48 protein-coding genes, 17 tRNA genes, 1 rRNA gene and 1 pseudogene (2 of these 67 running past the window's edge) are annotated in these 57,671 nt (G+C 52.2%); 53 read left to right on the plus strand and 14 right to left on the minus strand.

The genetic code is table 11. The features are described 5' to 3' along the window. From H7F31_RS07175 to H7F31_RS07295, 25 genes and pseudogenes are all read left to right on the plus strand, one after another. Positions 1-432 (plus strand): 23S ribosomal RNA (locus H7F31_RS07175) (it extends 2,501 nt beyond the left edge of the window). A 120-nt stretch (positions 433-552) separates the two neighbouring features. Beyond that, a tRNA-Ile gene (locus tag H7F31_RS07180) sits at positions 553-629 on the plus strand. 37 nt (positions 630-666) lie between these two features. After that, positions 667-742 (plus strand) — tRNA-Asn (locus H7F31_RS07185). A 3-nt stretch (positions 743-745) separates the two neighbouring features. After that, positions 746-833, plus strand: a tRNA-Ser gene (locus H7F31_RS07190). Between the two features lie 4 nt (positions 834-837). Beyond that, positions 838-912 (plus strand) — tRNA-Glu (locus H7F31_RS07195). 5 nt (positions 913-917) lie between these two features. Further along, positions 918-993, plus strand: a tRNA-Val gene (locus H7F31_RS07200). A gap of 17 nt (positions 994-1,010) precedes the next feature. Further along, a tRNA-Met gene (locus tag H7F31_RS07205) sits at positions 1,011-1,087 on the plus strand. 33 nt (positions 1,088-1,120) lie between these two features. Next, positions 1,121-1,197, plus strand: a tRNA-Asp gene (locus tag H7F31_RS07210). Positions 1,198-1,212: 15 nt separating this feature from the next. Continuing rightward, positions 1,213-1,288 (plus strand) — tRNA-Phe (locus tag H7F31_RS07215). Positions 1,289-1,302: 14 nt separating this feature from the next. Next, positions 1,303-1,378, plus strand: a tRNA-Thr gene (locus H7F31_RS07220). Positions 1,379-1,384: 6 nt separating this feature from the next. Next, positions 1,385-1,460 (plus strand) — tRNA-His (locus H7F31_RS07225). A gap of 30 nt (positions 1,461-1,490) precedes the next feature. Further along, positions 1,491-1,565: transfer RNA gene (locus H7F31_RS07230), tRNA-Gln, on the plus strand. 9 nt (positions 1,566-1,574) lie between these two features. After that, positions 1,575-1,650, plus strand: a tRNA-Lys gene (locus H7F31_RS07235). Positions 1,651-1,659: 9 nt separating this feature from the next. Beyond that, positions 1,660-1,745 (plus strand) — tRNA-Leu (locus H7F31_RS07240). Positions 1,746-1,758: 13 nt separating this feature from the next. Further along, positions 1,759-1,845: transfer RNA gene (locus tag H7F31_RS07245), tRNA-Leu, on the plus strand. A gap of 6 nt (positions 1,846-1,851) precedes the next feature. Next, positions 1,852-1,926: transfer RNA gene (locus H7F31_RS07250), tRNA-Gly, on the plus strand. 12 nt (positions 1,927-1,938) lie between these two features. Next, positions 1,939-2,015 (plus strand) — tRNA-Arg (locus tag H7F31_RS07255). 6 nt (positions 2,016-2,021) lie between these two features. Then, a tRNA-Pro gene (locus H7F31_RS07260) sits at positions 2,022-2,095 on the plus strand. Between the two features lie 120 nt (positions 2,096-2,215). After that, a complete protein-coding gene (locus tag H7F31_RS07265) occupies positions 2,216-2,758 on the plus strand; it encodes a GNAT family N-acetyltransferase (RefSeq protein WP_187103574.1) in 543 nt (180 codons plus the stop codon). A gap of 181 nt (positions 2,759-2,939) precedes the next feature. After that, positions 2,940-4,628 (plus strand): ribonuclease J, encoded by a 1,689-nt coding sequence (locus H7F31_RS07270; protein WP_187103575.1) that lies wholly within the window; start codon positions 2,940-2,942, stop codon positions 4,626-4,628. Between the two features lie 30 nt (positions 4,629-4,658). Beyond that, positions 4,659-5,864, plus strand: coding sequence for an MFS transporter (locus H7F31_RS07275; protein ID WP_187103576.1), 1,206 nt, complete (start codon positions 4,659-4,661; stop codon positions 5,862-5,864). A 15-nt stretch (positions 5,865-5,879) separates the two neighbouring features. Next, positions 5,880-6,263 (plus strand): annotated as a pseudogene (locus H7F31_RS07280) (GDSL-type esterase/lipase family protein); the annotation flags it as partial. Positions 6,264-6,511: 248 nt separating this feature from the next. Next, positions 6,512-10,945, plus strand: coding sequence for an RCC1 domain-containing protein (locus tag H7F31_RS07285; protein WP_187103578.1), 4,434 nt, complete (start codon positions 6,512-6,514; stop codon positions 10,943-10,945). Positions 10,946-11,579: 634 nt separating this feature from the next. Further along, complete coding sequence (locus H7F31_RS07290; protein WP_187103579.1) at positions 11,580-13,313, plus strand: sensor histidine kinase; 1,734 nt, start codon at positions 11,580-11,582, stop codon at positions 13,311-13,313. After that, positions 13,310-14,431 (plus strand): response regulator, encoded by a 1,122-nt coding sequence (locus tag H7F31_RS07295; RefSeq protein WP_187103580.1) that lies wholly within the window; start codon positions 13,310-13,312, stop codon positions 14,429-14,431. The genes H7F31_RS07290 and H7F31_RS07295 overlap by 4 nt, the downstream gene beginning before the upstream one ends. Positions 14,432-14,452: 21 nt before the next feature. Here the strand turns inward: H7F31_RS07295 and H7F31_RS07300 are convergent, their stop codons facing one another. Together H7F31_RS07300 and H7F31_RS07305 are read right to left on the minus strand one after the other, a co-directional pair. After that, positions 14,453-16,258: a sensor histidine kinase gene (locus tag H7F31_RS07300; protein WP_187103581.1), complete on the minus strand. Its 1,806-nt coding sequence runs from the start codon at positions 16,256-16,258 to the stop codon at positions 14,453-14,455. Between the two features lie 10 nt (positions 16,259-16,268). Beyond that, on the minus strand, positions 16,269-17,006 hold the full coding sequence (locus H7F31_RS07305) for a response regulator transcription factor (RefSeq protein ID WP_187103582.1): 738 nt from the start codon (positions 17,004-17,006) through the stop codon (positions 16,269-16,271). Positions 17,007-17,289: 283 nt separating this feature from the next. Between H7F31_RS07305 and H7F31_RS07310 the strand changes: the two genes are divergently transcribed. The 7 genes from H7F31_RS07310 to H7F31_RS07340 all read left to right on the plus strand — a co-directional run bounded on the left by H7F31_RS07310 (position 17,290) and on the right by H7F31_RS07340 (position 25,696). After that, complete coding sequence (locus H7F31_RS07310) at positions 17,290-18,600, plus strand: ABC transporter substrate-binding protein (RefSeq protein ID WP_187103583.1); 1,311 nt, start codon at positions 17,290-17,292, stop codon at positions 18,598-18,600. Positions 18,601-18,622: 22 nt separating this feature from the next. After that, the gene (locus tag H7F31_RS07315; RefSeq protein WP_187103584.1) at positions 18,623-19,573 is read left to right on the plus strand and encodes a carbohydrate ABC transporter permease; all 951 of its coding nucleotides are present in this window, start codon (positions 18,623-18,625) and stop codon (positions 19,571-19,573) included. Then, a complete protein-coding gene (locus tag H7F31_RS07320; RefSeq protein ID WP_187103585.1) occupies positions 19,570-20,400 on the plus strand; it encodes a carbohydrate ABC transporter permease in 831 nt (276 codons plus the stop codon). The genes H7F31_RS07315 and H7F31_RS07320 overlap by 4 nt, the downstream gene beginning before the upstream one ends. A 16-nt stretch (positions 20,401-20,416) precedes the next feature. Beyond that, positions 20,417-21,823, plus strand: coding sequence for a sulfatase family protein (locus H7F31_RS07325; RefSeq protein ID WP_187103586.1), 1,407 nt, complete (start codon positions 20,417-20,419; stop codon positions 21,821-21,823). Positions 21,824-22,444: 621 nt separating this feature from the next. Then, the gene (locus H7F31_RS07330; protein WP_187103587.1) at positions 22,445-22,747 is read left to right on the plus strand and encodes a Dabb family protein; all 303 of its coding nucleotides are present in this window, start codon (positions 22,445-22,447) and stop codon (positions 22,745-22,747) included. 161 nt (positions 22,748-22,908) lie between these two features. After that, positions 22,909-23,964 (plus strand): glycoside hydrolase family 88/105 protein, encoded by a 1,056-nt coding sequence (locus H7F31_RS07335; RefSeq protein ID WP_187103588.1) that lies wholly within the window; start codon positions 22,909-22,911, stop codon positions 23,962-23,964. Then, complete coding sequence (locus H7F31_RS07340; protein WP_187103589.1) at positions 23,957-25,696, plus strand: hypothetical protein; 1,740 nt, start codon at positions 23,957-23,959, stop codon at positions 25,694-25,696. The genes H7F31_RS07335 and H7F31_RS07340 overlap by 8 nt, the downstream gene beginning before the upstream one ends. A gap of 150 nt (positions 25,697-25,846) precedes the next feature. Here the strand turns inward: H7F31_RS07340 and H7F31_RS07345 are convergent, their stop codons facing one another. Then, entirely contained in the window at positions 25,847-26,593 is a 747-nt protein-coding gene (locus H7F31_RS07345; protein ID WP_187103590.1) for an alpha/beta hydrolase family protein, read from the minus strand. A gap of 15 nt (positions 26,594-26,608) precedes the next feature. After that, positions 26,609-26,827: an S-layer homology domain-containing protein gene (locus H7F31_RS07350; RefSeq protein ID WP_187103591.1), complete on the minus strand. Its 219-nt coding sequence runs from the start codon at positions 26,825-26,827 to the stop codon at positions 26,609-26,611. Positions 26,828-27,297: 470 nt separating this feature from the next. Between H7F31_RS07350 and H7F31_RS07355 the strand changes: the two genes are divergently transcribed. Both H7F31_RS07355 and H7F31_RS07360 read left to right on the plus strand, forming a co-directional pair. Then, positions 27,298-27,660 carry a DUF3147 family protein gene (locus H7F31_RS07355; protein WP_187103592.1) on the plus strand — a complete coding sequence of 121 codons (363 nt, stop codon included), beginning with the start codon at positions 27,298-27,300 and terminating at the stop codon, positions 27,658-27,660. Positions 27,661-27,674: 14 nt separating this feature from the next. Continuing rightward, complete coding sequence (locus H7F31_RS07360; RefSeq protein WP_187103593.1) at positions 27,675-28,052, plus strand: DUF3147 family protein; 378 nt, start codon at positions 27,675-27,677, stop codon at positions 28,050-28,052. A 31-nt stretch (positions 28,053-28,083) separates the two neighbouring features. Here the strand turns inward: H7F31_RS07360 and H7F31_RS07365 are convergent, their stop codons facing one another. Continuing rightward, entirely contained in the window at positions 28,084-29,151 is a 1,068-nt protein-coding gene (locus H7F31_RS07365) for an FAD:protein FMN transferase (protein WP_187103594.1), read from the minus strand. A 132-nt stretch (positions 29,152-29,283) separates the two neighbouring features. Between H7F31_RS07365 and H7F31_RS07370 the strand changes: the two genes are divergently transcribed. From H7F31_RS07370 to H7F31_RS07395, 6 genes are read left to right on the plus strand one after another with little or no spacing between them, the layout of a single operon-like run. Further along, positions 29,284-29,667, plus strand: coding sequence for a NusG domain II-containing protein (locus H7F31_RS07370; RefSeq protein ID WP_261800336.1), 384 nt, complete (start codon positions 29,284-29,286; stop codon positions 29,665-29,667). Next, a complete protein-coding gene (locus H7F31_RS07375) occupies positions 29,651-30,211 on the plus strand; it encodes a Gx transporter family protein (protein WP_187103595.1) in 561 nt (186 codons plus the stop codon). The genes H7F31_RS07370 and H7F31_RS07375 overlap by 17 nt, the downstream gene beginning before the upstream one ends. Further along, on the plus strand, positions 30,208-31,101 hold the full coding sequence (locus H7F31_RS07380; RefSeq protein ID WP_187103596.1) for an ATP-binding cassette domain-containing protein: 894 nt from the start codon (positions 30,208-30,210) through the stop codon (positions 31,099-31,101). Before H7F31_RS07375 ends, H7F31_RS07380 begins: the two co-directional genes overlap by 4 nt. After that, positions 31,038-31,988, plus strand: coding sequence for an ATP-binding cassette domain-containing protein (locus H7F31_RS07385; RefSeq protein WP_187103597.1), 951 nt, complete (start codon positions 31,038-31,040; stop codon positions 31,986-31,988). Before H7F31_RS07380 ends, H7F31_RS07385 begins: the two co-directional genes overlap by 64 nt. After that, positions 31,951-32,751, plus strand: coding sequence for an energy-coupling factor transporter transmembrane component T family protein (locus H7F31_RS07390; RefSeq protein WP_187103598.1), 801 nt, complete (start codon positions 31,951-31,953; stop codon positions 32,749-32,751). The genes H7F31_RS07385 and H7F31_RS07390 overlap by 38 nt, the downstream gene beginning before the upstream one ends. Before the next feature lie 17 nt (positions 32,752-32,768). After that, positions 32,769-33,689, plus strand: a complete 921-nt coding sequence (locus tag H7F31_RS07395) for a prenyltransferase (RefSeq protein ID WP_187103599.1) — start codon at positions 32,769-32,771, stop codon at positions 33,687-33,689. Between the two features lie 616 nt (positions 33,690-34,305). Here H7F31_RS07395 and H7F31_RS07400 read toward each other — a convergent pair. The 5 genes from H7F31_RS07400 to H7F31_RS07420 all read right to left on the minus strand — a co-directional run bounded on the left by H7F31_RS07400 (position 34,306) and on the right by H7F31_RS07420 (position 39,458). Next, on the minus strand, positions 34,306-35,301 hold the full coding sequence (locus H7F31_RS07400) for a polyprenyl synthetase family protein (RefSeq protein ID WP_187103600.1): 996 nt from the start codon (positions 35,299-35,301) through the stop codon (positions 34,306-34,308). A gap of 62 nt (positions 35,302-35,363) precedes the next feature. Beyond that, entirely contained in the window at positions 35,364-35,810 is a 447-nt protein-coding gene (locus H7F31_RS07405; protein ID WP_187103601.1) for a hypothetical protein, read from the minus strand. A 78-nt stretch (positions 35,811-35,888) separates the two neighbouring features. Then, the gene (locus H7F31_RS07410; protein ID WP_187103602.1) at positions 35,889-37,724 is read right to left on the minus strand and encodes an NAD(P)/FAD-dependent oxidoreductase; all 1,836 of its coding nucleotides are present in this window, start codon (positions 37,722-37,724) and stop codon (positions 35,889-35,891) included. A gap of 119 nt (positions 37,725-37,843) precedes the next feature. After that, on the minus strand, positions 37,844-38,776 hold the full coding sequence (locus H7F31_RS07415; protein WP_187103603.1) for a dihydroorotate dehydrogenase: 933 nt from the start codon (positions 38,774-38,776) through the stop codon (positions 37,844-37,846). Beyond that, a complete protein-coding gene (locus H7F31_RS07420; protein ID WP_187103604.1) occupies positions 38,757-39,458 on the minus strand; it encodes a dihydroorotate dehydrogenase electron transfer subunit in 702 nt (233 codons plus the stop codon). The genes H7F31_RS07415 and H7F31_RS07420 overlap by 20 nt, the downstream gene beginning before the upstream one ends. A gap of 156 nt (positions 39,459-39,614) precedes the next feature. On the opposite strand from H7F31_RS07420, the gene H7F31_RS07425 reads away from it, so the two are divergent. The 10 genes from H7F31_RS07425 to H7F31_RS07470 all read left to right on the plus strand — a co-directional run bounded on the left by H7F31_RS07425 (position 39,615) and on the right by H7F31_RS07470 (position 48,430). After that, positions 39,615-40,160, plus strand: a complete 546-nt coding sequence (locus tag H7F31_RS07425) for an NAD(P)H-dependent oxidoreductase (RefSeq protein WP_187103605.1) — start codon at positions 39,615-39,617, stop codon at positions 40,158-40,160. Between the two features lie 144 nt (positions 40,161-40,304). Continuing rightward, positions 40,305-41,096: a formate/nitrite transporter family protein gene (locus H7F31_RS07430; protein WP_187103606.1), complete on the plus strand. Its 792-nt coding sequence runs from the start codon at positions 40,305-40,307 to the stop codon at positions 41,094-41,096. Between the two features lie 14 nt (positions 41,097-41,110). Continuing rightward, the gene (locus H7F31_RS07435; protein ID WP_187103607.1) at positions 41,111-41,659 is read left to right on the plus strand and encodes a hypothetical protein; all 549 of its coding nucleotides are present in this window, start codon (positions 41,111-41,113) and stop codon (positions 41,657-41,659) included. A 150-nt stretch (positions 41,660-41,809) separates the two neighbouring features. Further along, complete coding sequence (locus H7F31_RS07440) at positions 41,810-42,460, plus strand: molybdenum cofactor guanylyltransferase (RefSeq protein ID WP_187103608.1); 651 nt, start codon at positions 41,810-41,812, stop codon at positions 42,458-42,460. Positions 42,461-42,478: 18 nt separating this feature from the next. After that, on the plus strand, positions 42,479-43,021 hold the full coding sequence (locus tag H7F31_RS07445) for a hemerythrin domain-containing protein (RefSeq protein ID WP_187103609.1): 543 nt from the start codon (positions 42,479-42,481) through the stop codon (positions 43,019-43,021). Between the two features lie 60 nt (positions 43,022-43,081). Beyond that, positions 43,082-45,139, plus strand: coding sequence for an anaerobic ribonucleoside triphosphate reductase (locus H7F31_RS07450; protein WP_187103610.1), 2,058 nt, complete (start codon positions 43,082-43,084; stop codon positions 45,137-45,139). Further along, positions 45,117-45,650: an anaerobic ribonucleoside-triphosphate reductase activating protein gene (gene nrdG, locus H7F31_RS07455; protein WP_261800337.1), complete on the plus strand. Its 534-nt coding sequence runs from the start codon at positions 45,117-45,119 to the stop codon at positions 45,648-45,650. The genes H7F31_RS07450 and nrdG overlap by 23 nt, the downstream gene beginning before the upstream one ends. A gap of 27 nt (positions 45,651-45,677) precedes the next feature. Further along, positions 45,678-46,247, plus strand: coding sequence for a hypothetical protein (locus H7F31_RS07460; protein WP_187103612.1), 570 nt, complete (start codon positions 45,678-45,680; stop codon positions 46,245-46,247). 178 nt (positions 46,248-46,425) lie between these two features. Further along, entirely contained in the window at positions 46,426-47,766 is a 1,341-nt protein-coding gene (locus H7F31_RS07465) for a sensor histidine kinase (protein ID WP_187103613.1), read from the plus strand. Position 47,767: 1 nt separating this feature from the next. Further along, entirely contained in the window at positions 47,768-48,430 is a 663-nt protein-coding gene (locus H7F31_RS07470; protein ID WP_187103614.1) for a response regulator transcription factor, read from the plus strand. A 744-nt stretch (positions 48,431-49,174) separates the two neighbouring features. Here the strand turns inward: H7F31_RS07470 and H7F31_RS07475 are convergent. Both H7F31_RS07475 and H7F31_RS07480 read right to left on the minus strand, forming a co-directional pair. After that, positions 49,175-51,178, minus strand: coding sequence for a copper amine oxidase N-terminal domain-containing protein (locus tag H7F31_RS07475; protein ID WP_187103615.1), 2,004 nt, complete (start codon positions 51,176-51,178; stop codon positions 49,175-49,177). A 633-nt stretch (positions 51,179-51,811) separates the two neighbouring features. Continuing rightward, positions 51,812-52,936 carry an IS110 family RNA-guided transposase gene (locus tag H7F31_RS07480; protein ID WP_187103616.1) on the minus strand — a complete coding sequence of 375 codons (1,125 nt, stop codon included), beginning with the start codon at positions 52,934-52,936 and terminating at the stop codon, positions 51,812-51,814. Positions 52,937-53,327: 391 nt separating this feature from the next. Between H7F31_RS07480 and H7F31_RS07485 the strand changes: the two genes are divergently transcribed. Further along, positions 53,328-54,998, plus strand: coding sequence for a transposase (locus H7F31_RS07485; protein WP_261800138.1), 1,671 nt, complete (start codon positions 53,328-53,330; stop codon positions 54,996-54,998). A gap of 219 nt (positions 54,999-55,217) precedes the next feature. On the opposite strand, the gene csaA is transcribed toward H7F31_RS07485, so the two are convergent. Beyond that, the gene (csaA, locus tag H7F31_RS07490) at positions 55,218-55,550 is read right to left on the minus strand and encodes a chaperone CsaA (RefSeq protein WP_187103617.1); all 333 of its coding nucleotides are present in this window, start codon (positions 55,548-55,550) and stop codon (positions 55,218-55,220) included. Positions 55,551-55,781: 231 nt separating this feature from the next. Here csaA and H7F31_RS07495 point away from each other — a divergent pair, with 231 nt between their 5' ends. Next, complete coding sequence (locus H7F31_RS07495) at positions 55,782-56,735, plus strand: DoxX-like family protein (RefSeq protein WP_187103618.1); 954 nt, start codon at positions 55,782-55,784, stop codon at positions 56,733-56,735. Next, on the plus strand, positions 56,719-57,396 hold the full coding sequence (locus H7F31_RS07500) for a DUF4166 domain-containing protein (protein ID WP_187103619.1): 678 nt from the start codon (positions 56,719-56,721) through the stop codon (positions 57,394-57,396). The genes H7F31_RS07495 and H7F31_RS07500 overlap by 17 nt, the downstream gene beginning before the upstream one ends. A 129-nt stretch (positions 57,397-57,525) precedes the next feature. Here H7F31_RS07500 and H7F31_RS07505 read toward each other — a convergent pair whose 3' ends face one another. After that, positions 57,526-57,671: the 3' end of an AraC family transcriptional regulator gene (locus tag H7F31_RS07505; protein WP_187103620.1), read on the minus strand. It continues 751 nt past the right edge of the window; the window shows 146 of its 897 coding nt (coding positions 752-897); the start codon falls outside the window, past its right edge; it ends in the stop codon at positions 57,526-57,528.

Here is a 57,671-nt window from a genome sequence, read left to right on the forward strand (position 1 = left end):
TCTCCCCCAAGAGTCCACATCGACGGGGAGGTTTGGCACCTCGATGTCGGCTCATCGCATCCTGGGGCTGAAGTAGGTCCCAAGGGTTGGGCTGTTCGCCCATTAAAGCGGTACGCGAGCTGGGTTCAGAACGTCGTGAGACAGTTCGGTCCCTATCTGTCGCGGGCGTAGGAAATTTGAGAGGAGCTGTCCTTAGTACGAGAGGACCGGGATGGACGTACCGCTGGTGTACCAGTTGTTCCGCCAGGAGCACCGCTGGGTAGCCAAGTACGGACGGGATAAGCGCTGAAAGCATCTAAGCGTGAAGCCCCCCTCAAGATGAGATTTCCCAGTATGTAAGACCCCTTGAAGACGACGAGGTTGATAGGTTCGGGGTGGAAGCACAGCAATGTGTGGAGCTGACGAATACTAATCGGTCGAGGGCTTATCCTAATCGCTTACTTGGTCATACAGCCGGTAAGCAAGCTAAAGATTCAGCACACTTTCGTATCCAGTTTTCAGGGTGTAATATTCATACAATGAAATCACCCCACAGTGATGTGGGTTTTTTATTGGCCTTTAGCTCAGCTGGTTAGAGCGCACCCCTGATAAGGGTGAGGTCGGTGGTTCGAGTCCACTAAGGCCAACCATTCAAAATCTTACGGCATTATCCCATAGTTCGACTATTCCCTGATAGCTCAGTTGGTAGAGCACTCGACTGTTAATCGAGTTGTCACAGGTTCGAGTCCTGTTCGGGGAGCCATGCAGAGAGGTGTCCGAGTGGTCGAAGGAGCACGATTGGAAATCGTGTATACGGCAACGTATCGAGGGTTCGAATCCCTTCCTCTCTGCCAGTAAGGCCCGTTGGTCAAGGGGTTAAGACACCTCCCTTTCACGGAGGTAACAGGGGTTCGAATCCCCTACGGGTCACCATTTACGGAGGATTAGCTCAGCTGGGAGAGCATCTGCCTTACAAGCAGAGGGTCGGCGGTTCGATCCCGTCATCCTCCACCATAGGATTTCCTTAATGACGCGGGGTGGAGCAGCTCGGTAGCTCGTCGGGCTCATAACCCGAAGGCCGCAGGTTCAAATCCTGCCCCCGCAACCAATTACATTGGTTGTATTTTGATAAACATAATGTGGAGCTGTGGTGTAGAGGCCTAACATGCCTGCCTGTCACGCAGGAGACCGCGGGTTCGAATCCCGTCAGCTCCGCCATTTATGGCATCATAAGGCTCGGTAGCTCAGTCGGTAGAGCAGAGGACTGAAAATCCTCGTGTCGGCGGTTCGATTCCGTCCCGAGCCACCATTTAACATTCATATGCCGCTGTAGCTCAACTGGTAGAGCAACTGACTTGTAATCAGTAGGTTGGGGGTTCAAGTCCTCTCGGCGGCACCACATATGGCGGTCGTGGCGAAGGGGTTAACGCACCGGTCTGTGGCTCCGGCATTCGTGGGTTCAAGTCCCATCGATCGCCCCATATGAACAAATGCAGTGCAATACCCAGTGTTGGGGATTAGCCAAGCGGTAAGGCAACGGACTTTGACTCCGTCATTCCTAGGTTCGATCCCTAGATCCCCAGCCATTTAATTAAGAGCCATTAGCTCAGTTGGTAGAGCACCTGACTTTTAATCAGGGTGTCGAAGGTTCGAGTCCTTCATGGCTCACCAGTTTTATATGCGGTTGTGGTGGAATGGCAGACACGCTATCTTGAGGGGGTAGTGGGCGTACGCCCGTGGAGGTTCGAGTCCTCTCAACCGCACCATACAAATCCATATGCGGTCATGGCGGAATTGGCAGACGCGCTAGATTCAGGTTCTAGTGTCAGCAATGACGTGGAGGTTCGAGTCCTCTTGACCGCACCATGATTTGCGGAAGTGGCTCAGCGGTAGAGCATCGCCTTGCCAAGGCGAGGGTCGCGGGTTCGATTCCCGTCTTCCGCTCCATTTTTTATATTTGCGGCCTTAGCTCAGCTGGATAGAGCGTTTGACTACGAATCAAAAGGTCAGGAGTTCGAATCTCTTAGGCCGCGCCATTTTTACGGGATGTAGCTCAGCTTGGTAGAGCACCTGGTTTGGGACCAGGGGGTCGCATGTTCAAATCGTGTCATCCCGATACCAGCAACAAGCGCGTTATCCAATTTGGATAACGCGCTTGTTTTTTGATCACGCAGGAATTGATAAAGTTTCCGAGCTTGTCGATCCAGAGACTCGTTTATTAGAAAGGATGGTGCAGATGTCGGAGCAGCGAATTTACGTTCGTTTCCCGGAAGAAGCGGACGCTGCGGAACTAGCAGAAATGAATAAGCGCAACCGGACGTTCTTCGAACAGTTTTCCCCGAGTACCCCCGAGGCTTTTTATACAGAGGAGCATCAGCTTCAGTTGGTCATAAAGAGCAAGACCGACAGGATGGAAGATCGGCGATATTCTTTCGTGATTTGCCATAAGGATGATGATCGAATTATTGGAAGCATAACGTTATCCTTCGTAGCCCGAGGACCGCTTCAGAGCTGCATGATCGGCTATAGTCTGGACCAGGCTAATAACGGCAAAGGCTATATGACGGATGCAGTAAAGCTGGTCGTGAAGTATGCTTTTGAAGAACTGAAGTTCCATCGGATCGTAGGTGAGGTTTCGCCTAACAATCCCGGGTCAATCCGGGTGCTTGAGAAGGCCGGCTTCCATAAGGAAGGGATTGCGCGAAGCAATTTATTGGTTAACGGGAAGTGGGAGGATCACCAGGTATTGGCGATTATTAATCGGGCGGAAGAGGGCTAGCCGGTCGCACAAATTATAAAACGGAACGAATGGAGGCCAAGCAGGCCTCTTTTTTATTTAAGGCGATTCCTTAAATTGATGATATGTAAGCTGATCCGGAGCGTTCTTTCATGCGAAACAGCGTATAGCCGCCTGCCCGAGATACACATAATAGTGGCATTAATGTAATTGGAGGTCCTCAATGGAAGCGAATCCTACAGATAATGACACGAAAATCGGCCTTTCGATTTTTGCGTTGGGCGGCGTATTCGAAATCGGCAAAAACATGTACGTCGTTGAATACGGCGACGATCTTGTGGTCATCGACTGTGGCTCGAAATTCCCGGATGAAAGCCTGCTTGGCATTGATTTGATAACCCCGGATATCGGCTACCTGCTGCAAAACAAAGATAAAGTACGGGCCCTCGTCATTACGCATGGACATGAAGATCACATCGGCGGCGTCCCTTATTTTCTCAAGCAGCTTCGCGTCCCGGTGTATGCGACCCGTCTCACGCTTGGCCTTATCGAATTGAAGTTGAAGGAGCATCGCCTGAAGAAAACCGAACTTCACGAAATAACGGCGGCTTCCGAGCTTGTATTAGGAAAGCTTGCGCTAAGCTTCTTCCGAACCAACCACAGCATCCCCGATTGCCTTGGCATTGTGCTCGATACGCCGGCCGGCCGGGTCGTCCATACGGGGGACTTCAAGTTCGATCTGTCTCCGGCGAATGGGCAATATCCCGAGATTCATAAAATGGCTCGAATTGGCGAAGAAGGCGTTCTTGTACTTCTATCGGAAAGCACGAATGCCGAGCGACCGGGGTTCACGCCTTCCGAGAGCTTGGTCGGAGACAAGATCCTGGAGGCGTTCCAGAAGGCCAGACATCGCGTATTCCTGTCAACGTTCGCCTCTAACGTGAGTCGCCTGCAGCAGGTGGTCGACGCGGCGATCCGTACAGAGCGCAAGCTTGCTTTGATGGGACGAAGTATGGTTAACGTCGTGAACGTCGCCCTGGATTATGGTTATTTGACGATGCCCGAGGGCATGCTTATCGATGTTAAGGATGCGAGCGAGCTCCCAAGGGACAAGGTTGCCATTTTGTGCACGGGAAGTCAAGGGGAGCCCATGGCGGCACTATCGCGTCTAGCCAACGGCAATTACGCTCAAATGGATCTGCTGCCCGAGGACACGGTCATCTTCGCGTCATCGCCCATTCCAGGCAACGAACGCAGCGTAGCCGCCGTTCTGGATCAATTGTATCTGCGAGGCGCCTACGTGATTCATGGCTCCGGATCATCGACGGGGATGCATGTTTCCGGTCATGGGAGTCAGGAAGAGCTTAAGCTGATGCTTACTTTAATGAAGCCAGCCTATTTTGTGCCCATCCACGGAGAGTATCGGATGTTGGCCCGGCATAAGGAGCTGGCCCAATCCGTAGGCATGGATGGCAATGACGTATTCCTTATGCGAAATGGCGACGTGCTGGACGTTACCCGGCATGGTGCTGAGCAGAACCGCAAGGTCACCGCGGGCAATACGCTGATCGATGGTCTGGGCATCGGCGATGTCGGAAACGTCGTCCTGCGGGACCGCAAACATTTGGCGGAGGATGGCATTCTGATTGTCGTGGTGACGCTTAGCAGCGATGAGGGTACCTTGTTATCCAGACCGGAGATTATTACACGGGGGTTCGTGCACGTTAAAGAATCAGAGGCGTTGCTGGCTGAGTTGAATCAGAGAGTAACCGCGGACGTTTCGGAGCTGCTGGCGGGCGAGAATCGCAAGTGGTCGGTGCTGAAGCATGTCATCCGCAAAAGCTGCGGCAGTCTCATCTTGGAGCGAACGCGCAGACGTCCGATGATTTTGCCCGTCATTATTGAGGTGTAAGCCTTATATCGAATGGGGACCAGACGCGCGATGGAGAAGAAAAAATGGGATTTGGCTGCACTGGCGAGCATCCCTTTGATTATGACATTGGCTAATTCGATGCTGATTCCCGTGCTGCCGCTCATGCAGAAAAAAATGGCCATTACCGGCATACAAACAAGCCTTATTATTACGGTATACGCCGCTATCTCAATCCTGTGTATTCCCATTGCGGGATACTTATCCGATAAGCATGGCAGGAAGAAAATCATCCTGATCGGCTTGTCCATAACGGCCATCGGCGGCGCGATCTCCGGGTTAGGAGCCTGGTTGCTCAGTACCGGCGCGTATTGGACGATTCTGGCGGGGAGATTCGTTCAGGGCATCGGAGCGGCGGGAGCCTTTCCGATCGTGTTGCCGATTGTTGGCGATATGTTCAAAAGCGATGATGAGGTAAGCAACTCGCTCGGCATTATCGAAACGTCCAATACATTCGGCAAGGTGGTCAGTCCCGTGCTGGGGTCCGCCCTCGCAATGGTCGTTTGGTATCTACCGCTGGCCGTCATTCCGTTCCTGTCGATCCTGTCCATAGCGGCGGTCGCCATCCTGGTGAAAGCGCCGAAGCAGCATGAAGGCGAAGCCCCGGGATTCCGCGAATTTCTTCGCGGCCTCAAAGAGACTTTAGCCAGGAACGGGCTTTGGCTTTACGCTATTTTCCTGATCGGATGCATGGCCATGTTTATCATGTTCGGGTTCCTCTATTATCTCTCCAACACGCTGGAAGACGAATACAGCATCAAGAATATTCGGAAGGGGCTTGTGCTTGCCATTCCGTTATTCGCCATATGTTCGTCATCGTTCGCGGCGGGAAAGATCATCGGCAAAAAGAAAACCGTCATGAAGTGGTGCACGGTCATCGGACTGGCGCTTTTGTCCGCCACGATGATCGTCTGCGGGCTTCATCGCACGGACTCTCTAGTTTGGCTGATCGTTCTGCTATTCTTGGGGGGAATGGGCATCGGCATGTCGCTGCCCAGTCTGGATGCGTTAATTACGGAGGGTATCGAGAAGGAAGAGCGAGGCACCATTACTTCCTTATACAGCAGCGCGAGATTTATCGGAGTGGCCGGGGGCCCGTTAGTTGCTTCAACGTTGATGAAACAGGAAAGATGGCTGTTCTACATGTTCGCGGCGATCGGAATCGTCTGCTGTCTGGTCGCCTTGTTCGCTATCAAGCCGAAGAAAGGTGACGAATGAAAAGGGCTGGGAAACGGCGTCAACGACGCTTCGCGTATCATGAATGAACTGCCGAGCGGAGCGACCGATCTGTTCGAGCGGGCGTACAGGCATTTGCTTGAGGAGACCAGGGAGGTATTGCCGGATACGAAGCTCGTGTTGTGCGAGCCGTTTATCCTGGAGGTAGGCACACTGGCTGACAACTGGGTAGGCTGGTCACGCAAGCTGAGCGACTATCGCGAAATCGTACGGCAATTAAGCGGCGAATTCGGCACCGTGCATGTACCGCTGCAAGCCGCGTTCGACCGCGCCGCATCGCAAACGGACGCGGCATATTGGCTCTGGGACGGCGTCCACCCGACGGCGGCCGGCCACGCGTTGATCGCCGGGGAGTGGCTTGCGGCGGTGAAGCTGTTCTAAAATCGGTTTCAAGCACCTCTAATAGCAAATCATTGGAAGATGTTTAGCCAATGAAGCCGTGGAGGTGCTTTTTGTTGTGCGTTAAGAATGACGCGGGCAGGGACAGGGCTGTTACCCCGTAATCGAGTCTATCGCGAGGAGCTTTCAGATTTCTTTTAAGTCTCTCTGTTATACTTGGACAGAATTGTTCGGATGGGGACATCTATCGTTAATTTAAACCAGAATTTGAAGAGGAGCGTGTATACACTTTGTTGTCGGCTCGAATGCACAAGTGTCATTATTTATTTTTGATTGTGGTGCTGTTAGTCAGTTTATTGGTTCCCTATGGCGCGTCTGAAGTCGATGCAGTTGGCTCTGACAGGGAGAGGAACGGCTATGGATTCACCCAAATTGCAGCAGGAAGAGAGTTCGCTCTGGGGTTGAAACCGAATGGGACGGTTGTTGGCTGGGGAAATAATTTATTTGGTCAACTTAATGTGCCTGCGGGATTAAGCGGCGTTGCGGCAATTGCGGCGGGTGTGGAACACTCGCTTGCGTTGAAGTCGGACGGTACTGTCGTCGCTTGGGGCTTCAATGACAGGAATCAAAGCATCGTACCTGCAGGATTAAACAATGTGACGGCGATTGCTGCTGGAAATCGACATTCGCTAGCCCTAAAATCGGATGGTACGGTCACCGTTTGGGGAAATGGTGATTTTGGAAATTCTAACCTGCCCGCGGGATTAAGTGGGGTTGTGGCGATTGCGGGGGGAGCTTATCATTCTCTTGCCTTGAAATCCGATGGCACGGTTGTCGCCTGGGGATACAATAGCTTTGGTCAATCTACTATCCCTGCGGGATTAAACGGAGTCGTGGCGATTGCGGCGGGATATTTTCATTCACTCGCTCTGAAATCGGATGGCACGGTCGTTGCCTGGGGACGCAGTGATAGTGGTGAAACCACCCCGCCAACTGGATTAAGTGGAGTCGTAGCGATTGCAGCGGGACAAGGCTATTCACTCGCTCTGAAATCGGATGGAACAGTCGTTGAATGGGGAGGCCAAGCTCCCCCGCCAGCGGGATTAAGCGGGGTCGCAGCGATTGCGGCGGGACAAAACTATTCACTCGCATTAAAATCGGACGGGACGATTGTGAGCTGGGGCTTGAATATTGGGACGGCCCCTGATCTTACTCTGCCAATCAGGGGTGCGCATATTGCCGCCGGAAATTTCCACTCACTCGCCTTGAAGTCTGATGGGACAGTCGCAGGATGGGGAAGCAACGATAATGGTCAAGCCACCCCGCTAGCGGGATTAAGCGGAGTGGCGGCGCTTGACGGGGGGGATGCTTTTTCACTTGCGCTGAAATCGGATGGCGAGGTCGTCGCTTGGGGGTTTAACGCTTCTGGTCAAGCTGACGTACCAGTGGGGTTAAATCAGGTGACGGAGATTGCAGCGGGCAGCCGGCACTCGCTAGCGCTAAAGTCGGATGGCAAGGTCGTCGCTTGGGGAGCTAACGGTAATGGTCAGAGTAACGTACCGGATGGATTGGAGCAAGTCGTGGCGATTGCGGCGGGCGGCACCCACTCGCTCGCACTAAAGTCGGATGGCAAGGTAGTTGCTTGGGGCGACAATGCTTTTGGTACAGTCGATTACGCGACAGGATTAAGCTCAGTGGTGGCGATAGCGGCCGGATTCCAACACTCAGTCGCTTTGAAGGCGGATGGCACGATCGTTGTTTGGGGAACCAATTCTTCTGGACAGCTTAATATGCCAGCGGATTTAAGCGGAGTCATCGCAATTGCGGCGGGCGACACCCACTCGCTTGCTCTAAAGTCAGATGGCACGGTAGTTGCCTGGGGAAATAATGTTTATGGTCAAGCGAACCCTCCAGCGGGATTAAGCGATGTAGTGGCGATTGCGGGAGGAGGCGAACATTCCCTTGCTCTGAGATCGGATGGCACGGTCGTCGCCTGGGGATACAATGCTTTAAAGCAGCTTAACGTACCAGGCTTCAATCTGCAGAATCTAACGGTACAAGACGGTACGCTCCAGGAGCCCTTCCAATCGTCGGTCACCTCGTATACTCATTATTATAAGGGGCCCTCGGCAGGCAGTGTCATCATTACGCCGACGCTGGAGACACCGGCTCATGCGGAAATGTATACAGGAGATGCGGGGGACAGAACAAGGGTGCTTAATGGAAGCGCGATTACGGTTGATGTATCCGAAGCGGTATCGGATATTGTCATTCCGATTCACTTGGAACCTCATCTGCGTGAAGGTCGGACGTATACGATCACGTTATCCATCGATTCAGTGGGGCCAGCTGTACAGTTCGACACGAATGGACGTACAACGGCAGCTCAAACAGCGGCAACCGCTGTAACGGTCAGCGATACGCTAAGCGGCGTCGATGATGGCTCCCTGCAATATGCGTGGAGTGCAAGCGCAGCCGTGCCGACAACGGGATGGGCAGCCTTCGAGAACGGAGATACACTAGGTCAAAGCAGCGGCAACGGCAATTGGTACTTGCACATTAGAGCCAGTGACATGGCGGGCAACGAGGTTAATGTGGCATCGAACCCGTTCCTCCTTGATAACACAGCGCCTACAGCAACGGTATCCAGTTCGGCAAGCACCTATATCAAAAGTGCTTTTCCGGTGACAATTACGTTCAGCGAGGATGTCATCGACTTCGCCGAAGAGGATCTTGTTGTCGTCAACGGTACGGCGTCCGAATGGGAGGTCGTGAACGCGACGACTTACAGGGCGCTCATTACACCTGTGACAAGCGGGCAGCAGGTGAGTGTATCTGTTGACGCCGGAGTAGCGCATGATGTCGCAGGCAATGAGAATGCCGCGTCGAATACATTCCAGGTCGAGTATAACACGGAGAAGCCTGTCGTCACTTTCGGCGGTTTCATGAGTAACGAGACGTTCATCGCGCCGCCCGGCAGCGTGACCGTAACGATTGGCGAAACGGTTCATTGGATCGAAGACGATGCTCCTCTGACATCCGCCAATGCGCTGCCGCTAATTAGTATGACGAGAGACGGCTCGCCCTTCTCGGACTACACGCCAAGCTATGATGCGTTGCTTCGTACGTTCACCTTGCTGTTCGATACTCCGCTTAGCGATGGTGAATATGAAGTCAACGTTGCGGGAGATGTGGTGCATAGCTTGTATGGCCATACTCTTGATGCGGCCAGCTCGACATTTACCGTAGCGGTGCCGCGAATAACAAGTCTATCTGCAAGTCCGGAAAGCTTGGCAAGCGTTGGGGGCAACACTACGATAACGTTGACAGGCGAGAACCTGACCGGACAGACTGTGACGGTGTACGCAGATGGCGTCGAAGCCGATACAGCGGTCATCAGTAGCGATACGTCTGCGACGGCCAACGTCGCGCTTCCTTACAATTCAGACTTGTCGGCGAAGGAATACCTTATTACGGTAGGGCTTAACGGCGACTTGATTGCCGGTGTCGAGGATACGGTTAGCGTGGATGGCAACCACATTCCGGTTCTTACGCTCATCGGCTCCAATACGATGCAAGTTGTCGCAGGCGGAACGTTCACCGATCCGGGGGCGTCGGCTTGGGATGAAGAAGATCTTGACTTGAGCCCTTCGATTAGCATTAGCGGAAGCGTGAATACGAACGTGACGGGCACCTATACACTCACGTACAGCGTACAGGATACCTCAGGCCATGATGCTGTTGAGCTTGTACGGACCGTTCATGTCGTTCAGCCTGTATATTACTTTCCATCCAGCAACGCCAGCTTGAAGCAATTACTGATCACTAGCGAAGATGAGACGCTCAGCCTGATCCCTGCTTTCACGACAGGCACGCTGGTATACCACACGGAGACTCGAGCGGAGCGGGTTGAGCTCGAGATGGCTGCGGATCATGCTGGAGCAAGTATCCGTTGGCTGGACGAACAGTTAGGCGCCAGCGGCAAACTCACGATTCCATTGGCTATTGGCAACAATGAGATACCCTTGACTGTCAGAGCGGAAGACGGGACCGTGCGGACGTATACGATCACCATTCATCGGACAGCGCCAGATGGAGGTGAAGGAAATACGCCTTCTATTACGGAATGCACATTCCGCGATATTGCGGGTCATTGGGCGGAAGAGCCGATATGCGAAGCGGCTGCGCAAGGTCTTGTTCAAGGCGATGACGCGGGAATGTTTCATCCGCAGCGGCAGGTCACGCGGATAGAGTTTGCGGCAATGCTGTTGCGTGCGCTCGAGATTTCTTCCGAGGGGGAGAGCCGCGTACTTACGTTCGCCGACGCCGACCGGATTCCGGATTGGGCGAAGGATGTCGCAAGCGCCGCGGTTAACGCAGGCGTACTGGAAGGGTATCTGGACGGTACGCTGAGGCCGCTGCAAACGGTGAGCCGTTCGGAAATGGCGGCCATGATGACAAGAGCGCTGGAACAGAGCCTTGGCGGAGAGGCGAGCACTAATGGGGAGGCAAGCACAAGCGGAGAGGCGAGTCTTAGCGGAGACACAACTGCTCCATTCGCCGATGATGCGGATATTCCGGATTGGGCGCGAGGGTACATCTACACGGCGTCACAACACGGCTTGCTCTTCGGGCGAGGCGACAATCTATTCGTTCCGAACGGCTTGGCGACCCGAGCGGAAGCTGCGGTTACGATTCTTCGCTTGTGGCAAATTATTCAGTAAAGCAGCCGCATTGTCCAGTGGAAGGCGCAGACGTTCCACCTTACTTAAAGCAATAGTTTGGCGAGTAACCTGCAGTTACGGTATACAGGACAACAATTGTGCGAAAATACACAAATATTGTGGAGTATGCGCTAATTATCGGTATATTTGTGCAAATATACACAAAATTGGGCTCGGGAAGCTTCCGATTACCGATTGAATGCGAGAATTTGTGTATATTCGTACAATTAGCAGTCCCAGGTCGATTGTCATTAATAAAATTGAGTAAAAATGCACAATTAAGCAACCGCTCATAATTAAAGCTGGACTGATGGGGGAAGAACCGACACGGCGGGGATCAGGGACGGGCGATTTTCGGAAATCGCCCCGTTTCTTGTCAGGCATGAGGGTGCGTTTTATAATGAAGGGGTACTTTAATCTACTACAAAAGGTTGTTCAAAAAGTCCGCTTCCCATCACGAAGTATGCCAAGAAGCGTATTCGACATCGAATCTTGAATTCAGGCGAAACTTCCGGTGCTCACGTAGCTTTCACTACGCTCCGCTCCTCAGTTTCTACCTTCATCCAATCTTCTCGGTGCTGAAAACCGAACTTTTTGAACACGCACTATAAATTGGACCAAAGGACCCTCCTATATGAGCGCAACAATAGAGCTTCTCTTTATGATTGCTTCTCTCATCATGATCGGCATTATTTTTATCTCGGTTTACAGCTTTCGAAGACAGCGAGGCATACGATACTTGCTAGGTTTGATCGTATGCCGATTTGTGTACGCCAGCGGCGTTATTTTGGCGAATAGCGTTCACGCTTTAACCGAGAAGCTGTTCTTCCACAATGTCTTCCAAACTGCGCTTAACCTCATGGTACCGTTCTTTATCCTGTTCGTCCTGGAATGGATATATCCGGACAAGCCTATAAAGACAAGATGGAAGATAGGCCTGCTCGCTGGTTTCGCGTTGTGGTCGACGCAGATGTGGCTCGATCCCAAGCTGCACTGGATCTATCGATCGATTGAGCTTGTAGACGGGCAATTGGCAATTACGCGGACTGCCTACTCTATGTCCTTTACGTTGTTTTGTTTTCTTTTGTTGGCCGGTAGCCTGTTTGCCCTATTTCAATATATGAGGAATATTCGCAGCGATTTGCGCAAGCCGGGAATGTGGGTGTTGTTCCTATCCTCTTTTTCGTTCGTGTTGGAAATTGTGAAATTCGCAAATCCGCAATGGTCCTCTTGGCTGCTTCCGTTAACGGTATATTGCGGGTTTCTCGGCTCGCTAATGTTAATTATTATTTTGCGGTCCAAGTTTTTTTCTCTTGTTCCTTTTGCCAGAAATCTTGTGTTGGATACGTTGCAAGAAAGCATCGTGGTTGCCAATGCTTCCGGCAAGGTAATCGACAGCAACAAGCAGTCTTCCTTATGGTTTGACCAGCTTGGTTACTCCTCTATCGCCGAACGGAACATCTCGGACTTGCTGGCGTTCTGGCCGGATTGGCTTGCGCTGTGCAAGTCGATGCAGCAAGGGAGCGTCGAGATCGAAGCCGTGGTGGATGGAGAGCGGAAGAGGTACCGCGTCAACGTGTATCCGCTCCATACCTTGCGCATGAAAGGACAAGGCAGTATTTCGCTTATTGTCGATATTACGGAGAAGCAGCGGGATCTGGAGCAGATCGCGCAATTGAATCAACTGAAGGATCAGCTTATTGCCATTGTATCTCATGATATTCGCGGTCCGCTCGCGCTGCAGTTTCAATTAATTGAATTGCTGGAGGAGGATCGCGACGGCTTCCAGGCCGATCATCAGGAAATCATAGCGCAGTTGGGCGGTCAGATTCGAAATACGCTCGGCATGTCCACGAATCTGCTGGAGTGGTTCCGCAGCCAGCGCGAAGATATGGCGCTTCGCCCGCGAGAACTGGAGCTGATCGAGGTTGTCGAGGACTGTATTCACTTGCTTCATATTTATAGCGGGGCGAAACAAATCGACGTGACGCATTCGGTTGATTCGGGCATACGGGTGTATGCAGACCGGGAAGCGCTAGGATTGATCCTGCGGAATTTGCTGTCCAATGCCATCAAATTCACCGGATCAGGCGGCGCGGTTCATGTTGGCGCGGAACAATCGGGCGGGACGGTTATCGTATCCGTCCGCGATAACGGAATAGGCATGAGTCAAGAGCAGGTTCGGCGATTGTTGGAGGATAAGCAGCTTGGATCATTGGAAGGCACCTCCGGCGAGACAGGGGCCGGGCTGGGATTGCTTGTTACGCGACAATTCATATTGCGCAGCGAAGGGAACTTGACGGTTGAAAGCAGGGCAGGCGAAGGTAGCTTGTTTAAATTTACAATGAGAGGCGGCACTCCATTATGAAGGTTCTCCTGGTCGACGATGAGCATGCCATGTTGCTCGCCATGCGATTACTGCTGGCAAAGATCGAAGGCGTGGAGCTTGTCGGAGCTTTCCAGAGCGCCGCGGAGGCGCTGGACTTTGTACATCGCACGGAAGTGGACTTGGCCTTTCTGGACATCCAGCTTGCCGAGGACAGCGGCTTGGATCTGGCCCGCAGCTTGCGCACGCTGAATGCCGGTCTGGACATCGTGTTTACGACTTCCCATACGGGTTTCGCCATGCAGGCTTATGATGTATACCCGCTCGACTATATGGTCAAGCCCATATCGAGGAAACGATTGGCTCAGACCATCTCCAGAGCTGCGGCCGGCCGAGCCGTCCCCGAAACGCAGGCGCAGACAAGAGATTCGACGGCCAGCCGACTAGAAGTACGCGGATTGGGTTGCTTCGAAGCAAGCGGCGAGCAGACGGGTAATGTGAGATGGATATCCCGCAAAAGCATGGAGTTGTTCGCTTACCTGGTCAATCATCGAGGACGCAGCGTGGCCAAGGCGCGGGTAATAGAGGAGCTGTTCCCGGACATGCCTTTTAAGAATGCGGAACGGTATCTCTATACAGCGGTATACCAGCTTAGGAAAGCATTATCGGAGCATGGATGCAAGGAAATGGTCGTGTCCGCCCAAGAAAAGTATCGGGTCGATCTCGATTGCGCGGATGTCGACTTTATCCGGTTCGAAGAGGATCTGCAGCAATGTCCGGAGGTCAACGAGAGCAATGCGGCCGCCGCGATCAAGTTGGAAAGCCGGTTCACGGGCGAACTGTTCGAGGGCAGCGCCTTTGATTGGGCCGATGCCGAGCGGGAACGATTGACCATCCGATACGAGTCATTTGCCAGACGCCTGGCGGTCTGGCTCCTGGCTCAGAAGCAATACAGGGAAGTAACCCGGATCGCCGGCCGAATTGCGGCTCGCAATGCGTTTGACGAAGAGGCGCTTATGCTGCTGCTGCAAGCCTACGGAGCAATGGGGGACCGGCAATCGCTTCGGGATTGTTACGCCTCCTACAAGCAGTTGTTGCACGAGGAGCTTGGCGTGGGGCCTGCCCCTCATGTGGAACAGCTGTACGAGCAGTACCGGTAGACGTTGCCGCGATACGGCACCTCAATCCGGAATCTTTAGCCGGACGACGGTACCTAGCCCTTGTTTGCTAAGAATTTGCAACCCTTCATCCGTGCCGTAAGCCAGCCGGATCCTTCGATTGGTGTTGGCCAGGCCGATGTGGCCCGCCCCGCCCGCATCCCCCGCATCCCCCGTATTTCTGTAGTCATCCTCCAAATGCATGGCGACCGAACGGCGTACTTCTTTCAGCCGTTCTTTTGACATGCCAACCCCGTTGTCGATGACGGATATAGCCGTCCACCCGGAATAACGAACTAGCTTGATTTTGATCCCCCCGTTGCCGGCCATCTCCTTAATGCCGTGATAAAGACTGTTCTCGATCAGTGGCTGCAGGACGAGCTTGACGGTGCTGTATGGTTGGATATCGTCGGGATCGTAAGCCCAGACGCACCGGAACTTATCGCCGTATCTAATCTGCTGAATCGCGACGTAATGTTTCGTATAGTCGATCTCCTTCATTAACGGAACGATCCGGCCCGGCTTGTCCAGCGTATACCGCAACAGCTCAGACAGATGCTCCAGCATGTCGTTGACTTCGTTCGGCCTGCCGGTCAACGCCATCGCCTTCCAGTTCAGCGTCTCCAGCGTGTTGAACAGGAAATGGGGGTTGATTTGCGATTGCAGCGCGAGCAGTTCCGCCGCCTGAAGTCTGAACTTCTTCTCGGAAAGCTGGACGCCCAGATAGTTGGACTGTATAAAGTTGCGCGTCATCGTCTGAATGATATAGCCGTATTCGTCCTCGCCCTTTCCGGCGCTGGGGATTTCGGGCAAAGGGAGTCCTTTCTCGGCCGATTTGATAATGGAGATCATGCGGTGGATATGTCTAAGCGATCGTCTGGTCAGCAGGTAAGTCAGCGCCAGGCCAAGCAGGAACGAAAGCGCGACGACATAAACGGTGGACTGGCTAAGTCGGAACGATATTCGGTTGAGCTCGTCTTTGGGCACTAGCGAAATATAGCGCCAACCGTCGTGCATGCCGGACATAAGCTGCGTGCCGGCGAACGTTTGTTTATCCAGCTCGACGTCGAAGCTCCTGGTATCAGGCGACAGCGACGACAGCTTTTCTTGCACCGAATCGGGAAGGATCGAGGTTTGATTCCGGAACAGGATCCCCCCGGCTTCGTCCAAAATGATCAGATGCTGGCCGTCCATGCTCGCGAACGATTGGAGCCATCGATCCAGGTAGTCTGTATAGATATTAACCGCGATGACGCCGATGGCTCCTCCCGTAAGCAGGGAGGTCAGCGGCTTGTACAGCGTGGTTACCGCAATCGGATCTTCGAAGCTGTAACGCTGAATTTGGCGTTGCTCGAGCAGGATGCCGACCGGGTTTTCCCTGGCGCGAAAACGCTCCAGCCAGTCGGAGTCGGGATAACGATCGAGCGTTGAGAGTCCCGTTCCGCTGGCGAGAAACTGATTGTAGGGATTGTTTACGTGGACGTAGATGGATTGGATAAACGGTTTGGCGTTCGCCGGGCTGTCGATCAGATTGCGCATCATTCCCAAGAGGCGTTGGTTATCGAACGTTACATATTGGGTACGCAATATTTCTTCCAGCTGGTACAGCACTTCGGGCGTGCCCATGCTGATGCCGAGCGTCTCGATATCTTGGAAGACAAGCTCCATGTTGCGATCGATTTGATGCACCAGCTGCAGATTGTCGCGTGCGGTCTCTCCTTCCCGGTTTTGCTTCGTAATGACGATCGACAGCGTTCCGAGCACGATGGTCGGAATAAGCAAAGGAATAAGAAAAAGCAGCATGTTTTTGACGAAAAATCGTTTTCTCATGTCGGCCCCGTTACTCGTTCAACCCGGACAGCTGGCGGAATTCGCGCGGACTCATGCCGTGGTAACGCTTGAAGGTCCGCGTGAAGTTTTTGGCGTAGCTGTAGCCCACCATCTCGCTCACCTGATAAGTTTTGTACCGAATGTCCTTCAGCAACTCCGCCGCCTTGTTCATCCGAACCGATACCACGTAATCGGAGAAGTTTTCGCCCGTCTTTTCCTTAAAGTATTTACTGACGTAATGCGGGTTCATATGGACCAGACTTGCAGCTTCCTCCAGCGTTGCACGCGCGTAATTCGCGGCGACGTAATCTCGAATGGTTCTGACGACCTTCTCGTTAAAGGAGGCGTCCGCGCCACCCGCGCCGCGCTCCTCGTCGAGTTCCATCTTGAGCGAGGTGAACACCTCGAACAGCTCCTGATATTTGGTCGGTTTGACGATATAGCTTTTGACATCGTATACGATCGCCTGCTTGGCGTATTCGAAATCCTTGTAGCCGCTCAGGAACAGAACCTTGACTCGGCTCTTTGCCTCATGCAGCGTGCGGGCGACGTCCAGCCCCGACATAATCGGCATGCGGATGTCGCACAGCAGCGCGTCTACCTCGCGATTTGCTATGAATTCCAAAGCCTCCTTGCCGTCACCGCATTGTCCTATCAGCTCGAAGCCGACCTCGTTCCAAGGAAAATATTGCGACAATCCGTTGCGAATTTCGGCTTCGTCGTCCGCAAGCAACAGCTTGTATTTCATTGCGATCCGATCCTTTCATCCGCGGAATAATTGCAAACGATTTCATGGTTAACAGCATAAAGGAAATGTTTCCGTTTGTACAGACGCACCCTTAGCGGCGCGCTAGGGAATATCCTTCCATGTTGCCAACTATTCTCCGATATGGACGACATGTCAATTTCGGATACCTTTTGTCCCAAATGGAGCAAAAAGGGATACCATTCGTCATCTTGCGTGCCTGTTTTCAATGGCATAATAGCGATATAGTATAAGCGTAATCATAATGGGCGAGGGGGAATAGAGAATGAAAAATAGAAATTGGAGGAAAGCGGTCGCTTTGCCGCTCGTCGCCATGCTTGCGACGGCGTTGACGGCCTGCGGGTCAGACGAGAGCGGCGGCAAGGCGGCTGAAGGAAATACGGACGGCGAGAAGGTTACGCTGCGGTTCTCGTGGTGGGGCTCCGAGGTGCGCCACAAAGCATTGCTGGAAGCGATCGACATCTATACCGAAGCCAATCCGAACGTGGTCATCGAACCGGAATACGGCGGGTTCGAAGGATATTATCAGAAGCTGGTCACGCAATTTGCGGGTGGAACGGCGCCTGATTTGACGCCGCTTTCCGTAGACTGGATCGACGAAATCGCGGTTAAAGGCGATCTGGTCCTCGATTTGAACACGCTTAAGGATGACCTCAATCTGGATGCGTTCGACAAGGAGTTTCTGGACAGCTACGCGGTGTACGACGGCAAGCTTGTCGGGCTTCCGATGGGTGCCAATGGCATGATTACGTTATATAACAAGGAGTTTTTCGACCGATTCGACATTGCCCATGACACGGTATGGGATTGGGAGACGATTCATACCATCGGCAAGCAGGTCCACGAGAAGGACGCCAACGCTTATTTGCTCGGCATGTTCGATTACCGGATCTTCCTGCAGCCGTTCGTAAATCAGCTCACCGGCAATCAGTGGATACAAAACGATAAAACGGTTGGTTTCGCCGAAGAGGACGTTGCCAAAGCATTTTCCTATTATCAGCAACTGATCGCGGACGGCGTGATCCAGCCCGTGGCTGAGAGCAGTCTTTACCCGGATATGGCGGACAACCTGCAATGGCAGAACGGCAACATCGGCATGATGTTCACGCTGGCCTCCACGATCGCGAAAGTAAAGACGTACACGCCTGAAGTGGATGTTGCCATGTTCCCGGTGCCGAGCGATGCCAAGACGTCGGCCGTGCTTGTCAATCCGAGCAATCCGCTCGCGATCAACAAGAAGTCGAAGCATCCGGAAGAAGCCGCGAAATTCGCCAGCTGGCTGCTGACGTCGGAAGAAGCTTCGCTCGTCCTGAAGGATGTATTCAGCGTGCCAGTCGTCAAGGCCAACGCCGACAAGCTGGTAGAGGAAGGACTGATCGATCCGACCGTGGCCAAGGCGGTTGATCTTGCGCTTTCGAATCCCGGCGAGCCGGTAAACGGGCTCAGCAGCAATCAGGAGCTTAATCAGATCGCACAAGATATTTTGGAGCGTGTTGCCTTCGGCAAGGTTGCGCCGGATGCCGCGGCAAGCGAGCTGACGGACCGTCTGAAGGACAAGCTGGCCTTAATCAAGTAAGGCAAAGAAGGGACGAAGGGTTATGACACATCAATCGGCGCAGGCGGCGGGGGGACAGACTCCCGGCTCCGAGGGCAAGCGAAGGAAGCGGAAGCCCGGGAGCTTGGTCGCATATTTATACATCAGTCCGTGGCTGATCGGATTTATCGTGCTCACGCTCGTTCCGTTCGTTGCCTCGTTTATCTATTCGTTTACCGACTATAACATGGTTCGCGAGCAATCGTTTGTCGGACTCGCTAACTATATTGAAATTTTTACGAAAGATCCTGTATTCGTGCAGTCGCTGCGGGTGACGCTGTTATACGTAGTCATCGCCGTGCCGCTCAAGCTGATCGTCGCTTTGCTGGTGGCGATGCTGCTGAACGTCAAGATGCGAGGAATTTCCATCTATCGCACCATCTATTATCTGCCTTCGATACTCGGCGGCAGCGTCGCGGTATCGGTGCTGTGGCGGTTTATGTTCATGAGAGAAGGACTCGTGAACGAGATGCTCTCCTATTTCTCATTGCCGCCTGTGAACTGGCTGGGAGATCCCAATCTGGCTCTGTTTACAATTACACTGCTCCCCGTCTGGGAATTCGGATCGTCGATGGTGCTGTTCCTCGCAGGTCTAAAGCAAGTTCCGGCCGAGCTCTACGAGGCATCCAAGGTAGACGGAGCTTCGCGCGTGAGAACGTTTTTCTCCGTCACGCTGCCCCTGTTGACGCCGATCGTGCTGTTTAATCTGATCATGCAGATGATCAATGCCTTCCAGCAGTTCACGGCGGCGTTTGTCATAACGGACGGCGGGCCCATGAAGTCTACCTATTTGTACGGAATGATGCTGTACGACAACGCCTTCCAGTTCTTTAAGATGGGATACGCATCCGCGCAATCCTGGATCTTGTTCCTGATCATTCTGGTCTTCACGTTCGTGCTGTTCAAGACCTCCAACCGCTGGGCGCACTACGAAGACGGAGGTGACGGCAAGTGAGGAGACGCAAGCTATGGACGGTTATTGTCTTGTCGGTGTTCTCTATCCTGTTTTTGTATCCGTTGCTATGGCTGATCTCGTCTTCGTTCAAGCCGAACGCCGATATTTTTTCCAGCATCGGCTTATGGCCCGGCGAATTTGTGTGGGATGCTTATTCTCGAGGCTGGCAGGGGGTAGGGCGGACGAACTTCAGCACCTTCTTCGGCAATACGCTGCTGTTGGTTATTCCGGTGGTCGTACTCACGGCTGCTTCCAGCCTGCTCGTCGCTTATGGCTTCGCCCGTTTTAAATTTCGAGGCAAAGGTCTGTTGTTTACGCTTATGATCTCGACGCTGATGCTGCCGGATGCGGTTATCATGATCCCGCGTTATCTGCTGTTCAAGGAATTCAACTGGCTGAATACGTATTTGCCGTTTTATGTGCCCGCTCTTTTGGCGGTTAACGCCTTCTTCGTATTTTTGCTCGTACAGTTTCTGCGCGGCATTCCGCGCGATCTCGACGAGGCCGCGGTGATCGACGGGTGCAATTCGTTCGGCATTCTGGTACGCGTGCTGGTTCCTCTAGCGGCCCCGGCGCTCGTCTCGGTATGCATCTTCCAGTTCATCTGGACGTGGAACGAGTTCTTTACGGCGCTGATCTATATTAACAGCGTTTCGAAGTATACGGTTGCGCTTGGTCTGAGGATGGTGCTCGACAACGAGGGAGCGGTCAATTGGAATCAGGTGATGGCGATGTCGGTCGTTACGATTTTGCCTTGCATCGCGGTATTTTTTATGGCTCAAAAATATTTCGTGGAGGGTATCGCCACGACCGGGTTGAAGGGCTGAGGAGGAGGGAATCTTTATGTCATTAACGATAGACAATGATGGGCGAGGCAAAGGCGCCGTTGCCGGAAGACGACCCAACGTAATTGTCTTTTTTACCGACCAGCAGCGCTGGGACACGACGGGGGTGCACGGCAATCCGCTCGGACTGACCCCCAACTTCGACCGGTTAGCGGCTCGGGGCACGCATCTGGAATACGCCTTCACTCCCCAACCGGTGTGCGGGCCGGCGAGAGCTTGTCTCCAGACAGGGGTGTACGCCACGACGAACGGCTGTTATACGAACGGAATACCTTTGTCCACGGAATGGCCCACTCTTGCCCACTACTTTAACGAGGCGGGTTATGAGACGGGGTATATCGGGAAGTGGCATCTGGCCGTTACCCGCGACCGTCCCGTACCGGAAGAGCTGCGCGGCGGCTACAAGGGCTGGCTTGCGGCCGATGCTTTGGAGCATACGTCCGATGCGTACCGGACGGTGCTCTACGACGAGCATAACGAACCCGTCGAGCTGCCGGGTTACCGGGTGGACGCCCTGGCGGACGCAGCCATTCGGTACGTCGACAAACATAAGGACGATCCGTTTTTCCTGTTCCTCTCCTTCCTGGAGCCGCATCATCAAAATCACAGGGACGATTATCCGGCTCCGGAATCCGAGGTCGGAAAATATATTTCGGCATGGACGCCGCCCGACCTCGCATCGCTTGTCGGCACGGCACCGCAGCACTTGCCCGGCTATTACGGGATGGTAAAGCGGCTCGACGAGGCGCTTGGCCGCGTTATGGACGCCTTGCGCAGCCTGTCGCTGGAGGAAGAGACGATCATCGTCTTTACTTCTGATCACGGCTCGCACTTCAAGACGCGCAACAGCGAATACAAGCGCTCCTGCCACGACAGCTCGATCCGGGTGCCGGCCGCTATCGGCGGCGGCCCGTTCTCCCGAGGCGGGCGCATCCCCGAGCTTGTCAGCCTCGTCGACTTGCCGCCGACGCTGCTTGACGCGTGCGGCCTTGGCGTACCGCCGCATATGCAGGGCCGTTCGGTTATGCCGCTCTTAAGAGGGGGAGGGGCTACGGACTGGCCGCGCGAAGTGTTTGTGCAGATCAGCGAATCCTTGGTTGGCCGCGCCATCCGCACGCATCGCTGGAAATACGCCGTCACCGCTCCGCAGGCTCATCCGCAACGCGACGAGGGAGCGGGGCGTTATCTGGAGACGGAACTCTACGATTTATACGCGGATCCATACGAGCTGAACAACCTGGCGGGCTTAGAATCGCACCGCGGCGTGGCGGACCGGCTGCGGGATGCGCTGCTCCGCCGCATGGCGGAGGCCGGCGAGACGCTGCCGCATATTGAGCCCGCTGCGTCGATACCGTCAGGCCAACGACTCGCGAAGCAGGGGGACGGACCGCTTGGGTGGAACTAATAGTCGCTGGCTGCGAAAGTAGCCAGATCGCGCGCGGTTCGGACATCCACGACACTTACCGTACAAAATCCTGGCATTGCTTCTCTAAGCATCAATTTTGTCCGTTAAAATGGAGAAGAGCGAAAAAACACGGCTAAAGCGTCGTTATGAGGCCGTCGATTCATTGTGTGCATAACTGGAAATGAAGCTGCAATCCATCATCGCCAACGTGTTAACGGAAATGAGGGCCCTTATAGGGAGCGTTTGGCGTGATTTTAAAATCTAACGGAACTCTGCGACGTTATTCGTGAGAAATCCAGGCAAATCGCGGACTTTTGCCCATCATAAGGGCTGTCATTTCCATTAGATTTGCGAAGTGCGGCTTTTTGCTGAAATAACGTCTTTCATTTCCGTTGCAGTTGCTCCCGTTCCTTTCTTACCGGATACTTGCCCGCAATTTCATCTTTGCACAATGAATAGGCAGCCTCGTTATGAGCGTTAGAATGAATTTCCTGGAATGTAGCGAGCTGCGCCACCAATGAACTGCGATAGCCGTTTCACTTCATCCGTTCCGTTTATGGCCGAGACCGAATCGTGTACAATGAAACTAGCTTTAATCATTGGATAAGGTGGGAGAAAGCTATGTACGAACATCTAGTCGTTTTCAAATTCAACGCAAACCTCGCCCCTGACAAGCAACAGGAATTGTTGGATCAATTGCTGGGGTTTCGTGGGCGGATTCCCGGAATACTCGATATAAGCGCAGGCATCAACGTAACGGAAGAGACGGAGAACGTCCACGGTTACACGCTTGGATTGCGGGTGACCTTCGATAGTCTCGCATCGCTTCGTTCCTATGGTCCTCATCCTCTCCACCAGCAGTTTGTGGCATCGCTCGACGGTGTGCTGGACAATGTCATCGTCGTTGACTACCCTAAGGTCTAATCCAACGTAAACGTACGCCAAAAGAGAAGACGGCAGCCCGGGCTGCCGTCTTTCTTTGCATTTTTGGACGAATCCCCACCTTTTCGGGATGTCGCCCCAAGCGCATGCCTGCATCGAATGTTAGGATAATGGCATCAGCATACGAAAGGCGTGAATAGAGGATGGAGAACTTGAAAGCGATAGCAGGCAAAGTATGGGAGCACATGAAAAAGGATCATTCCGGCAACTGGGGGATGGATATCGACAAGTGGGACTGGGTACCCGGCGTCGGCGTCATCGCGCTTCTCGAACATGGGGAAAAGACGGATGAGGCGGAGGTTCGTTCGTATTTGCTGGAATGGGTGAATCGCAACAGGAATCAGGCTGCGCCGGAACCCGTCATTAACGCGGTGGCTCCTTACGCGATTTTTCCGGGTCTGTATAAGCGGACAGGGGAGGAATGGCTGAAGGAAGAGGCGGCGCGCGTGGCAAAATGGATCGTGGAGAAGGCGCCGCGTACGCGTGAACAGGCATTCGAGCATACCGTGACGGAAAACGCAAATTTTCCCGAGCAGGTGTGGGCGGACACTGTTTTTATGGCGGTCTTGTTCCTTGCGCGCACGGCGACGCTTATTGGCGACAAGGCCTATGCGGAAGAGGCTCAGCGGCAGGTATTGCTGCATCTGCGTTTGCTGGAAGACGCGGAGACGGGCGTGTTGTTCCATGGCTGGAATTGCGCCGCAGGAGATCATATGTCCGCGGCACGGTGGACGCGGGCTAACGCCTGGATCGCGGTCGGCGTACCTATGATTGTGAAGGAGATCGAGCAGTTTATGCCGATCGAAGCGGAACTGCGAGAGCGTTACCAGCGGCTGATGGACGGATTGGTCGGCTTCCAGCAGCCGGACGGCCTGTGGAGCACCGTTCTCGATCGGCCGGATTATTACATGGAAGTATCGGGCAGCGCGGGGATCGCTTGCGGTCTATGGCTTGCCGCAGAGTCGGGCTTGCTGCCGGACGAAGAGAAGTATGCGGTAGCCGCGAGGAAGGCGCTTCACGCCATACTGTCTCATATCGACGATCGGGGCGAAGTAGGCGGCGTCTCCAGCGGGACGCCGGTCATGGAATCGATCGAGGCGTACAACGCCATTCCGATTCATCCGACGTTATACGGACAAGGGTTGACGCTCATGCTGCTGTCGGAGGCCATCCGGAGAGGAGAAACCGGGGATGAATAGAGAGAGGCTTCAAGAGCTTATTGACCAAAGGGCTCAAACCTTCGACGAGACCGTACAGTTGCTTCGCACCCCGCTCACCGCCACCTACCATACGGCGCTGAAACGCAAGACGACGCCGGAGGTGTACGGTCTGCTTGTCTCCGAAGAATATGCCTATTATTTGCTGGAGTCAGGCGAGCCGGAGGGCGTCACGAGGGCGAATCGCATCCTGGAAGCCGTCTTGCCTCTGCAGGACCGCAATCCGGAATCGGATACGTACGGCATCTGGCCGTACTTCTACGAGGAGCCGCTGGCCGAGATGGATCGGCCGGACTGGAATATGGCCGATTTCCACGGCAAGCGGCTCATCGTCACGCTGATCAAACATGAGGGGAAGCTGTCGCCCGAATTGGCGGCATCCGTGCGCGAAGCGATCGGGCATGCGTGCAGAGCGATCATCCGACGTAATGTCGGCCCGCATTACACGAACATTGCAATCATGGGCGCTTTCGTTACGCTGGTCGGCGGCGAACTGCTCGAGAGCGCCGAGTTCCGCGACTATGGCCTTGCCCGCATCAAGCGGTTCTATGATTTTACGTTCGGCATCGGTACCTTCTCGGAATACAACAGCCCTTGTTATACGCCGATTGCAATCAAGGAATTGCACAGCATAACAGCCTATTCCGCGAACGCTGAAGCCGTTGGGTATGCCGACGAGCTGATAAATCTGGCGTGGAGGATGGCCGGAGAACATTATCATGCGGGCACCGGGCAGTGGAGCGGACCGCACAGCCGTACTTATAGCACGTGGCTACGCCCGGACGAGCGGGCTTTTCTGGAGGAGGCGCTGCTGGACGAAATCTTCGAATTCGGAGAAAATATACGCTGTCCCAAGGAGCATCGTCCGCTGTTCCAGTCTCTTGCGACGCGTAGTCTGACCGAGCCGACGCTGATGGAGGAGCAGGCGGGTTACCAGGTTTACGCGACGTTGTACCGCAATGACAAGCTGTCGCTGGGCACTTTCAGCAAGGGCGTCATGTGGAACCAGCGGCGCAATCTGGTCGCCTACCTTAGGGATGGGGATCGCACATCCTACGTGCAGCTGCAGTTCCTGAAGGACGGAGCGGACTTCTGCTCGGCGATGTTCGCGGGAGCGCAGACGGGACCGCATGCGTTGTTCGGCTTTAATTTGCTGACCGACAACGGGGCATGGCACTCCGATCTGGACATCATTAACGGTCGGTTCCGGAGCAGCGATCTGCGCATTCGCTTTAAAGTCGGCGGAGCGCGGGAGGGGCTTGAGCCGCGGATCGACGAAGATGGCCGCCGGGTACAGCTCCGTTTCGGAGAGTATACGCTAGCCGTCCGGCTCCTGCAGGAACGTTGGGATTATGGCGGACTTCAGTTGTCGCTGGGGACCGGAGCGGACTCCGCTCATCCGGAAGCCGACGGTGTGCCGGAAGCGGATAATAGGGCGCTGTATCTGGATTACGTTCTGTATGTCGGGAAAGAGCGGGAGTTCGATTTTCATGAGGTTAAGGAAGCGGCGTGGATGTTCCAGCTTAGTTTGCTCGGAGAGGGTGAAGAACTGCCGAGAGCTTCTGCCGAGCAAATAGCCGATTCCGTAGGAGCATCGTTGGAAGCGGGCGGCGAGACCATCTCCGTCGCGCTGCCGGTTGCGCCGGGTGGGACGAAGGAGCGGTATTTGAGCAATCGGGTAGTATTGCCGCAACAGAGAATAAAGATGCAATAGTGACCGAATATAAGGGGAGACGGCTATGCGCGAATCGATGCGCTTGGCCGTCTCCTTTTGTTTTCTCGACGAGACAGGCGATGTGTACAACGGCGCCGGGCTCAGAAGTTGGTTAACTTGCCCTTTCAACATCCTACACGAGAGGGCTTATTACTCGCTTGAGTGATGCCGTTCCGCATGCTCCCGTAGGAACGCGACGATCGGCGCCGGATCCTCCAAACTGTGCGGATGATGGCCGACGCCTTCCTTTACGATATCGACGATGGTTCCGCCCAGACCGCGGTATCGCGGAACGAGCAAGGCGCCATTCTCCGCGTACGGCACAAGCTCGTCGGCATCGCCGGCCACGAGCAGAATGGGAATGCCAGCCGCCGCAACCGCTTCGATCTTGTTTAGCGGAGAGACCTCGGCATAAACGCTTTCCTCCTCCGAAAGCCCATATGCGGCCAGACATTCCCGCCACTCGCGTTCTGCGCCCGGACCGACGCCTTTGCCGCCAGGCCAGCTTCGAATGTCGAGCACGGGAGCGTCCAGATACAGCAGCTCTACCTGATCCGGGTAAGTCGCCGCGTAGTTAAAGGCATACAACCCGCCGCGACTGAAGCCGAACAGAATCGTTTTCTCCGACAGGCCGAACAAACGAGTAACGAAGGTCTGGAACCTGCGCATCCCCTCCACGGCCTCAGGGCAGCCGTACATGTCGTTCTGCCTGTAGTAAGCGCGGGCATATCCTTGTTCCAGCAACGCCATGTCCGCATAGTCGAAATCGCCGAAAAACTCGGCTCGCCACACCCAAGGCCTGCCTTGCGCAAATGTATGGGGCAACACGACAAGACCTTCCTTGCCATCCAATTCAAATTCGATCCTGTCGTAGCCGTTCCATTCGGTTATTCGCATGTTAGAATCCCCTTTTCAATTGTAGGATAATGCTTTCAAGATCAAGACGCATACCTCGGCTCGGGTTGCGTTGTCCAGCGGCGCGAAACGATTGCCTCCTTTGCTACGGACGATGCCGGCTCCGGCCAAGGCGTTAGCCGACTGGCTGGCCCATGCCGGAATTTCTTCGGCATCCGTAAACCCGGTCCGAGCCGTCGCTCCGTCCAAGGGCAGAACAAGCGCGCGTGCAAACACGATAGACGCTCCATTGCAGCCAGTAATGCGGTTGCGGCGGAGCCATACGAAAACATGTGCCGAAGCCAAGTATCGTAACGAACGTCAATCATTTCTTATTCATCCTAAACAGCCCCTTTTCCTGCCTATTTAATGGGATCAGTTACGGAATGAAACGCGCTTCGCCTCCAAGCTGCTGCACGGCCGCGAATCGTTTTGGAGCCAATATGCGCGATGATGGTGCAAATAAGGTCGCGTGTGTCTGTTAGATTTTTGAAAACCTAAAATATCGAAGAATAACGTCGCATATGTCCGTTAAGCGGCAGCCTCGCAATTTGCGACGCGTACTTGAGACTTTGCGCCGGAGACGCCTGCCGGGTTTTGTGATTTACCTAACAGTCTATCGCGAGCTTAAAGATTATAATGGGGCTAATTTCTCGATACAGATAAATACGTGAAAATAATCACGAAGTTAGTGGAGGAGAATGCACATGCTTTCCATTTCTTTTATCGGCATTTTGCTGAGGTTTATTCTTGGCGGCACCGCCGTTGCAGTCGCCTCGTTGATCTCCAGGCGGGTCGGAGGCGTTTTCGGAGGGATTTTTGCGGCATTTCCGGTCGTTTTTTTGGCGGCACTGCTGACAATTCGATGGGATCATTCCGGCTACGATCTGATTCGGCAATCGATTGTTTTGTCGCAAGGAGCATTGATTGGGATGGCAATCAACATCGTCTGCGCGCTTGCAGCAGGTGTTTTGGTCGCAAGGCAGGGATGGAAGAGGGGACTGACCCTGTCCGTGTTCGGCTGGTTCCTTGTGTCGTTTTCGATTTCATATATGCTATTTATTGTATAAGAGGGGGATTCGGGATGAGTATAAAGGATTTTTTGCTCCGATTTCTGATCGGCGGAATTGCCGTAGCGCTTAGTTATATCGCGTCCGCTCTGCTGCCATGGGAAACGCTCGGAGGAATATTCGCCGCGTTTCCCGCCGTTATGGTCGTTGCGGTACTTATGGTCGGAATCAGCCAGGGTTCCGGGAAGGCATCGGAAATTGCGAAGGGTTCTGTATTCGGCATGACGGGTTGCGCCATATGCGTGGTCACCGTGCTGTATGCCTTGCAGCTTACAGGCTCTTGGTGGTTAAGCCTGCTATTGGGTCTGATTAGTTGGTTTATTGGCGCGCTCACGATTTTTGAACTTCGCAAACGGGTGCAACTCAAATTCGGCAAAAGAAGCAAAGGATAATTTGATCTATGGCGCCTGCATAATCCGATAGTCAATCAACCAGCCGGTAATCCTTGTTTGTTAATTTGAACCGCCCTGCGAGCCCGGAGGTTACGATGACATCCTTGTTCTCCGTTATAAAGATGGCTTCGGCATCATCGAGCGATTCGATAAACGTTTTGCCCTCCGCGGCCCCCATCGCGAAGGCCGTCGTTGACAGGGCGTCCGCATCGATGGACAAATTCGTCACAAGCGTTACGCTGAGCAGGCCATTTTGAATGGGAAAGCCGGTGCTTGTATCCAGAATATGATGATAAAGCCGACCGTCTTTTTTGAAAAAACGTTCGTAGACGCCGGAAGTTACAACGGTCTGGTTGCCGACTTTGATGGAGCCAACCTGTTGACCGCGCTGCTCGTCAGGCTCTTGTATGCCGATATTCCACTGGCTTCCGTTCGGTTTATTGCCCAAGGCCATAATATTGCCGCCGAGATCAATAATCGCGCTGTCAAAGCCCTCGCTTTTTAAATAATCGGCAATCGCATCAGCGGCGTAGCCCTTTGCGATGCCGCCCAAATCCAATACCATTCCGGCTCTGTTTAAGCGAACAGTCCGATTGGCCTCATCTATAACGACATCTTTATAATCTATAAGCTCAAGTTTCTCGTTAAGCAACTTCTGCTCGGGGACAGAGGCCCCCTCGTTGCCGATCCCCCATATATCGACAAGCGGGCCGATGGCCGGATTAAATTTGCCCTCTGACAAATGCGCATAAACTATTGCCGCTTGAATGACCTGCATCGTCTCTTCCGAGACCGTTACAGCCGATTTCCCCGCTTTAGCATTCACTTCCGCAAGCTCGCTGTCTTCTCGTTGGCGATTCATCTCCCGATCAATACGCTCTAATATTTCGTTGACTTCCTCAAAGTGTTGGCTCGTCATCCGATCATCATACACGCGCAGAGTAACGACCGTGTCAAAAATATAATAAGTATGGGATTGCGGTTCCGATCTCTTCGCATTCGACTTGTCGCCCGAGTCGCTGCCGCAGCCCGCTGCGAACAGCAGCATAATTAGAGCGGGCAGAACGGCCATCGCAACTTTTCGCTGTATAGATTTCATTGGCGGCCTCTTCTCATTCGTTATTTGTTCTAACCGTATCAGATCGTCCGCGACGAGAAAGTGAGAAATATCATAGTTCCCGTATAAGGAAAAAATCATAATGAAAGTATGTACAAAGGAACGGAGCGATGGATGATGAAAAAAGGAGATATTTGGATTGGAGTGGTGCTGCTCGGCGTATTGGCGTGGTTCATCGTGCCGTTCCTTGCGAACGAAGAAACTTCCGGCGCGTCGGCTTCGGCTGTCATTACGGTAAATGGCGAGCATTACCGCACGGTTGAATTAACGGAGTCTGCCCATGAGATTGAAATCGAAACAAGCCGCGGCTACAACCTGCTTCGGATATCCGATTACGGAATTGAAATGATCGAAGCGGATTGTCCCGACCAATTATGCTCAGGTTTTGGGCATGTTCATCGTAAAGGAGGAACCATTGTTTGTTTGCCGAACCGAATATTCGTTGAAATAATCGGTGCGGACGGAAACGGAGATGATGTCGATGCGGTTGTATTCTGAACGGAATGAGCTTCGCAGAACAGTGGTCATATCCATATTCGCTTCCGTTGCGGTTGTACTCGGTATTGTGGAATCGCTCATTCCTTTTGCCGTTGCGGTGCCGGGAGCGAAGCTCGGCCTTGGCAATATTATGGTGTTAACCTGCCTTTATGTTTTTACGGTCAAAGACGCGCTGTCGCTTATTCTGTTAAAGACGCTTCTCACTTCGTTCATATTGGGCAGCTTCTCGACCTTTCTATTCAGCATACTCGGGGCGCTTGGTAGCTTCCTGATCATGTACCTGATGCTGAGACTCGGGCGCAACAGCTTTAGCCTGCTCGGGGTTAGCGTCATGGGCGGCATCGCTCATAATCTGGGGCAGCTTGCGGCGGCTGCCATCGTACTGAATACAACCAAAATTTTTTATTATTTGCCTTTCCTATTAGTGTCGGGCATCATTACCGGATTATTTGTCGGATTGGTATCGGGAAAGCTGATCGCCTCCATGCAGCGCATCCAGTGGTTCCGCATGCCGTTACCGCAAAGGAAAGGGGGAGGACGATGAGAGACATTAAGCGTTTGGAACCGTTAGCCGTCCTTCTGTCCCGCGTAACGATCGGTCTTCCGTCCTCGGGCGCGCCCGTATTATCCGACATCTCGCTCGAAATTCCGGCGGGACAATGGCTTGGCGTTACCGGGATGAACGGCTCCGGCAAGTCGACTCTGCTGAGGCTGATAAGCGGTCTGTTGCTTGCCGATGAAGGCTCCGTCACGATCAATGGTTTAACGCTTGCGGAGGATACTGTCTGGGAGGTCAGGAAAGAGATCGGCTTCGTATTCGCGAGCCCCGATAATCAATTTGTGGGACAGACGGTAGCGGAGGATATCGCGTTCGGGATGGCCAATCGATGTTTGGAGCCGGAAGCCATTCGCAGCCGCATTCATCAATACGCGGAGCTGCTGAGCATAACAGACCTTCTTGGGCGTCATCCCTCCTCCCTGTCGGGCGGTCAGAAGCAGCGCGTCGCCATTGCCTCCGTGCTTGCGATGGAGCCGCGCATTATCCTGTTCGACGAGGCTACGTCGATGCTGGACGAAAGCTCGAGGCGCGAAGTGCTGGGCATTATGAAACAACTGCAAGCGGTAAACCGATATACGTTGATCTCGGTCACTCACGACACGGACGAACTGCTGGAGGCGGAGCGAATCATTATGCTCGCGGACGGCAGCGTGATCGGCGACGGAATCCCGGAGGAGCTTCTGATCCGCGACGAATGGCGTAGAAAATGCAGGCTGCAAACTCCCTACATGCTGCAGCTGTGCAGAGATCTGCAGCGCCAGGGGATCGGGATCGGCGAGCGCTTTACCGAGGAGGAGGTGCAGAAGGAGCTATGGGCATTCATTTCGAAAACGTCACTTACAACTACGAGGATGGCAAGTTATTCTCGCGGTTAGGACTAAGCGATCTTACGGTTACGTTGAAGGAAAAGTCGTTTACGGCCATTGTCGGCGCTTCCGGCTCGGGCAAATCAACCATGCTGCAGCATTTAAACGGACTATTGCAGCCTGCGGAAGGATCGCTTGCGATTTTGGATTTTCATCTGGGGCCAAATACCGGGAAGAACGGACGTTCCGAGCGCAAATTGCGGGCCAGGACATTAGCCGGATTACGTAAGAGAGTGGGGCTTGTCTTTCAATTCCCGGAGCAGCAGCTATTTGAAGCTACGGTACAAGACGATCTTCAATTTGGGCCGCTCAACTTCGGTTACTCGAAGCACGAGGCTGCCGAGTTGGCGCGGAAGGCTGCCGCGTTGCTTGGCCTGGACGACTCGTTATTGCAGCGAAGTCCCTTTGAGCTAAGTGGGGGACAGATGAGAAAGGCGGCAATCGCTGCCGTGCTGGCGGCTGATCCGGATATCATTGTGCTGGATGAGCCAACCTCCGGGCTGGACCAGGAAAGTCGGAAGGAACTGCTGGAGCTGCTGCATAACCTCTCTCGGCTGCAGGGCAAAACGATCATAATCGTGACGCACCGTCTGGAAGAGGTGTTGCCGTACGCCGATCAATACGTTGTCATTCATCATGGCAAGGCGGTTGTTCAAGGAGATTCGGGCTTATTGTTGAGACAGCCGGAGCTGCTCGCAGAAGCGGGCATAGTATTGCCCCCATCCATTGGGCTGATGCTGGCTTTATCCGAGCAATTTCACGCGCCGCTCCCGGAGGAATACCTCAATCCGGAGAAGGCGGCTGCCTGGATCAAGGGACTGCTGCTAAATAACGCAGCCATGAGTGGAGGGGATCTATATGCGTGCAAGAATGGTGTTCGGGCGATACATCGATAGAGATTCGTGGATACATCGGCTGGATCCCCGATCCAAGATGACCGCCATGCTGCTTTTTATGTGCGCCATATTTTTAACGGACTCTTATGCGGCTGTCCTCGTTATGTTAACCTTTTCGCTCTTCATGATGAAGAGTACGAATATTCCTCTATCGTATTTTGCCCGGGCAGTAAAGCCCCTTCTCTTTATTATTTTATTTATAGTTATTTTCCATCTGGCCTTCGAGCAGGGAGGCGCGCGGTTTATTGATGTAGGCCCATTTGCCATCTACGCAGGGGGGCTGGAAAAAGGGTTGATATCCGCTGCGAGGATGGTGATTTTTGTCGCATTGGCCGCAATGATCTCGTTTACCACAGAGCCTGATCGGTTGACGCAGGGACTTGGCAGCATGATGAAGCCATTGCGGGCGGTTGGGTTTCATCCGGAGAAGGCTGCGCTTATGGTCGGCATTGCTCTTCGATTTATTCCGACGATATTCGAAGAAGCGGAGCGTATCTGGAAGGCTCAGCTTTCCAGAGGGCTGGACTTGACGGGCAAGCCGCTCAAGCAACGGGCGAGACTGATTCTTTCCTTAATGGTGCCTGTCATGGCAGGGGCTTTCCGCCGGGCGATCGATCTGGCCGACTCCATGGAAGCGCGCGGTTATCGGCTAGGCGCCCCGAGATCGGCTATTCATACCTTGAGCTGGAAGGCTCGAGACACCTTGTTCCTGCTGTTGTTCCTTGTACCGCTGGCATCCGTCGTGGTTATATCTATTAAATAAATGGGGGGGAGAGGCATATGTCTGCTGAATTAAAAAGATTATGGAGCGGCTTCTGGCAGCTGGCCGACCCGAAAATCTGGATTGCATCGACCGTGCCGATGCTTGTGGGCGGCGCACTGGCTTACGCTCATACCGGAACGGTTCACTTATGGTGGTTCGGCCTTGCGCTGATCGGGATTTATCTGATCGAAATAGGCAAAAACGCGGTAAATGAATTTGTGGATTATTTAACGGGAGTAGACCAGTATGTTACGCCTGACAAACGTAATCCGTTCAGTGGCGGCAAAAAGACGATTGTTGACGGCAAGCTGTCGATTATCGAAACGGCGATCATTGCTTTTCTGACGCTGGCAGCGGCGTTTTGGATCGGAGTATCTATCGCTGTCTTTCGGGAACCGACCGTCTTCTGGATCGGTATGGCAGGCGGGATATTAGCCGTATTTTACAGCTTGCCGCCGTTTAAGCTGAACTACAACGGATTAGGCGAGATTGCCGTTGGCCTAACCTTTGGCCCGCTAATCGTTGGCGGCATGTATGTCATGCTTACGGGCAGTCTGGACTGGCAGGTCATGCTCGCGGGTGTTCCTCTGGCGTTTCTGATTACCAATGTGCTGTGGATTAATCAGTACCCGGATTATGAGGCGGATATGAAGGGGGAGAAACGCAATTGGCTCGTACGGATCGGCAAAAAAGCCGGCATTAAGCTGTATTCGATCTTGTATGCAAGCGCTTATGCAAGTCTGATTGTCCTTGTGATCGTACAACGCAATCCGTATTGGCTGCTTGGTTTTGCTTCGCTCCCGCTTGCCATTGGATCCGTAAGAACGGCAGCGGCAAATCTGAACAACTTATCGAAGTTTATAAAAGCCAACGCAGCAACGGTGATGATATATCAAATAGTCGGAGTAACGATGATCGTTGCGGCGTTAATGGTCTAATAAACGAATTCATGCGGAAAGAGATCGCCGGTTTGAGGGCGATCCCTTTTTTGCGGGGGGTTTGTTAAACATTATTGCCTCCGTACCCCCGCCAGCGTCGCATTGTGCTCGGTTTTTCATACACAAATGCCTCTGTACCCCCGCTAGCGACGCATTGTGCTCGCTTTTTCATACACAAATGCCTCCGTACCCCCGCTAGCGACGCATTGTGCTCGGTTTTTCATACACATTTGCTCGCCCACGTCTTTCTACGCCCGATTGTAGTCGCTTTTTCATACACAAATGCCTCTGTCCCCCCCGCTAGCGAGGCACTGTGGTTAGTTTTTCATACACATTTGCTCGCCCACGTCTGTCTGCGCCCGATTGTAGTCGCTTTTTCATACACAAATGCCTCCGTCCCCCTGCTAGCGACGCATTGTGGTCGGTTTACACCGATAAAGCGGATTTCTCTGTTATAAAAGTCGGTTCGCTCCCCCGCTCGAAGGGTGGTGTTAACCGGAGCGAGTAAGCACCTCGGCACTGAAAATGCCGAAAGCCGATAAAATAGCGCCTCTGCCGTCTATCAGAGGTATACTCGTAGACAGCAACTTCCGACCACCCGTAGAGGGTAATTTTGTTAAGCGGTGAAATAATCGGTCAAGCGGAGCAAGTCTTGGCTGGCGGGATAGTCGCGCAGGCATACAGCCAGTTCGCGGGCTTGAAGCGTAAAGGTATCGGCAATCGACGAAGCGCGGTCGACCGCTCCGCTTTGCTTAATAAGCCGGATAACCTCATCCATGTCGCTCTCCGAGGATTGTTGCGATAAGAGGAACAGTTTACTGGCAAGCTCCGGGTCCTCCATTGCGTACAGCACCGGGAGAGTGATAATGCCATTTCGCAAATCCGCGCCTGTCGGTTTGCCTATGGCCAGGTTGGATTCACCAAAGTCGAGAACATCGTCGCGGATTTGAAAAGCCATGCCTAAGGCTTCGCCAAAGGCGAACAGCTTATCGCCTATATAAGGATTGGCGTACGCGGCTTCGGCGCCCGCGCGCAAGCAGTGGGCCATCAGCAGCGCGGTCTTGCGTCTGGTCTTGTCCAGATAAGCTTCGATGGACAGCTTGAAGTTAAATCGGTCGCGGAGCTGTCCATACTCTCCAAGACAAAGCTCGGTTACAATGGAAGCAAGAGCGGGGATACGTGTCGTCGTAGCCATCTCGGATTGGTCTTCGTCGCTTGCGTCTGCCGAAGCCCATTCGATTGCGCGTGCCATCATATAATTAGCGGTAAAGACGGCGGAGCGGACGTCTGTTGCGGCATGGAGCGTCGGTACGCCGCGCCGAAACTCCGATTGATCGATAATATCGTCGTGGATAAGCGACGCGGTGTGCACATATTCAAGCAATGCGGCAGCCCGCAGAACGGCATTTTTGTAATGGGGGCCGGGCTTTCCGAAGCGGCTTCCAACGATGACCATCATGGGCCGCAATCGTTTGCCGCCGGCGGCTATGAGTCTCAGCACGTGTTTGCGTATGTCGGAATCAGGGGATAACGAAGGATCGCTTTCGACGATCGTTCGCAGCATATGATCGATTTCCCCCAAATCAATATGAAGCGCCTCATCCAGTTTCATGCTTATCGTCCCCTTTAATCGAACATACTTCGTGATGGGAAGCGGACTTTTTGAACCACCTCTTAAGCGCAGTGCTTCTCCAAATAGGTGTGGAGTTCTTCCCTGAGCTCGGTCAGCATCGGTTGCAACGGTTTATCCTCGTGAAGCGAAATTTGCATTTTTTTATAAAAAGGGGCTAAATGATAAAGCAATTTCCACTCCTTGCGTTGTATGCCGAAACGATAATAAAGGCCGAATAAATAATCGCCTTCCAATATGCTGCGAGTGAGCGCGGCATTATCATGCAGGGCAAGCTCCCGATGTTTTCGGACGGCAAGCCGCAACAGAACATAACAGCCAAGAAGAGTCATCTTGCGGGAAGCCGTTATATTGTACATATGAAGAAGCTTGATCATATCCTTCATCCATTCGTCGGCGTCTTCCGCATCGAGAGTAATTGCCGTATCGGATTCGATATGATGCCGAAGCATGCTGATCGTGTCGTACAGAAGCCTCATATCTGTTGCCATAGTACCCTCTCCCGTTTCAAGTAGTCTCAGATAAAGAGAGAGTAATATGTCTCCAGACACATTACTCTCCGAGATGCCTTAGTCTGTATAGATATACCAGCGTCTCACGATCGGGAGTTTCTTCCACAGCGACTTCAAGCGCGGAAGCACATAATAATCCAGACCGAGCGTGCTGCCCGAGCCGCCGATCAAAGCAATGCCCGCGGCCAGATACCATAACATTTCCGTCGGAGCCGTACCCGATACCCAAACCATAATACCCATTGCCACCGATGCGACTGCGGCCGGCGCGCTAAACAATCCGGCAATAAGAAGCAGTCCGACAATGATTTCCGCGCCTACCATCGAGGTTTGGAATACATAAGCAAGCCAGGTGAACCCGCCGTCCGCATTATAAAACATGAGATCCATCGACCAATCCACCATCGATTTCATAAAATCGGGGACCGGAAGGGCGGTAACCGCCGCTTGCGCGGAGCCCGCGGCTTCATCCGCCACGACGCTTGCGCCCGATGTTCCGTCCGCCCACTTGGAAGGCAGCAGGAAGATGTGATTCGGGTCGTCCATAATTTTAAGCATCTTGTCCCCGCCTTGCAGGAACCACATAACGCCCGTGAAAACGCGAAGCGGGAAAAGCCAGAAATTCGGCGAGCGTTTGGCAAAATGTCCGCCAACAAAGCTTCGATTATTCCGTACATGGATAAATTCATGAAGAACGTAATGATACACTTTGTTGAAGCCGCACACCTGGAACAGATAAACCATGTTGATCAAGTGTTTTACGGCCATGGCGGGAAGACCGCTCAAGCGGAACATTTTGCCCGGCAGGCCGACATTGGCGACGCCGTAACGGCTGCCGATACAAACCATCGTGCCGTGGAAAGTCGGCTTGTATGCCTTCATCGGTTTATGTTTAATGTCGGCAACGATGTTATGCGCGATAATCGGGGCGGCCAGCTCCGCATTTTCCACCATTTGCGGAACGGGCGCCGCGGCGCCTTCAGGGATATAAAAGATGTTGTCGCCGACGACGTAAACATTGTTATGCGTCGGTACCTGCAGCTTTTCATTCGTTAAAATCCGTTTGCGGCCCTTTTGCTCGACATCGAGATTACCTGCGAGATCGGAGCCTTCGACGCCGGCTGTCCAAATGACGGTGCGGGATTTTAGCTCCTGCTCGCCTACACGAACGCCGTGTTCGGTCACTTCCGTAATTTTGGAGCCTGTAATTATATTGACGCCCATTTTGCGAAGCCGCTTCTCGGCTTTGCGAATGAGCTGCTCGGGAAGGATCGGAAGTATTTTATCGACCATATCGACGACGTGCAAAGTCACGTCCGCCGGATCAATGTAAAACTCTTTGCACAGCTCAACCGTAAATTCGGCCAGCTCGCCGATCATTTCAACGCCGGTGAAACCTCCGCCGACGACAACAAAAGTGAGCATTTCCTTCCGCGCTTCCGGATTCCGTTCTTTGGCGGCCTTGCGGAACATTTGCTGAGTATGTTCCTTCAAACGAACCGCATCTTCATAGGACCAAAGCGTAAGGGCATGCCGATCGGCGCCGGCGATTCCGAAGAAGGTAGGTTTGCTGCCTGTGCCGATGACGAGGAAATCGTAAGCGTAAGCCCGCTCCCCTTGCAACGTTTGGTTATCGAAGTTAATGCCGTTAATTTCATCGAGAACGACTTTGACATTGCGGAAACCCGAGAAAATTTTTTTCAGGTCGATCTTAATCGAATCTTCTTCCACCCGGTTTGCCGCAACCTCATGAAGCTCGGTCAACAGGGTGTGGTAAGGTTTTCTGTCGATAAGCGTAATCTGAACGTCTTTATGCTTGCGTAGTTGATTGGCCAGCTTTTTGGCGGTTAATACACCGCCGTAGCCGCCGCCGAGTACGATAATCTGTTTCATGTCGATCTCCCCTTGTGGGTTAGTCAAGCGACCGTGTCGCTTGTTTGGACATATATCCTTCGTTGAGTTTAATACTAGCGAAAGCTGTTCGATCTGTACGTGATTAAAATCACAAACTTTTAAACGATTCCGCGGACCTCTTGCAAAGAGGATATACCTTCCTGTTTCATCAGCGTTTGCAGCTCATCCGCCAAAGAAGCGCCGGCCATTATGTTCATGAAATTATAAGTGCCAATTTGAACAGCGGCGGCGCCGGCCATAATAAACTCCAAGATGTCGGAGGCCGAGCTGATGCCGCCCATCCCTACGACCGGGATCGTAACGGCCTTCGTTACCTGATGCACCATTCGCAGCGCGATCGGCTTGATGGCCGGACCGGACAAGCCGGCATAGCCATGCCGGAATACGCTTTTCCTTGCATGGATATCGATCGCCATCGCTTGAAACGTGTTGACTAATGAAACGCCGTTAGCGCCTTCCGTCTCGCACATTTCCGCTATCCGCACCAAATCCTGCGCGTTCGGGGAAAGCTTGACCAGCAGCGGCAAACTCGTCGTCCGGCGTACGACGCGAACGACTTCACGGGCTTGTCCTGCCGTCAATCCGAATAACATCCCGCCTTCATTGACATTCGGGCATGAGATGTTTAGCTCCAGCAAATCCGCGCTTCTTTTCCCATCCGACTTCCGCTGTTTGCAGGCTTCTTCAATCATGGCCGCGCCTATCTCATATTCTTGGATGGTGCTGCCGCCCAAATTGATGATGATGTTCGTATCCAACCTTGTCATTTCATCCAATTCGGAGGACAGAAAGCGAGGGATTCCCGGATTTTCCAATCCGATGCTGTTCATAAGCCCGGAAGGCGTTTCGTATAGCCGTGTTCCCTTGTTGCCGCTTCTGGGCGTTGCAGTCAGCCCTTTCGTGACAACGCCGCCAAGTTTATCGAGCGGATACAGCTTCGCGACAGGCGTGGCGAATCCAAAAGTTCCGGATGCCATTAAAATGGGATTACGAAGCTTTACCCCGGCTAATTCAGAGCTCAAGCAGTTCATCGAAGTCCACCTCCTCGGCTGGAAATACGGGTCCGACCGTGCACGCCTTGTGATTGCCGGTTCCTACATTAATCGTACAGCCATTGCAGAGGCCGATGCCGCAGGCCATCCTTTTTTCAATGGACACGTAGAGCTGGGCAGCTGTTTTTGTGGTCCGGCGCCTGAGCTCCGCCATCATCGGGAGAGGGCCGCATGCATAGATCTTGTCGAAGCCGTTCAAGTCGATCGCATCGAGAATCGTTCCGCCGCTCTGGAAGGTGACATCCCCATGAAGCGCTTGATAAGAAGCAACGGCAAACGGCTCGCCGGAAAAACCAAGATATACTTTTGAAAAGGGAAACTTCTTGGCGCTAAATAATAATGGAGCAATACCCATGCCGCCGCCTACAAGGGCAACGTTCCCGTCAGGCTTCGGAAAACCGTTTCCGTAAGGGCCATACAAGGTCACCATCTCGCCAGAAGTTAATCGGGATAAAAGACGGGTGCCTTCGCCATGTACGCGAATTAAAAAGGTAATTGCTGTTGGAGTAAGATCATGGATACTGATCGGCCTGGACAGAAGAGGGGATTTATCCCAGGAGCGGAGCATATAAAATTGACCGGGTTCACCATGAAAGCTGCCTTCGATTGCAAGCCGGAATACAGAAGCCGTCAGACGTTCGTTAGATAACACAGTTGCCATAAGCGTCAGCACGCCCTTCACTTGTAAATATCAAAAACGATTCCATAAAAATATCATAGTTGTCCCTATAAACCTGTGATATTGGTCATATTTGAACGTACAAATTGCTGCTACACTTTGAGCAGAGACAGTGAATTCAGCGAGGGAGGGGAACAAATGAAAACATTGGTTATCATTGCGCACCCGCAGCTTCATCAGGGATCGGGCGTGAACAAACGGCTTGCCGAGGCGCTGCAAGACGCCGGCCATGCGACCTTACATGAGCTGTATTCGGCGTATCCGAACGGAGTTATTGATCCTGCGCATGAGCAAAAGTTAGTAATGGAGCATGATCGCATTATTTTGCAATTTCCGTTTTGGTGGTACAGCTCGCCGCCTTTATTAAAGCAATGGCTCGATGAGGTGCTGACCTTCGGCTGGGCGTACGGGCCAGGGGGAGACAAGCTCCGCGGCAAGGAACTGGGGCTGGCGATTACAACGGGAAGCGACAAAGAAGCTTACACGCCTGAAGGTTACAATCGCTTCACGATGGAAGAGCTGACTCGACCTTATGCAGCGACCAGCCATCTGATTGGCATGACCTTTCTTCCACTATTCGTCGTTCACGGGGCTATGCAAATCGAAGAAGAACAGCTTGAGGAAGCGGCCGAACAATATGTTCGCTATGTAAGCTCGAACGCTGCCGAAGCGGTAATGAATTAAAGAAGATCGGCTAACGGAAGGCAGCGGGCAAGCGTGCTGCGGACTGCCTTGGTATGTGAAAAAATTCACCAAGAAGAAACCAGTTAAAAGATCATGTTATGTAGGAGCCCTTATAGACATCATGAGAGGGGGTTGAGGGAAAGGATGGGCTTTAAAAAGTCGGAGGAAATCGCAGAGGCGGCTATGCATGCGGGCTGCAAAAAAGCGAATATGCGAGTCTCCGAGCAAATTCCTCTTGGCTTTGCCGCAGGCGCGTTTATAGCGATAGGATATTTGCTCGCCATACGCCTGACCGCCGGATTGCCCGCTGATCTGGAATGGCTGAGTCCATTGCTAAGCGGTGCGGTGTTTCCGATCGGATTAATACTATGCCTTATTGCGGGGGGAGAGCTCTTAACCGGGAATATGATGAGTTTGTCGATGGCCTGTTTCAAAGGGCGGGCGTCGATCCGCAAGCTTGCCGGCAATTGGTTTATTATAACGGTCGGCAATTTTGCAGGCGCGATTTTTATTGCTTACGTATTTGGCCATCTGGGCGGAATGACGGAGCAAGCGCCGTATATGGACAAAATCATTGCGCTTACGCAATCCAAGCTTGATGAGTCGTTTATGCATGCGTTTATTTCCGGCATAGGATGCAACTGGCTTGTGTCGAGCGCGGTCTGGATGTCTTATGGCGCAAAGGACGGCGCCGGCAAAATATTGGCGATCTGGTTCCCGACGATGGCGTTTGTAGCGCTTGGCTTTCAGCATATTGTAGCGAACATGTTTTTAATTCCTGCCGCAATCTTTATTGGAGCCGCAACTTGGTCCGATTATTTCGCCAATTTCTTGCCTGTCTATTTGGGCAACTCGGTTGGGGGTGGTCTATTCGTCGCCGGAATTTATTATTTAGCTTACAGCAAAAGAAGTTCGTCCGTACATGATAAAAAATAAGGGAGAGAACCGAAATGAAAAAAATGATCAGTTTAGCTTTGATTGCTGTCTTGACGGTAGGGTTGTTGGCAGGATGCGGAAACAACAATGAACCTGCGCCGGCTGCCACGCCTTCTCCTTCGACTACAGCGGATACAACAGACGCGATCACAACGGCTTCCATCGTCAACGATCCCGAAGCGTTCCTGAAGGCGATCAGCAAGGACGGCACATGGATTATAGCGGCGCTTAACGATCTTACATTCGATCAAGAGCTTGTGCTGGAAGGCGAGTTTAAAAACAAAGACGTAGTCGACCGTAAAATCGCCCTGTACACGCAAGACGAGAATCGCAAAATTACGGCATCGTTTAAGCTGACGGCTCCTAAATTAACGATCAAGAGCCCGAACGCGCGATTGCAAGGCGGCACCTTTGTCGGCGATGTATATGTAGAAACTGACAAATTCACCCTGAAGGATGCGACAGTAGAAGGCAACGTATATTTTGCAACGGAAGAAGCGCTGAATACGTTCGACTCATCCGGCAACGGCAAAGTGACGGGCGTAACGGAAGTGAAAAAATAAATAAACTGGACCAAGAAGAGAAGGCTGAACAGGGATGCCATACTGTTTGGCCTTTTATTTGCCTGCGTGATTCATTTCACTGTAGTATCGCCCTGGTTATGTTGTAATGAAATTATTCATTACACTTACTAAGCAGAGGGAGTGATCCAAATGCTGTCTGGCGTTATTCTTGCAGGCGGTCATCACCGGAGGATGAAAGGAGAAAATCGGGCTTTCCTCTTGTTGGAAGGCAGGACACTGCTGGAGAGGCAAATTAGTGAAATGCGCACTTGTTGCAATGAAATTACGATTGTGGCCAATGATCCGCAGCCGTTCCTTAGAGCGGTTGACCGGGACATACGAATTATTACGGATTATTATACGGACAAAGGCGTGTTAAGCGGCATGCATGCCGGCCTGGCGCTGGCGCAGAATCAAAATGTATGGGTAGTCGGATGTCACATGCCGTTTCCGTCGGCTGATGCGGCCATGCTGTTGCAGGCTTATAAAACGGATCATGTGGATGCGGTTATTCCATGGGTAGACAAAGGCGCATTCCCGCTGCACGGCATTTATGATCGTTCCTGCGCAGGACGAATCGGCGAGCAATTAAATGAGGGAGACTCGTATATTTCAAGATTTTTAAATAGACTCAATTGGATCGAACTGAGCGAAACGGCCTTTCTTGAAAAAGGTGTCGGATGTCATTTTACGAAGACGATTCATTCGCCGGAGGATTATTATAGCTTGACCAACTCCTTTCTCCAGCATGAGTTCGAGTTGCTCTATGGTGGAGAAGATGCAAGAAATATCGATTTATGACTGGAGGAAAATAAAATCATGGAACAGAGTAAAGCAGGGCATTCGGAGACGGGATCGGCAGTTCCGACCGTGCTGTCCGTCTTGGTCGACCGGCTGAAAGAGGAACATATCGAGTTGAAAAAAAGCATTTCCGAATTGGCGGCTAGAGCCAAGGCTGTCAAATCCGAGCAAGATTTAAGCACAACCAGGCACGAGTTGTTTCAGTTGAGGTTACACGCCATGTTCTTCCGCGAAAAGCTGGAGCAGCATTCCGCATGGGAGGAGGAAATTTTGTTTCCTTTCTTAAGCAGCTATTTCGATCAATCCATTAAGCCTAGTCTGCTGGGTTCCATGTGGACGCTTGAGAAAGATCATGAGCTTGGAGATGACTACCTTCAATCTTTCTTGCGGACTGCAGATGAAATAAAGACCGTATCAGACAGAAAACGAATGCATGATGCCGCAGACGAACTCATTCAAGCCTGTTGCATTTTGGGCAAGCACCTGGAGAGCGAGGAGCAAATTGTATTTCCGCTGACAGAGTCGGTACTGGTAGACATGGAGCTCTTATTCTGCACATAAGGCGGCCATTTCCCTATCGATGGAACCGCCGATTAACAGGATAAGAGGAGTGTCGCATGGATGATTAATGATATTTGCAAGATTCAGGAAGTGAACACGCGTCTGATGAAATTATACGAAGATATAACCTTTCAAGATGCTGCAGATAGCGATATGAAGCGCGAGAATGCCAATATAGACGGGAATACCTCCATGGGCATGATGTTGAAATACGGTTCGGAGGGCGCCAAACAATTTAACGAGCTGTTTCTTCTCAAGCCAGAGCATGCCGACGCTCATAAAAACGGGGATATCCATATTCACGATCTGGACTTCCTTTCCTTAACGACAACCTGTTGCCAGATTGATATTCGGCAATTGTTCGATGGAGGCTTCGGAACTGGGCATGGTCGCCTTAGGGAACCCCAGGATATAAGGAGTTATGCGGCGCTTGCGTGTATCGCGATTCAATCGAATCAGAACGATCAGCATGGAGGACAGAGCATCCCGAACTTTGATTACGGAATGGCGGGGGGCGTTGGCAAAACGTATGTCCGTCATTACAGGGATAATCTGCTGAAAATGTTGAAATGGAAATTCGGCTTGGGAGATGACGGGGAAAAGGCAGTGCTGCATCTATTCGACGAATTGAACGGTGCAGGACTGCTGCCTCGCATAAGCCGGAATCCGTATGAGAAGGAGCGGGAAAAAGAGCTGCTTGGCCAAGTGCTAAGCGGTCCGATTGATATAAATGAAGCACAGCAGATCGCGGAAGCCCATGCACTTGCGGAAACGGAAAAAAGCACTTATCAAGCTATGGAAGCGCTGATCCATAACCTCAATACGATGCATAGCCGGGCCGGGGCGCAAATTCCGTTCAGCTCCATTAATTACGGGACGGATACAAGCCCGGAGGGCAGGATGATTATACGGAGTATCCTTTTGGCTACGGAGCAAGGGCTTGGCAACGGGGAAACGCCTATTTTCCCTATTCAAATTTTCCGGGTGAAGGAAGGAGTCAATTATAATCCCGGCGACCCGAATTATGATTTATTGCAGCTCGCCTTCCGCGTAAGCGCCAAACGATTGTTCCCCAATTTTTCGTTCCAGGATGCGCCGTTTAACGCTCAATATTATATAGCGGGACGACCGGAGACGGAAATTGCTTATATGGGATGCAGAACAAGGGTGATCGGGAATGTATACGACGGCTCTCGTGAAATTACGTTCGGAAGGGGGAATTTAAGCTTCACGACAATCAATTTGCCGAGGTTGGCTCTATTAAATAGAGGGAATATCACCTTGTTCCTCTATGAGCTTGATCGAATGATGGATATCGTGATTCGGCAGCTTCTGGATCGATTTGAAATTCAGGCCCGCAAAAAGGTGAAAAATTTTCCGTTTTTGATGGGACAAGGGATATGGATCGATTCCGGGCAACTGAAGCCGGATGACGAAATTCGAGAGGTTATTAAGCATGGCAGCTTATCGGCAGGATTTATCGGACTGGCGGAATGTCTGAAGGCGCTCATCGGAAGCCATCATGGCGAATCCGAGGAAGCGAGGCAGTTGGGACTTCGAATAATCGGGAAAATGAGAGGGAAAATGGATGCGGCAGCCAAGGAGCATCAATTAAACTTTTCGTTGCTGGCTACACCGGCGGAAGGGCTGTCCGGCCGTTTTGTACAGATGGACAGAACGAGATTCGGCGTTATACCGGATATTACGGATCGGGAATATTATACGAACAGCTTTCATCTTCCCGTCTACTATGCAACGACGGCCTATAAGAAAATAAGGATCGAAGCTCCCTATCACGCGTTGACGAACGCCGGACATATCACTTACGTCGAACTTGACGGCGATCCGTTAAACAACCTGCAAGTCTTTGAAAAAATGATCCGCGCCATGAAGGAGAACGGCATCGGCTACGGTTCTATCAATCATCCCGTTGACCGCGACGCCGTTTGCGGCTACACGGGTCTTATAAACGACAGTTGTCCATCCTGCGGCCGAACGGAAGAAGAAGGGCCGGCTTTTGAGCGAATTCGAAGGATTACAGGGTACTTGGTCGGTACAATCGATCGCTTTAATGACGCGAAAAGGGCGGAGGAACGTGAACGAATCAAACATACCTGACAGTAAGGAGCCGGAATTGCGCATCGCCGGACTGGTACAGGAATCCATTGTGGATGGTCCGGGTTTAAGACTTGTTGTATTTGCCCAGGGTTGTCCTCATCGCTGCCGGGGCTGCCACAATCCGCATACCCACTCGTATGAAGGCGGCTTAACCGTCGGTATCGACGCGATTACGAATGCCATTATTCAAAATCCGCTGCTTGATGGAGTGACCTTAAGCGGAGGCGAACCTTTTCTTCAAGCAGAGGGATTCGCAGAGCTGGCCGCCAGAGTGAAAGCCATGGGTTTGCACGTGATGACATACACCGGATATATCTATGAAACGATCGTAGCCGGTTTAAACAGACATGACGGATGGCGCAGTTTGCTGGACAATACCGACGTTCTGGTGGACGGGCCGTTTGTGCTCAAGCAACGCAGCCTCTCTTTGCGGTACCGGGGCTCAAGCAATCAGCGTTTGATCGACGTGCAACAGTCCGGACGGTCAGGCCGAGCAATATGCATTTTATAAATGAAGAGAACTAGGAGGAGGTTGACGATGAAATATTATCACCTTGTTGATCGGGTTGCGCTGGCGGACCCTTCCCGCAAAACCATGTTTGTGCATAGCGCCAGACGGTTGAAGGATAAGCACTTCTATATGAGAAGAAAAATGGACACGATCTATGAGTTGAGTTTGCGTATTTCTTCCGCTTCAACCGCCGACCAATTATGCGAGTCTCTTACGGAACTTAGAGCGAAGGCGCTGGCGCTGTTAAATGCCTTGACCTGCCATGCGGAGTGGGAGTCACGTGAATTTTTTGCGAGCCTGCGCGCGCTCGTCTATTTCCAAAACGATCCCAAGCTGCGCTCTTCCCTGGCGTTGCTGGAGCATGATCAAGTGATCGCGCTGGACTACTTCAGAACATTTTTGAAGAGAAGCGATGCCGCGCTTCATATTTTGCGCAGCGGAGCCCTGCCTCATAACTTGGCGTTATATGAGCGGTTGAAGCAGACGGCGCATCCCATTACCCAGGCATGTCTGATACTTAAGTGTCATTTTGATATGGAAGAAACATGTATCATCCCGTTGACTGATGAAATTTTGCGGGCGATGAAGGCAGGTTAAGCCGCTTCCGTAGCCAAGAAGCCATACGAACGCAGTCCAGACGTATGCTCCATCATTCCGATGGATCTCCGCAAAGAGGAGATCGCGCAGCCGTTATCGAATACTATACCTCTCAAGTCCAACTAAACTCGGTCAAGGATCGCCAGGGCGACATGACGGTATTCGGGGACGGGATTGCATGCTCTATTACTTCTTTGCGCTACTTGCCGCTGCCATCGTGCTGCTGGTCAACGACATTAGGAACGCCGCGAACAGGTGGGCGGCGTTCTTTCTGGTATTCGCCGCCATCGGCGGATTAGCCGACACGGCTGCGGATATGGGATGGTCCATCGCGGCACGAGGCATCGAACTTCTTAATTTGACGGTTACTCCGTATGGCGTGCTTATGTTCGCGATGACGTATTCCGGACTTCCGAATCGCCGTCGCAAGCCATATTCCCTGTTGAGATGGCTGCTCTTATTGCCGGTGTTTGCCATGCTCGCGGCAGGGCTCGCGATGCCGGGACTGCCCATACGATACGGGTGGCTCCTGCTATGGAGCGGACCTTATTATGTTATATCCTGTATTCTGCTGGTCTTGGCGTTATGGCGGGAGAAGGATACCCGCAAGAGAAGACAGCGTCTCGTGACGACGCTTCTCTTTGTGCCGACGCTGCTTGCCGTGCTCATGTTCATCTACGTGGCCAGAACGTTCGCGCCGGACTTTCCTTTCTTCGGTTATGTGGCCGCCTTCATCTCCTATTCGCTGGCGGCCGGGCTGCTGCTTGCGTTCGCCTACGGTGTATTGGGCGTAAGGCTGCGCTTCGAACGCGATCCTCTGGAGAGCGCCATGAAGGCGGCAAGCTCCGGGACGAATCTGCTCAACCACACAATCAAAAACGAGATCGGCAAAATTGCCATTAGCGCGGACAATGCGCGCCGTTCGCTGCCGCCTGGCGTCGACGAAGAGGTACAGCAGCATCTGGCGATTATCGAGCGATCTTCGGAGCATATGCGTGCCATGGTGGAACGGCTCCATGGCCGCACGAAGGCCATCGAGCTCCGGGAGGAGCCGGTCCGGCTCGACTTGCTGGCGAGCTCGGTCACGGAGGACTACAGCGAACGCGCCGAGCGGGCCCAGGTCATTGTTGAAATTCATTGTCGGTGCGCTCCGACCGTGGTCTGCGACCCTGTGCATGTGAGAGAAGCGCTCGGCAATCTGCTGGCGAATGCGATAGAAGCGTCTCCTTCACCCGGCGGGAGAGTCGAGGTCGCTCTGAACGCTAGCAAACGAAACGTCACGCTGTCGGTTGGCGACAATGGTCCCGGCATGACGCGATCGCAAACGGCAAGGGCGTTCGAACCGTTTTATAGCACCAAAAACGGTTCGAATAATTACGGTCTGGGTCTCTCGTACGTCTATAATGTGATGCATGCGCACGGCGGATCGGCGGAGCTCTCGGGCAAGGAATCGGGCGGAGTGACGGCATCTCTCGTGTTCCCGCGTAAGAAGGTCTTGCGGCAGAATGGAGGCGGGTAAAATGGAGAGGAAGACGGACGGCGGGAGCGGTCCCATTCGAATATTGATTGTGGAGGACGATCTTGACTGGATCAAAGCTATCTCTGCTTTTTTGAATAACGAATTCGACATGCTCGTGGTCGGCGCCGCAACGACAACGGATGAAGCTCTGCAACTGGCGGATACGCTGCCGTTTGACGTTGCGTTGGTGGACATCCAGTTAACGGCTGGCGGACACGAGGGGATCTACGCCGCTCTTGAGCTGCATCAGTCGCATGCCGCCAAGATCATCATGCTGACATCCGTAACCGATGAAGCCGTCATGACGCAGGCTTTTACCGCCGGGGCGGTCAATTACATCGAGAAGTCGCGCTACAGAGATCTTCCGGCTGCGATTCGTACCGCTTACCGCCATCCGGCGGCGATGGAGGCCTTGCTGAAGGAGTTCGCGCGACTGAAGCGCGAGGAGCAGCTCGGGGCGTTGACGCCGGCAGAGCGCGAGGTTTTCGAACTTATCGAGCAGGGGCATACGCAGTCGGAGATCGAGAAGAAGCTGTACAAGGCGGAGAGCACGCTTAAAAATCAGGTCAACAAATTGCTGAAGAAGCTTGGCGTTCGGAGCAGCAAGGAAGCCGTGGAGCTGGTGCGACGCAAGGGATTGTTTCGCAGAGGGGACAAGCGTTAGACGGAGCAGGTAACAAAGGCGATCTGGGGGCGGCGCCCAACGCCAGACCCAACAAAAAACAGTGGCCCGACAACAAACAGTCGCTGTTTTGGACGGGACGGCGGGTTCTTGGCTGCCACTGTTTTATTTTGAAATATAGGAAAGTATCGTTTTCCCACACTTTTTCAATATTATTTTGCTCGAAATTAAACGCGCAACGCCGCCAATGGAGGGAGGCCGTGACTTCGATCGAGGTATCTTCACCGTGGCAGCGAGTGGGAGGAGCGGCCAATCGTATACCGCATCGGAAAATTGAGGGAAAAGCGCCCTTTAATCGGGGCGATTCTACCAGAATCCAGCGTTCCGACCTGGATTAGAGGTAGGATTTCCCTCTAAAGCGCAAGCAAGGGCGTAGATGTGGGCAATAGAGGGCGTTTTTCCTCTTAGTCGAGAGGGATTCCTCCGAGCACCAATACTTCAGAAATACAATCCCATGCCCAGTAATGTCAATAATCTGCCTAAAAGCTGGAAAGATCGAAATGGTTTCTCCCAATAGCAGGTAAGCAAGAAAACTGGCAAGGATATATTTCCTAAGGACTCCTAAGCAATTCTGTCAGATTAAAAACGAGCAGAAGAAGGATAGCCGAGCTTGATAACATACAGCAGGGTACTACTCGGCGTAGTACCCTTGCGGTGTGACGAGCAATGAGAAGGGGGGAAGATCACAAGATTGAAAATTTGCAAAACGATTATAGAATAGGTTTCTCAGTACGAATAAATTCCGGATACAGTGCCATTCGTGAATGCGATATATTGATAGCCGTATCTCCAGACTTCAATCGTAATGTTCTTTTCTACTACAGATGATTTATCATGCGGCAGTCCCCACGACAGCTCCACCTGGGCTTTATTCATACCAATGGCTACTTTAGAGGCTTTAATTTTCTCCCATGTTGCAGCGGACCAGTTAAACTTTTTGTAGGGGTCATATGTGAGGAATTTGGAGGAGTCCCCCAGCACATTTGGGATAACCGTCTTGTGTATGGTTTCGGTCTTAAGTTGCCCCCCGTCTACTTTCTGAAAGACAATTTCGAAATTATCATTGCCTAGCGGCACGACATCCGAGACAGTAAGCTTAATAAATCTTCCCCAATTATTGTATTGATTTACCCAATAGACCTTGCCGATGTAATTGGCCAAGCTCCCTTGCGCTTCCTGCTTTTTGATTTTTGGAGTGTCTGCTGACTCGATGATCATGGTCGCTGAACCAATTGATACTTTCATCTGCTTGAGCTGCGCATCCCACTGATTCTTGGCGCCCAAGGAGTTGCTTAACAAAACTGAGGGAAATAGCGCTACTCCTTTTTCTTCACGTACGGCCTGACCGAGTCCGACATCCTTGCCATTTACCTTCGCTGTTTTCTGACCGACTTTTAGCTGAATCGTTGTACTACCGAGCTTGATGTCATACGTTTTATTCGCTGCGGTGTAGGTGACGACACCCCCTAGAGATTTAAAGACCGTTTGAATCGGGAGATAAATGATAGAGTTTGCATGTAGCGCACCTGTTAGGTTTTTTCCCAGACTTGAAGATATAACCAGGCTTTTACTGATCCCTCCTGCGGTTACGGTAACTTTGGCTTCTCCGACACCCAGTACCTTATAGGAACCATCATTCATCGGCTGAAGTAGGTGGGGCTTATCTACCATCAGCGGCGCGGCGGCTCTGTCTAGCGTTTCTTTATAACCATTGTTGTAATTCTGCACCACTTTGAAATAAACAAGATTGCCCACTGCAGGTTTGGCGTTGTTGGTCGTGAAGGCAATGTCCGTTACTTGCGGCGCGTTAAACGAAACAGACTGATCGCCGTCGTAAAATTTCCAGTTGCCATCTTTCTGCTGGACCACAATATCGGCATTAAATGTAATGAAACGATCATTGTCTGAACGTTTTGGATCATCTAATCCACCGGAGAAATGGTAGGGCATAGCCTTTGCCGCATTTTTTATGGCCTTCAATTGCGTTGCTTTTTGATCCCACACCGTTACGAGCCATACGGTTCCGTTCTTTTTGGTTGCGAGAAGGTGGTCTTTATCAATAAACTCCATATGAACGACATCTTCTAACAATAACTTTGGATAGTGAGTAAAGACTCCGTTGTCATAATCGAACCAAGAGCTACTATACATCATTACTTTGCCTGCCTTATCCAGGTAAGCCATGGAGTCATCGCCTGAAACCTTCAGCGAAACGATCGAAGAAGGATCTTTGATTGTTTCGACTACTTTATTTAAATTATCCCAATTGGAATGATAGATCTCTCCATCCTCACTTAAATATGCGAAGTCTCCATTATAATAGTCAACCAGGAGAGCCTCTTTTACATCTTTCCGTTTATTGCCGCTGTAATCCCAGACCGTTCCATCCTTTTTTAAATAATAGCCGTAGAACAGCTCCTTAATGCCGGTTTGCTTTTTGTCTAAAACGGGGAGAGTTTGGTATTCCCAAGAGATCAGCTCTCCTTTACTATTAAGGGCATATCCGCCATTGCCTGTGTCTTGAATTTCAACGGCATCAATATTTATATATTCATAGCCTGATGAAGTCCAAAGTCTTTTAATCCATATACTTCCATCGCTCAGAAGGATGGTATTACCTTGAACATCCACGATTGCAGGAGCTTCCGTGGCAGCAAACGTTGCTTGTGGTGCGGGAAGCGCTCCTACGATAAGACAAAATGCGATAAAAAAGGTAACGAATCTCCTCATATAATTTCAACCCCTTCTTTTAATAGGAATAATGTACCATAAATTTACTACTTTTGATATAAATCAATCGGAATATGTATACCGCCCGAAATGTAAGGAATCCTGAATTGCTCCCGTCAAGTAGAAAATGTAATCACGAATAATTCATAATTCGTTAAACTGTCTTAGTGAATTATACTAATGGGAAAGAATGGCGCAAAAAACAGCAGCAGCCAAAGTTTGATATGAACGAAACCTGTCAAGCGTCTGTGTTGCTCCTACGTTTTTGACGTACTTGAATAAGGGTCTGTCAATTTATTTTTTGACAGACTTTTTTCGCTGGTAATCTAACTACGAGTAAAGACGGATGGAGCGAGTTTCTTCCTTATAATTTAGGACGATCATTCAACGGCTCGGAGGCAAAAACAATAACGCCGGTTGGCATTCTGATATACGTGGGTTCACACAAGTTCTACATACGTCTGAAGAGCTTACCGCTAACTATTATCGATTGTCAGTCCATAAGGCCTGATTCAAAAGTCTTACGCGGGTTCCTCTTCACCTTGCCTATTTTTGCCCCCGAGGCATGGAACGATCTCTGTCCCGGATCCCCCCCGTTCTCTTTCTTTCCAACCCAATCTTTGCTCTTTTCCTTTAAGCGGCTTTCTTTTGCTCCAATCGCTCTACTTCCTTGGCGATCGCCCATACGAATCCGGCCAATTCTCTTGCTAGAGCAGCTACAAGGGTTCCTTTGTGTTTTCCTTTGCGTATCATGCTCCTGTATTTACGATGCAGACGTTGCTGTGCATTCCAGGCGATAGTCTGAATTTCGGACGGCAAACCGGTGACTCGTTCTCTCATCTTTCGCTTAACCGCCGGACTATAACGGTAGCTCCAAGCAGACTCCACTAGCACTCTGCGCAAATGAGCGTTGCCCGCCTTCGTCAGTCGGCCTTGCCAGCGCGTTTCGCCACTTGATCGCTCGCTAGGGACGAGACCGCAATAGCTCATGAACGCCGATGCACTTGGAAACCGCGAGATGGTACATATCTCCGACGCTAGCGTGGTAGCTGTCAGCACAGCAACGCCTCGCAAGGCTTGAAAAGCCTGGATAAGGGGAGCTTGATGACTCACTTTCTCTTGCTCCTCGATTTCCTTCTCGTAACGCTTCATGCGCTCCTTGGTCTCCCGAATAGTTTCCCGATATTCTTGGAACACCACACGCTGACTATCTTCGGTGAACTGGAGCGTATCCAGCCATTCTTCATAGGCATGCGTCCAAGGGGTTGCTCCATTTGGAGGGGAAAGCTGGTGTCTTAATAACAATTTGCCCAGACGCTGCTTGTGTCGGTTCAAGTCCTCCTTGGCATCTTCCCTTGCACGAACGAGGTCTCGCAACGATTCGTCTTTAAGCGTCGGGATGTAGATCGAAGTTAATTCGCCTGAACGAAACAGTTGGGCTAGCCGGAGCGCATCCCGTTTGTCCGTTTTTATCCGATCTCCTGCACGTTTAGGGATGAGCGAAGGGGCGATTACGGTACAGGAAACATCCATCTCTAGCAGCCAGCGATAGAGGACATAGCCCGTTGGGCCAGCTTCATAACACACTTCCAATGTCATGTCTGTTGACCGTACTTGCTGAACCCACTTGCGTACCGCTTCCTTTGTATGGGGAATGCTCCCCCAGTAGCGAGGATCTTGCTTGCCTTCGTCCGCGATAGCAATTGCAATTTTTTGTTTGGACACGTCTAGGCCAACGTACTTTGTGGTAAGACTCATAGTAGAAACCGACTCCTTTGTTTGGTAGCTCTGATTTGGCATTCTAATGGGTGTTTCACAAACTCCATTATTTCCAAACTAATCTACGTAGAAGCAAAGTGATGTCGGTTTCGTTCATTATAACTATTAGTCCTTGGCTGCTGCTTTTTTTTTGAAATATAGGAAAGCATTAATAGAAATGATGCAACTTAATGTTCGATTTTTAACCTCAACCAAATCTAACGGACAGAAAAATCACAATTGGGTCGTAATGGAACCAATTTAAGCGATGATGATGCCAATAAGGTCGTGTATGAGGCTGTCGATTCATTGTGAGTAACTGAAATTCCATATTCCATCCCCCCCGAACCCAGGTATAATGGAAAATATACTTGGGCCGGGGGTTTGTGCTGTGTTGAATAGACGTGTGCGTTACAAAGAGTTCGATCAAATGTCTTTTGCAGATATGATGGTATACTCCAAGCTTCCTGAGCATCCTTTTTGGAGTCACTTAGAGAAGAAGATAGACTTTTCTTTTGCAGATTCACTGTGCTCCGTGCTCTACTCGGGGCGCGGACAGCACCCATATGCGCCTTCACTGAAGCTTAAAGTCCATCTCATTCAGATATACTACGGTCTTTCCGACCGCCAGGTGGAAGAGCGCATAATTAGCGACTTGTTCATCAAGCGTTTCTTAGGCTTGCCCGTCGACTTCTTTGGGTTTGATCACAGTACGATTGGCTTGGACCGCTCACGTATGGGAACCGCCATGTTTAAAGCCTGCCACTTCTACATTCTTGCCCAAATGTACAGCCATGGCCTTTGGGGCGATCACACGGAGAAATGGATCATCGACTCGTTTGCCTCAAATCCCGCACTCTCCAAGCCGCGCACCTATCGCTTGATTCAACATGCTATGATCCGGGTCCTTCAACATTTAAAACGTAGCCATCGTGCGATATACCAACTCGCACTCGCTTCGGTTGAGACCGATGGACTCTACGCTCGTACCTCCGTACAACCATCTACTGCTGGTCACATGCTCGCTTTCAGCAAGTTGGTGGCACAAGCTTATGGTTTGCTTCAATGGTTTCAACTCGAGGATGTGTCTGCTTTGTTGCAAAAAGAACTCACGGAAAAAGAGCGCGAGACTTCTCAGCATTTGCAACGCATTCTGCAGGACATATTAGAGCAGAACAGCAGACCTGTACCGCCGACTGATGGCGACCCGATTGACTCTGCGCGGAACCAAACCGAACAAGAGATTGTGTTTGAAAAAATCCCGAGCCATGAAAGAGCAAAGGATCGTCTTATGAGCGCTGTTGACCCGCACGCTCGAGTCGGGAGAAAGAATACATCCACCGTCACATGTGGCTACAAACTACAAAATTTGTGTGGGACCAGCTCCGTTGTGCTGAATGTGAACGTCGTGCCTGCGAATGAACATGACAGAGAAGCTATGTACGCGATGGCCAAAGATGTACAAAGCTTTTTCGAAATTTCGCCACGCGCCATGTTAGGTGACACCGCCTACGGCCACGGGTTGCAGCGCACTATGCTTGCCACTATTGGCATCCCTGTAGTAGCCCCTGTCATCCTGGGCAGTAACCCCTCAAAGGGATACGACCTCGCCCGATTTAGCTATGACAAGGAAAAGGACTGCTACACTTGTCCGAACGAAAAGGATACCGTAAAAAAGCGTCATATTCCTCAAAGCAGCGGTTGGCAATACTATTTTGAAAAGACAGACTGTGAAAGTTGCCCCTTACGCTCGGCATGTACAACAGGAAAAGCAGAGCGCCGGGTATTTCACAGTGACTATTATGAAGTGTACGAGGCTGCCAAGGATTACAACGCTACGATAAGCGGCAAATTAGATCGTAAACAGCGCATGCTGGTTGAACGAAAGAACCAAGAATTGAAGAATGACTGTGGTTTAGAGAGACCCTTAACGAAAAGCCGAAAAGCGTTGCAGCTTAAAGGTTACTTGGCTGCCATGGTCGTTAATTTGAAACTCACGTTGAGGAAGCTACTTCCTCAAAGACCTGGGTTTATTCGACGTCGAAATGCCATTAGTTGCTAAGTAGAATCCGACTCCCCAGCCCTCCGATTATCCCACTCAGCGGTTCCCTCCAGCACACAATTGCCCCATTCCAGCACGCAACTCGTTCTTATCTACAGTGAATAGACAGCCTCTGTATGTCCTTTAGATTTTCGAAAACCTAAAAATCGAAGAATAGCGCAGGAAGGCGACAGCCGTTTCACCTTGAACGAGATGATTCACGGTAGTTACACTTCGCCATTAACCAATCGCGGTTCCATTTGGCATGGTCATATCCGGTTTCAGTAGAATGACATCCCCTTCTTCCGGGACTCCTCCGAGCACCAATACTTCGGACTTGAACCCTGCAATGCGCCGGGCGGGAAAGTTAACCACGCATATAACTTGTTTCCCGACTATTTCCTCGGCTGTATACCGCTTTGTAATCTGCGCACTTGAGGCTTTTATTCCGATCTCAGGACCGAAATCAATTTCGAGCTTAATGGCAGGCGTTCTCGCTTCTGCAAAAAATTCCGCCTTCTCAATCGTTCCGACACGAATATCGAGCTTCATAAAATCTTCGATGACTGCCAACTTTCATTCCCCTTGCCTTTAATGGTTTAGACCCAAAATACACCTCCATGCCTAGTAATGTCAATCATCCGCCTAAGGCTGGTCGAGCTTGATAGCATACAGCAGGGTACTACGCCGCGTAGTACCCTTTTCTTTGGGGACCCACAATAGTTGGAACTGCCGCTTTCGGCCGACTGGCGTTACAATTAGCACAACAACCCGGGTGAAGGGAAGAACAGGGGGAGAGCGCATATGAGAACGACGCCGATCTACGTAGAACTGGATATCGCTGCCGATATGGATGCTATATGGAGTCACACCCAGGAACCGAACTTGCACCGGCAATGGGATTTACGATTCACCGATATTACGTATCTTCCGAAAGAAGGAGAGAATTCTCCGCAAAGGTTTCTTTACCGTACTCGTATCGGCTTCGGGATTGCAATCGCGGGCACTGGCGAGTCAAGGAGCTCCAAATCAATCGCAACCGGAGGAGCGCTCTCCACGCTCGTATTCGAATCCGAGCAGCCGATTTCGCTTATACGACGGGGCGGCGGCTACTGGCGGTACAAGCCAAACGGCGATCGAGTAACCTTTAGCACGAAGTTCAATTATACGACGAGGTTCGGAATTGTCGGCCGGCTGTTGGACCGGCTGGCATTCCGTCCGTTGTTCGGTTATGCGACCGCCTGGAGCTTCGATATGCTGCGGATCTGGTTAGAGCGCGGCATCGCGCCTGCCGTTACGATTCAGAGAGCGGTCATTCATTATGCGTGCGTAGCGTTATTGTCTCTCCTGTGGCTATATGAGGGGCTTGTGCCGAAGCTGATCAGTCCGGATAGCGGGGAGCTTCAACTCTATCGGGCGACCGGCTTGTTCCCGAACGTGGAGCATGTATTGCTGCCTTTGTTGGGAGTGGCGGAGATCGGCATGGGGATTGCGATAGCGATATGGCACCTACGAAGAGCGGCTTATGTCGGCCAATCTATCTTGCTCGTCCTGCTGGGGGGCGCGGCGATTGCCGGAACGCCGGAGCTGCTGTTATCGCCATTTAATCCCCTCGTGTTGACTGTTCCCATGCTGGCATTGGCGATTATTGCCGCTATGACGGCGTCTGGCGTACCGATGGCCGGCCGTTGCCGTCGGAGAAGCGAGGATGAGGTCGGCACGGAGAAAGGAGGCGGCAGTCATGAAGTCTATCTATGAGAAGGCGCTGGGCGCCGATTTCTCCAAGCTGCACCCCCGCATAAGAGAGCGCTTCGGCTTTAGCAGCTCCGACCGGGTTAAGTCCGTTGGCCGAGGGACGATGGAGCGAATCCGTTACGCCAAGCTGGCGGCACTGCCTCTTTATGCAGGAACGAAGCGGCATATCATGTTTCCTCAGGGAGGGCGCGACATCCCTTTTACAATCGAGAATTACGCTTACGTGGACGGGTATGGGAGAGAGACGGTGACATGGATTCGTTCCTTCAAGTTTCCGAACGCCATCCGCCGTTTCGACGCCACGATGATCTATAGCGATAGTCGCGGGAGGATCGTCGATTATTTGGGCACCAAGCAGCATCTCGCGGTCGATCTGCAAATATCGGCAGCTCCCAACGGGGGCATTCGCATTCGCTCGGGAGAACAGCGCTTCTACGAAGGACTGCTGCAATTCCGATTCCCTGCAAGTCTGACCGGCATCGCCGACGTCTGCGAATGGTACGATGATCGGGCAGACTGTTACCGGATTTCGGTCGAAGTAAATAATCCGTTGATCGGCACCGTATTCGAGTACGAAGGTTCGTTCCAGGCGAGACTGGCGGAGACGGAGCAGGGCGAGATTCCGCTCGACGTCAAGCCGCTGCGCGAGGAACCGCGGGAGTAGTTGAGCGGTCAAGGCTCGGATTAGAGGGGCTCCCATTAACCGAGATGATTCAGCCCAAAAACGGCAATTCGAGCAGGATTAGAGGTAGGGTTTTCCTCTAAAGCACAAGCAAGGGCGGAGACAGCCGTTTCAGCTCGGTTCCAACGCCTTCCGGCGGTATTGCCTCGGCGTAATGCCGCTCTCTCTTCGAAATACATGGTAAAAGTGGGACAGATCGCCGAAGCCCGATTGAGCGGCAATCTCCGTCATAGGCCAGTCGGTGCCCGCGAGCAGCC

The organism is Paenibacillus sp. PAMC21692 (assembly GCF_014303795.1).
GTDB classification, from domain to species: domain Bacteria; phylum Bacillota; class Bacilli; order Paenibacillales; family Paenibacillaceae; genus Pristimantibacillus; species Pristimantibacillus agaridevorans.

Coding starts and splice junctions, on each gene's coding strand:
- H7F31_RS07265 (WP_187103574.1), top strand. CDS start 2,216: ATGTCGGAGCAGCGAATTTACGTTCGTTTCCCGGAAGAAGCGGACGCT.
- H7F31_RS07270 (WP_187103575.1), top strand. CDS start 2,940: ATGGAAGCGAATCCTACAGATAATGACACGAAAATCGGCCTTTCGATT.
- H7F31_RS07275 (WP_187103576.1), top strand. CDS start 4,659: ATGGAGAAGAAAAAATGGGATTTGGCTGCACTGGCGAGCATCCCTTTG.
- H7F31_RS07290 (WP_187103579.1), top strand. CDS start 11,580: ATGAGCGCAACAATAGAGCTTCTCTTTATGATTGCTTCTCTCATCATG.
- H7F31_RS07295 (WP_187103580.1), top strand. CDS start 13,310: ATGAAGGTTCTCCTGGTCGACGATGAGCATGCCATGTTGCTCGCCATG.
- H7F31_RS07300 (WP_187103581.1), bottom strand. CDS start 16,258: ATGAGAAAACGATTTTTCGTCAAAAACATGCTGCTTTTTCTTATTCCT.
- H7F31_RS07305 (WP_187103582.1), bottom strand. CDS start 17,006: ATGAAATACAAGCTGTTGCTTGCGGACGACGAAGCCGAAATTCGCAAC.
- H7F31_RS07310 (WP_187103583.1), top strand. CDS start 17,290: ATGAAAAATAGAAATTGGAGGAAAGCGGTCGCTTTGCCGCTCGTCGCC.
- H7F31_RS07315 (WP_187103584.1), top strand. CDS start 18,623: ATGACACATCAATCGGCGCAGGCGGCGGGGGGACAGACTCCCGGCTCC.
- H7F31_RS07325 (WP_187103586.1), top strand. CDS start 20,417: ATGTCATTAACGATAGACAATGATGGGCGAGGCAAAGGCGCCGTTGCC.
- H7F31_RS07330 (WP_187103587.1), top strand. CDS start 22,445: ATGTACGAACATCTAGTCGTTTTCAAATTCAACGCAAACCTCGCCCCT.
- H7F31_RS07335 (WP_187103588.1), top strand. CDS start 22,909: ATGGAGAACTTGAAAGCGATAGCAGGCAAAGTATGGGAGCACATGAAA.
- H7F31_RS07340 (WP_187103589.1), top strand. CDS start 23,957: ATGAATAGAGAGAGGCTTCAAGAGCTTATTGACCAAAGGGCTCAAACC.
- H7F31_RS07345 (WP_187103590.1), bottom strand. CDS start 26,593: ATGCGAATAACCGAATGGAACGGCTACGACAGGATCGAATTTGAATTG.
- H7F31_RS07355 (WP_187103592.1), top strand. CDS start 27,298: ATGCTTTCCATTTCTTTTATCGGCATTTTGCTGAGGTTTATTCTTGGC.
- H7F31_RS07360 (WP_187103593.1), top strand. CDS start 27,675: ATGAGTATAAAGGATTTTTTGCTCCGATTTCTGATCGGCGGAATTGCC.
- H7F31_RS07365 (WP_187103594.1), bottom strand. CDS start 29,151: ATGAAATCTATACAGCGAAAAGTTGCGATGGCCGTTCTGCCCGCTCTA.
- H7F31_RS07370 (WP_261800336.1), top strand. CDS start 29,284: ATGATGAAAAAAGGAGATATTTGGATTGGAGTGGTGCTGCTCGGCGTA.
- H7F31_RS07375 (WP_187103595.1), top strand. CDS start 29,651: ATGCGGTTGTATTCTGAACGGAATGAGCTTCGCAGAACAGTGGTCATA.
- H7F31_RS07380 (WP_187103596.1), top strand. CDS start 30,208: ATGAGAGACATTAAGCGTTTGGAACCGTTAGCCGTCCTTCTGTCCCGC.
- H7F31_RS07385 (WP_187103597.1), top strand. CDS start 31,038: ATGGGCATTCATTTCGAAAACGTCACTTACAACTACGAGGATGGCAAG.
- H7F31_RS07390 (WP_187103598.1), top strand. CDS start 31,951: ATGCGTGCAAGAATGGTGTTCGGGCGATACATCGATAGAGATTCGTGG.
- H7F31_RS07395 (WP_187103599.1), top strand. CDS start 32,769: ATGTCTGCTGAATTAAAAAGATTATGGAGCGGCTTCTGGCAGCTGGCC.
- H7F31_RS07400 (WP_187103600.1), bottom strand. CDS start 35,301: ATGAAACTGGATGAGGCGCTTCATATTGATTTGGGGGAAATCGATCAT.
- H7F31_RS07405 (WP_187103601.1), bottom strand. CDS start 35,810: ATGGCAACAGATATGAGGCTTCTGTACGACACGATCAGCATGCTTCGG.
- H7F31_RS07410 (WP_187103602.1), bottom strand. CDS start 37,724: ATGAAACAGATTATCGTACTCGGCGGCGGCTACGGCGGTGTATTAACC.
- H7F31_RS07415 (WP_187103603.1), bottom strand. CDS start 38,776: ATGAACTGCTTGAGCTCTGAATTAGCCGGGGTAAAGCTTCGTAATCCC.
- H7F31_RS07420 (WP_187103604.1), bottom strand. CDS start 39,458: ATGGCAACTGTGTTATCTAACGAACGTCTGACGGCTTCTGTATTCCGG.
- H7F31_RS07425 (WP_187103605.1), top strand. CDS start 39,615: ATGAAAACATTGGTTATCATTGCGCACCCGCAGCTTCATCAGGGATCG.
- H7F31_RS07430 (WP_187103606.1), top strand. CDS start 40,305: ATGGGCTTTAAAAAGTCGGAGGAAATCGCAGAGGCGGCTATGCATGCG.
- H7F31_RS07435 (WP_187103607.1), top strand. CDS start 41,111: ATGAAAAAAATGATCAGTTTAGCTTTGATTGCTGTCTTGACGGTAGGG.
- H7F31_RS07440 (WP_187103608.1), top strand. CDS start 41,810: ATGCTGTCTGGCGTTATTCTTGCAGGCGGTCATCACCGGAGGATGAAA.
- H7F31_RS07445 (WP_187103609.1), top strand. CDS start 42,479: ATGGAACAGAGTAAAGCAGGGCATTCGGAGACGGGATCGGCAGTTCCG.
- H7F31_RS07450 (WP_187103610.1), top strand. CDS start 43,082: ATGATTAATGATATTTGCAAGATTCAGGAAGTGAACACGCGTCTGATG.
- H7F31_RS07460 (WP_187103612.1), top strand. CDS start 45,678: ATGAAATATTATCACCTTGTTGATCGGGTTGCGCTGGCGGACCCTTCC.
- H7F31_RS07465 (WP_187103613.1), top strand. CDS start 46,426: ATGCTCTATTACTTCTTTGCGCTACTTGCCGCTGCCATCGTGCTGCTG.
- H7F31_RS07470 (WP_187103614.1), top strand. CDS start 47,768: ATGGAGAGGAAGACGGACGGCGGGAGCGGTCCCATTCGAATATTGATT.
- H7F31_RS07475 (WP_187103615.1), bottom strand. CDS start 51,178: ATGAGGAGATTCGTTACCTTTTTTATCGCATTTTGTCTTATCGTAGGA.
- H7F31_RS07480 (WP_187103616.1), bottom strand. CDS start 52,936: ATGAGTCTTACCACAAAGTACGTTGGCCTAGACGTGTCCAAACAAAAA.
- H7F31_RS07495 (WP_187103618.1), top strand. CDS start 55,782: ATGAGAACGACGCCGATCTACGTAGAACTGGATATCGCTGCCGATATG.
- H7F31_RS07500 (WP_187103619.1), top strand. CDS start 56,719: ATGAAGTCTATCTATGAGAAGGCGCTGGGCGCCGATTTCTCCAAGCTG.